The organism is Rhodococcus sp. SB1D, from assembly GCF_048573875.1.
GTDB classification, from domain to species: Bacteria; Actinomycetota; Actinomycetes; order Mycobacteriales; family Mycobacteriaceae; genus Rhodococcus_F; species Rhodococcus_F qingshengii.
On sequence record NZ_JBMAIQ010000012.1, the window covers coordinates 230,687 to 278,717 of the forward strand.

30 protein-coding genes are annotated in these 48,031 nt (G+C 63.9%); 6 read left to right on the forward strand and 24 right to left on the reverse strand.

Annotation, left to right across the window (positions count from 1 at the left end; all coding sequences use genetic code 11):
* Positions 1-55 precede the first annotated feature (55 nt).
* Both ACN50D_RS24945 and ACN50D_RS24950 read left to right on the forward strand, forming a co-directional pair.
* Positions 56-3,310, forward strand: coding sequence for an arabinosyltransferase domain-containing protein (locus ACN50D_RS24945; protein WP_212633872.1), 3,255 nt, complete (start codon positions 56-58; stop codon positions 3,308-3,310).
* A gap of 73 nt (positions 3,311-3,383) precedes the next feature.
* Positions 3,384-6,686 (forward strand): arabinosyltransferase domain-containing protein, encoded by a 3,303-nt coding sequence (locus tag ACN50D_RS24950; RefSeq protein ID WP_058038047.1) that lies wholly within the window; start codon positions 3,384-3,386, stop codon positions 6,684-6,686.
* Here the strand turns inward: ACN50D_RS24950 and ACN50D_RS24955 are convergent.
* The gene (locus ACN50D_RS24955; RefSeq protein WP_003943901.1) at positions 6,683-7,633 is read right to left on the reverse strand and encodes a DMT family transporter; all 951 of its coding nucleotides are present in this window, start codon (positions 7,631-7,633) and stop codon (positions 6,683-6,685) included. The two genes, ACN50D_RS24950 and ACN50D_RS24955, sit on opposite strands and share 4 nt — an antisense overlap.
* Before the next feature lie 73 nt (positions 7,634-7,706).
* Here ACN50D_RS24955 and ACN50D_RS24960 point away from each other — a divergent pair, with 73 nt between their 5' ends.
* On the forward strand, positions 7,707-8,618 hold the full coding sequence (locus ACN50D_RS24960; RefSeq protein WP_065351773.1) for a LysR family transcriptional regulator: 912 nt from the start codon (positions 7,707-7,709) through the stop codon (positions 8,616-8,618).
* Here ACN50D_RS24960 and ACN50D_RS24965 read toward each other — a convergent pair.
* The 17 genes from ACN50D_RS24965 to ACN50D_RS25045 all read right to left on the reverse strand — a co-directional run bounded on the left by ACN50D_RS24965 (position 8,615) and on the right by ACN50D_RS25045 (position 34,876).
* Positions 8,615-10,156, reverse strand: coding sequence for an acyl-CoA carboxylase subunit beta (locus tag ACN50D_RS24965; RefSeq protein ID WP_099696817.1), 1,542 nt, complete (start codon positions 10,154-10,156; stop codon positions 8,615-8,617). The genes ACN50D_RS24960 and ACN50D_RS24965 overlap by 4 nt on opposite strands.
* Entirely contained in the window at positions 10,153-15,096 is a 4,944-nt protein-coding gene (pks13, locus tag ACN50D_RS24970) for a polyketide synthase Pks13 (RefSeq protein ID WP_212633826.1), read from the reverse strand. Before pks13 ends, ACN50D_RS24965 begins: the two co-directional genes overlap by 4 nt.
* Before the next feature lie 37 nt (positions 15,097-15,133).
* The gene (gene fadD32, locus ACN50D_RS24975) at positions 15,134-17,023 is read right to left on the reverse strand and encodes a long-chain-fatty-acid--AMP ligase FadD32 (RefSeq protein WP_212633825.1); all 1,890 of its coding nucleotides are present in this window, start codon (positions 17,021-17,023) and stop codon (positions 15,134-15,136) included.
* Between the two features lie 182 nt (positions 17,024-17,205).
* Positions 17,206-18,201, reverse strand: a complete 996-nt coding sequence (locus tag ACN50D_RS24980; protein ID WP_007731815.1) for an LLM class F420-dependent oxidoreductase — start codon at positions 18,199-18,201, stop codon at positions 17,206-17,208.
* A 205-nt stretch (positions 18,202-18,406) separates the two neighbouring features.
* Positions 18,407-19,360 carry a cutinase family protein gene (locus ACN50D_RS24985; RefSeq protein ID WP_003943848.1) on the reverse strand — a complete coding sequence of 318 codons (954 nt, stop codon included), beginning with the start codon at positions 19,358-19,360 and terminating at the stop codon, positions 18,407-18,409.
* Positions 19,361-19,369: 9 nt separating this feature from the next.
* On the reverse strand, positions 19,370-19,921 hold the full coding sequence (locus ACN50D_RS24990) for a DUF732 domain-containing protein (protein ID WP_003943980.1): 552 nt from the start codon (positions 19,919-19,921) through the stop codon (positions 19,370-19,372).
* A 106-nt stretch (positions 19,922-20,027) separates the two neighbouring features.
* A complete protein-coding gene (locus ACN50D_RS24995; RefSeq protein WP_003943922.1) occupies positions 20,028-21,911 on the reverse strand; it encodes an alpha/beta hydrolase-fold protein in 1,884 nt (627 codons plus the stop codon).
* A 252-nt stretch (positions 21,912-22,163) separates the two neighbouring features.
* On the reverse strand, positions 22,164-23,174 hold the full coding sequence (locus ACN50D_RS25000; RefSeq protein ID WP_007731818.1) for an alpha/beta hydrolase: 1,011 nt from the start codon (positions 23,172-23,174) through the stop codon (positions 22,164-22,166).
* Positions 23,175-23,505: 331 nt separating this feature from the next.
* Entirely contained in the window at positions 23,506-25,425 is a 1,920-nt protein-coding gene (zomB, locus tag ACN50D_RS25005) for a flagellar motor control protein ZomB (protein WP_307850542.1), read from the reverse strand.
* Positions 25,403-26,308, reverse strand: coding sequence for a decaprenyl-phosphate phosphoribosyltransferase (locus ACN50D_RS25010; protein ID WP_003943808.1), 906 nt, complete (start codon positions 26,306-26,308; stop codon positions 25,403-25,405). Before ACN50D_RS25010 ends, zomB begins: the two co-directional genes overlap by 23 nt.
* On the reverse strand, positions 26,305-26,838 hold the full coding sequence (locus ACN50D_RS25015) for a phosphatase PAP2 family protein (protein ID WP_003943893.1): 534 nt from the start codon (positions 26,836-26,838) through the stop codon (positions 26,305-26,307). Before ACN50D_RS25015 ends, ACN50D_RS25010 begins: the two co-directional genes overlap by 4 nt.
* Positions 26,819-28,732: a glycosyltransferase gene (locus ACN50D_RS25020; RefSeq protein WP_007731821.1), complete on the reverse strand. Its 1,914-nt coding sequence runs from the start codon at positions 28,730-28,732 to the stop codon at positions 26,819-26,821. Before ACN50D_RS25020 ends, ACN50D_RS25015 begins: the two co-directional genes overlap by 20 nt.
* Positions 28,729-29,943, reverse strand: a complete 1,215-nt coding sequence (glf, locus tag ACN50D_RS25025; protein ID WP_003943925.1) for a UDP-galactopyranose mutase — start codon at positions 29,941-29,943, stop codon at positions 28,729-28,731. Before glf ends, ACN50D_RS25020 begins: the two co-directional genes overlap by 4 nt.
* 69 nt (positions 29,944-30,012) lie before the next feature.
* On the reverse strand, positions 30,013-30,936 hold the full coding sequence (locus ACN50D_RS25030) for an MBL fold metallo-hydrolase (protein WP_212633824.1): 924 nt from the start codon (positions 30,934-30,936) through the stop codon (positions 30,013-30,015).
* Between the two features lie 110 nt (positions 30,937-31,046).
* Positions 31,047-32,198, reverse strand: a complete 1,152-nt coding sequence (locus tag ACN50D_RS25035; protein ID WP_007731824.1) for an acyl-CoA dehydrogenase family protein — start codon at positions 32,196-32,198, stop codon at positions 31,047-31,049.
* A 2-nt stretch (positions 32,199-32,200) separates the two neighbouring features.
* The gene (locus tag ACN50D_RS25040) at positions 32,201-33,382 is read right to left on the reverse strand and encodes a thiolase family protein (RefSeq protein ID WP_007731825.1); all 1,182 of its coding nucleotides are present in this window, start codon (positions 33,380-33,382) and stop codon (positions 32,201-32,203) included.
* Between the two features lie 90 nt (positions 33,383-33,472).
* Positions 33,473-34,876, reverse strand: coding sequence for an amino acid permease (locus tag ACN50D_RS25045; RefSeq protein ID WP_007731826.1), 1,404 nt, complete (start codon positions 34,874-34,876; stop codon positions 33,473-33,475).
* Between the two features lie 171 nt (positions 34,877-35,047).
* Here ACN50D_RS25045 and ACN50D_RS25050 point away from each other — a divergent pair, with 171 nt between their 5' ends.
* Positions 35,048-36,541, forward strand: a complete 1,494-nt coding sequence (locus ACN50D_RS25050; protein ID WP_003943944.1) for a PucR family transcriptional regulator — start codon at positions 35,048-35,050, stop codon at positions 36,539-36,541.
* Positions 36,542-36,643: 102 nt separating this feature from the next.
* Here ACN50D_RS25050 and ACN50D_RS25055 read toward each other — a convergent pair whose 3' ends face one another.
* Positions 36,644-38,206, reverse strand: a complete 1,563-nt coding sequence (locus tag ACN50D_RS25055; protein WP_204855077.1) for a SpoIID/LytB domain-containing protein — start codon at positions 38,204-38,206, stop codon at positions 36,644-36,646.
* Positions 38,207-38,537: 331 nt separating this feature from the next.
* On the opposite strand from ACN50D_RS25055, the gene ACN50D_RS25060 reads away from it, so the two are divergent.
* On the forward strand, positions 38,538-40,511 hold the full coding sequence (locus ACN50D_RS25060) for an N-acetylmuramoyl-L-alanine amidase (RefSeq protein ID WP_209921550.1): 1,974 nt from the start codon (positions 38,538-38,540) through the stop codon (positions 40,509-40,511).
* Between the two features lie 37 nt (positions 40,512-40,548).
* Here the strand turns inward: ACN50D_RS25060 and ACN50D_RS25065 are convergent, their stop codons facing one another.
* Genes ACN50D_RS25065 through ACN50D_RS25075 form a run of 3 tightly spaced genes read right to left on the reverse strand, consistent with a single transcriptional unit; the run spans position 40,549 to position 42,917 of the window.
* Entirely contained in the window at positions 40,549-41,370 is an 822-nt protein-coding gene (locus ACN50D_RS25065) for a Cof-type HAD-IIB family hydrolase (protein ID WP_037131235.1), read from the reverse strand.
* 53 nt (positions 41,371-41,423) lie between these two features.
* Positions 41,424-42,158 (reverse strand): lysophospholipid acyltransferase family protein, encoded by a 735-nt coding sequence (locus ACN50D_RS25070; protein ID WP_058038054.1) that lies wholly within the window; start codon positions 42,156-42,158, stop codon positions 41,424-41,426.
* Positions 42,159-42,161: 3 nt separating this feature from the next.
* Positions 42,162-42,917: a lysophospholipid acyltransferase family protein gene (locus ACN50D_RS25075; protein WP_003943903.1), complete on the reverse strand. Its 756-nt coding sequence runs from the start codon at positions 42,915-42,917 to the stop codon at positions 42,162-42,164.
* A 93-nt stretch (positions 42,918-43,010) separates the two neighbouring features.
* On the opposite strand from ACN50D_RS25075, the gene ACN50D_RS25080 reads away from it, so the two are divergent.
* Positions 43,011-43,850 carry a hypothetical protein gene (locus ACN50D_RS25080; RefSeq protein WP_212633823.1) on the forward strand — a complete coding sequence of 280 codons (840 nt, stop codon included), beginning with the start codon at positions 43,011-43,013 and terminating at the stop codon, positions 43,848-43,850.
* A gap of 10 nt (positions 43,851-43,860) precedes the next feature.
* Here ACN50D_RS25080 and ACN50D_RS25085 read toward each other — a convergent pair whose 3' ends face one another.
* Positions 43,861-47,043, reverse strand: coding sequence for a beta strand repeat-containing protein (locus tag ACN50D_RS25085; protein WP_212633822.1), 3,183 nt, complete (start codon positions 47,041-47,043; stop codon positions 43,861-43,863).
* Positions 47,044-47,295: 252 nt separating this feature from the next.
* Positions 47,296-48,031, reverse strand: a 736-nt coding sequence (locus ACN50D_RS25090) for an Ig-like domain-containing protein (RefSeq protein ID WP_419970241.1), incomplete at its 5' end; no start/stop codon positions are given.

A 48,031-nucleotide genomic window follows, 5' to 3' on the forward strand; every position in this document is an offset into this window, starting at 1 on the left:
CACTCGCCTAACATCGTTCCTTGTGCCGTCTGAAGTAGTAGTGCCCCCGAAACCCGTGCCCACTGGCCCCGAAGCTCCCCGAGAATCGGATTCCCAGAGAGTCCGGACGGCACGACTCATCGCGATAGTCACCGGCCTTCTTGGCCTGCTTCTTGCACTCGCTACGCCCTTCCTGCCCGTCAAGCAGGAAGCCGCGAGCATCGACTGGCCGCAGGGTGGGACCGTCAACAGCGTTTCGTCGCCGCTGATCTCCTACTCGCCCACATCGCTCGACATCACCATCCCGTGTTCCACCCTCGGCCAGTTGGGCGGCAGCGGCGGCACACTGCTCTCGACCATGCCGAACGGGGCGCCGGACCGAAACGCCCGCGGCCTCACCGTCCGCACCACTGCCGACCGCCTCGAAGCACTCACCCGCGATTCGGTATTGATCTCGACCCCGCTCGATCAACTGAGCGGGTGCACGGCGATCACCATCACGACCAACTCCGAGCAGACCGTCGCGGCGGTCACCGGTATCGACGGCGTCGGCACCACCCTGACCGGTGACTACCGCCCACAGGTTGTCGGCATCTTCACCGACTTGCAGGGCGCAGCGCCCGCCGGACTGTCCGCCCACATGGACGTCGACTCCCGGTTCTCGTCCAGCCCCACACTTCTCAAACTGTTCGCGATGATCGTCGCGGCACTCTCGACCATCGTCTCGCTGTACGCACTGCACCGGATCGACGGCGTCGACGGCCGTCGTGCACGGCGGTTCCTGCCGGCGCGATGGTGGAAGTTCACCGGCATCGACGCCCTGGTTATCGGCACGCTGGCGCTGTGGCATGTCTTCGGCGCCAACACTTCCGACGACGGTTACCTGCTCGGCATGGCCCGAGTCTCGGAGCACTCCGGGTACATGGCCAACTACTTCCGCTGGTTCGGCGTCCCCGAAGCGCCGTTCGGTTGGTACTACGACGTGCTGGCGCTGTTCGCGAAGGTCAGCACCGCGAGCATGTGGATGCGCCTGCCCGCGTTGATCGCCGGCATTCTGTGCTGGATGGTCATCAGCCGCGAGGTGATACCGCGACTCGGTGTTGCGGTGCGCCGCAACAAGGTTGCCATCTGGACGGGCGGGCTCGTGTTCCTGGCCTTCTGGTTGCCGTACAACAACGGCCTGCGTCCCGAGCCCATCATCGCCCTGGGCGCTCTGCTCACGTGGTGCTCCATCGAGCGCGCCATCGCCACCGGACGTCTGTTGCCCGCCGCGATGGCCGTGCTGATCGCCGCATTCTCGTTGGCCGCCGGGCCTTCCGGGCTGATCGCGATCGGCGCGTTGATCGCCGGTGCCCGGCCGATCCTGCAGATCCTGATCGCCCGCGGCAAACGCGTCGGCTTCCTGTCCCAGATCATGCCGATTCTCGCCGCCGGAACCGTGGTGCTCGTCGCGGTCTTCGCAGATCAAACCCTCGCGACAGTTCTCGAATCGACCAGAGTGCGAACGGCCGTCGGGCCGAACGTTCCGTGGTTCGAGGAACGGTTGCGTTGGGACGCACTGATGACCATCTCCCCCGACGGCTCACTGGCCCGCCGCTTCGGCATGTTCGTCATGATCGTCGGACTCGTCTTCTGCGTCATGATGATCCTGCGCAAGGGCCGGATCCCCGGCACCGCGATCGGGCCCTCGCGCCGAATCCTCGGCATCGTGTTCGCGTCGCTGCTCCTGATGCAGTTCACCCCCACCAAGTGGACCCACCACTTCGGTGTGTACGCCGGTCTGGCCGCCACGGTGGCCGTCCTTGCCGCCGTCGGTGTGAGTGCGTCGAGCATGCGTTCCAAACGAAACCGCGCGCTGTTCGCCGCGGGCATCCTGTTCATCCTCGCTGTGGCGTTCACGAGCTCCAACGGCTGGTGGTACGTCTCGAGTTACGGCGTCCCGTGGTGGGACAAGCCGCCGTCAATCGCCGGCAAGGGATTCTCGACGGCCTTCCTCGGCCTCACGATTCTCGCGCTGCTGCTGGCCGCGTGGTACCACGTCATGGAGCCGCGCCGGCGAAACGGCACAGAGGACAGCGTCAAGAAGACCAGGCGACTCCGCCTTCTCGCCCCGTCACCGTTGACCATCGCGGCCGGAGCGGTCGTGCTGTTCGAGGTGCTGTCCCTGCTCAAGGGCGCGGTCGCGCAGTACCCCGCGTATTCGATCGGCAAGTCCAACATCGAATCCGTCTTCGGCGGAAGCTGCGGTCTCGCGGGTGAGGTACTCGTCGAGTCCGATCCGAACGCCGGCGTTCTGCAATTGACGGATCGGCCCACCGATCTCGCCGGCGCAGGTGCATTCGGTGCGAGCGAATCAACCGGGTTCTCGCCGGACGGGGTTGCAGGCGACCTCACGGCCGACGCCGAGGACTCGACAGCAGGCAGTGCAAACAGCCTCGACACCTCGACCTCGCAGTCCGGCACCACCACGCCGGGAACCGGATCCGGCACCGCCGGTGGCTCGCAGTCGACGGCCGGCGTCAACGGCAGCAACGTCGCGCTCCCGTTCGGGCTCGACCCCGCAAAAACCCCGGTGCTCGGTAGTTACGGAGCACCTCAGAACGCGTCACTGACCACCGGTTGGTACTCACTGCCCGAGCGCAACGACGCCGCGCCGCTCCTCACCGTCGCGGCCGCCGGACGAATCCGCTACGTCAACTCCGACGGCATCGTCACCCCCGGCGCAGTGCTGCAGGTCGAGTACGGCAAGAAGCAGGCCGACGGAAGCGTCGACGCGCTGGGACGAGTCGATCCGATCGACATCGGCCCGTCGCCGTCGTGGCGCAACCTGCGCGTTCCGATGGATCAGCTGCCCGCCGACGCCGACACCGTGCGTCTGGTGGCCAGTGACACCGACATCAGCGCCGACCAGTGGCTGGCGGTCACACCGCCACGAGTGCCGATCATGCGCACGCTGCAGGACGTCGTCGGATCCACCGATCCCGTGCTGATGGACTGGGCTGTCGGTCTGGCCTTCCCGTGCCAACGTCCGGTGGATCACCTGTACGGCGTCGCCGAGATCCCCGACTGGCGCATCCTGCCCGACCGCATCGGCGCGGAGTCCACCAACGCCTGGCAGGACCACTACGGCGGCGGACCGCTCGGCTGGACTACCGAACTGCTCTCGGCCAGGGCATTGCCGACCTATCTGGACAACGACTGGGATCGTGACTGGGGATCGCTCGAGCAGTACACACCGCTCGATTCGGACGCGGTTCCCGCGCAAATGAACGTCACCACCGAGACCCGATCGGGCACCTGGACACCGGGCCCGATTCGTTACCAGTCGTAACTGTTACGCGTGGACCTACCAACCACCCAGGCACGGTAGGTCCACGCTCAGCCCTGACATACCATCGGTAGCCGTGCCCGACGCCGTGACAGCTTCACCTCAGACTTCGAGTTCGCCGCCTCCTGCTGGTCAGGATGCCCGCGAGCGTTTCCATCGCACGCGATGGGTCGCGATCATCGCCGGCTTGCTCGGCTTCGTGCTCGCACTGGCAACTCCGCTGCTTCCCGTCGTGCAGACGACGGCTTCGGTCAACTGGCCGCAGAACGGCGTGATCGGCGACGTCGAGGCACCGCTGATGGCGCAGGTTCCCATCGACGTCAACGCGTCGATCCCCTGCACCGCGGTCAGCTCGCTGCCCGAGGGCGGCGGCATCTTGCTGTCGACGGCACCTGCTCAGGGCGACGGCGCCGCGCTCTCGTCGATGTTCGTCCGCGTGTCCGCTACCAGCGTCGACGTGCTCGATCGCAACGTCGTCGTCGCTTCGGCGGCACGCGAGGACGTCGAGTCCAGTCGCTGTGGCGCCATCGCGTTCAGCTCTGACGTCAACCGAACCACGGCAGAGTTCGTCGGACTGACCTATCCCGACGGCAACCCGATTCGTGGCCAACTCGACGGTGACTTCCGCCCGCAGGTGGTCGGCGTCTTCAGCGACCTGCCCGACGGCGCTGCCCCCGAGGGCCTCGGCTTCTCGATGACGATCGACTCACGTTTCTCGTCGAGCCCGAGCGTCTTGAAGCTGGTCGCGATGATCGTGGCCGTCCTCTCGACCATCGTCGCGCTGGTCGCCCTGGCTCGCCTCGACGGCACCGACGGCCGCAAGCACCGACGCTTCCTGCCCGCACGCTGGTGGAAGTTCTCCGGTATCGACGGAGTGGTGGTCGGCACGCTCGTCGTGTGGCACTTCATCGGCGCGAACACCGCCGACGACGGTTACCTCCTGACCATGGCTCGAGTCTCACCGGACGCGGGATACATGGCCAACTACTTCCGTTGGTTCGGCGTTCCCGAGGCCCCGTTCGGTTGGTATTACGAAGTGCTGGCCGTGATGGCGAAGATCTCGACCGCGAGCCCGTTCATGCGTCTGCCCGCTCTGCTCGCCGGAATCCTGTGCTGGATGGTCATCAGCCGCGAGGTCGTCCCGCGTCTCGGCCGGGCGGTTCGCCGGAGCAACGTCGCCCTCTGGACCGGCGGGCTGGTGTTCCTGTCCTTCTGGCTGGCGTACAACAACGGTCTTCGCCCCGAACCCATCGTGGCTCTCGGCGCACTGCTCACCTGGTGCTCCATCGAGCGCGCCATCGCCACCGGACGTCTGCTGCCCGCGGCCACGGCAATCTTGATCGGCGCCTTCACTCTTGCCGCCGCACCCACCGGATTGATGTGTATCGCAGCCCTTCTCGCCGGTGTGCGCCCGTTGGTACGCATCGTCGTCAAACGTCACCGACTGGTCGGCACACTGCCGCTTCTCGCTCCGATCGCCGCTGCCGGAACCATCGTGCTGGTGGTCATCTTCGCCGACCAGACCTTTGCCGGTGTCATGGAAGCCACGCGCGTCCGAACGATCATCGGCCCCAATCTCGAGTGGTACCAGGACTTCCTGCGCTACTACTACCTCTTCGTCCAGACAGTCGACGGCTCGGTTGCCCGACGCTTCGCGTTCTTGACGATGATCCTGTGCCTCTTCACGACGCTCTTCGTGTTGTTGCGCCGCGGCCGCGTCCCCGGCGCGGCAACCGGTCCGTCGTGGCGCCTGGTCGGCGTCGTCTTCGGCACGATGTTCCTGATGATGTTCAACCCCACCAAGTGGACTCACCACTTCGGTGCGTACGCGGGCATCGCCGGTTCTCTCGCCGCGCTGACCGCCGTGGCCGTGTCCGCGTCCGCCCTGCGCTCGCGTCGTAACCGATCGGTGTTCGTGGCCGGACTGCTCCTGATGCTCGCGTTGACGTTCGCCGGCATCAACGGCTATTGGTACGTCTCGAGTTACGGCGTGCCGTGGTTCGACAAGACCATCTCCTACGACGGCCGTGAATCCAACACCCTGTTCCTCGCGCTCTTTGCTCTCGCCTTGGCCTTTGCCGCCTGGCAGTACCTGCGTGAGGGATTTGCCGCCCCGCCCGAGAAGCCGAACACGGCCAAGGGCAGACGAATTCGCAAGTTCGCGGCCGCTCCCCTCACCGTGATTGCCGGTCTGATGGTCCTGTTCGAGGTGCTCTCGCTACTCAAGGGTGCAGTGTCGCAGTACCCGGCGTACTCGCTGGGCCGAAGCAACATCGAGGCACTCGCGGGCAAGACCTGCGGCATGGCCGAGGACGTTCTGGTCGAGACCGACGTCAATTCCGGGAATCTGCGGCCTCTGACCGCTCCCGGATTCAACGCCGAGGATCCGTTGTCGGGAGTTGATTCGAAGGGCTTCTCCCCCAATGGGGTTCCCAGCGATCTGACTGCGGATTACATCGAAGTCAAGCAGGGCATGGGCAATACCGACAGCCAGAGTGTCGGTCCCACCTTCGCCACCGGTTCCGGTGCCGGAACCAGCGGCGGCACCGGCAACGTCGGCGTCAACGGCAGCACGGCCAAGCTCCCCTTCGGCCTCGATCCGTCGAAGACACCGGTCATGGGCAGCTACCAGCCCGGCGTGCAGGAACCTGCTTCCCTCATCTCGAGTTGGTACGGATTGCCCACTCGCAGTGAAGAATCACCGCTGGTGGTCATGTCCGTCGCCGGGCGTGTGTGGTCCGTCGACAACACCGGTGCGATCACGTACGGCCAGTCACTGCTGGTCGAGTACGGCAGGACTCAGCCCGACGGAACCGTGCAGGTTCAGGGTTCGTACATGCCGCGAGACATCGGACCCGCGCCGTCGTGGCGCAACGTCCGCATCCCGATCGACGAACTCGCGCCGGACGCCGACGCCGTTCGGGTGGTCGCGTTCGATCCCAATCTCACGGGCGATCAGTGGATGGCATTCACGCCGCCGCGCGTGCCCAAGCTCGAGTCCCTGAACTCGTACATCGGCAACGAGCAGCCGGTGCTTCTGGACTGGGCTGTCGGCCTTCAGTTCCCGTGCCAACGTCCGTTCACACATCAGAACGGCGTGGCCGAGATGCCGAACTTCCGCATCCTCCCGGACCGTCCTCTTGCGGTCAGTTCCACCGACACCTGGCAGTCCGCGGACAACGGTGGCCCGCTCGGATTCACCGAGGTTCTTGCCGGTGCGACGACGGTTCCGACGTACCTGAAGGACGACTGGGCGCGGGACTGGGGATCACTCGAGCGCTACGACCGGTACTTCCCCAATGCGGTTCCGGCAGAGGTGGAGACGGGCACCGCAACCCGCTCGGGCATGTGGATGCCCGGCGAGATGCGGGTGCATTAGCCTGCGCTACCTACTCGGGTGACTGCTCGGGTGCGACGTACGGAGACGGCCGAGACCGCTCCGACAACGACGACGCACCCGAGTAGTTGCCCAACGCCTGGCCGTTCGCCGAGCAGCACAACTGCCAGCAGTACGGCGAGTACCGGTTGCATGAGCAGGAGCGTCGCGCCCACCTCGGCGGGAAGCCGAGGGAGCGAGTGCCCCATCAGCATCCAGCCGAACACCTGGCCGACCAGTGCCAGTGCCGCGAGCCAGCCGAACGCTTCCCAGCCCGGGACGAAATCGATCCGGCCCCACAGTGATCCGATGACGGACCCGGCGATGCCCGCGGACGTCGTCGAGATCAGCACCTGGCTCGCGGCCCGATCCGCCTCGCCCGTCCGGCCGACCACGAAGATGTAGCCGCCGTAGGCGATTCCGGAGACGAGCGAGAGCGCCGTTCCCCACAGCAAGTCGTCGCCGGTTCCCCCGCCCCCGAACACGCCGCCCGCCAAGGCGATTCCCGTGAACATGAACGGCAGGGCGAAGACGAACCGCATCGGCACCCGATTGCCGAATACCAACCAGGACAGTGCGGGCACCACGACCACCTGCACGTTCACGACGACGCTCGCCATCCCCGCGCCGATCATCAGAATCGACTGCGACCACAACGCGAAATCCAGTCCGAGCAGCAGACCGCCGAGCACCTGCAGAACGACTGCCCGCCGGCTCGGCTTGCCCACCCGGCGGTACTCCCGCCACGCCAACCACAACAGCGGCGGCAGGGCCAGGAAGCAACGGAAGAAGACGGCCGTCGAGGGCCCGACATCAGCCAACTTGATGAGGAGCGAACTGATCGAGATCGCGGCTGCGCCTCCGACGACGAGCAATCGAGGGTCGATGCGCCCCCGAGGAGTTCGGGTGGGTGTCGGTGTCTGCGCGGTCGCGGAGGTCAGTGTGGTCACTCGACAATGTTCCTGCCGCTAACTATTCAGCACAAGCAAATGTTCAGACCGTATATTCGGTAGCATTACTACTGTGTTGAATCTCGAAAGACTCCGCGCCCTGCACGCTGTCGCCGAGAACGGATCAGTAGCGGCGGCCGCCCGCACTTTGCATGTCACACCATCCGGGATTTCGCAGCAGTTGAACAAACTCGAGCGAGAGGTCGGTGTTCCGCTCCTCGAACCGCAGGGCCGCGGTGTACGACTTACCGAAGCGGGCCGAATCCTCGCGCGCCGAACCGCAGAGGTTCTCTCGACGCTCGCCCAGGCCGAGGCGGAAATCGCGTCGCTGCAGAGCGAGGTGACGGGCCGCGTACGTATCGGCGCCCTGGTCTCCCCCAGCAGGACGGTGCTGCCGCGAGCCATCGCCGAAATCAGGCATGCGCACCCGCAGCTCGAAATCACCTTCAACGAAGGCGAATCCGAAGAACTGCTCCCCGCACTGATTCGCCGCGACCTCGACGTCGTGGTGGTCGACAGTTGGAGCACTCTGCCCGTCGAACTTCCCGACGGACTCTCCTTCACGCCCGTGTACGACGACGTGGCGCTGCTCGCTCTCCCGACGTCACATCCGCTGGCGGAGAACAAGGTCGTCGCGCTCAGCGAGCTGTCCGAGCATGCCTGGGCGACGTGGACCCGGGGAACGGACTTTCACACCTTCACCGTCCGGACCCTGCGCGCTCAGGGGTTCGACCCACGAATCGAGTACGAGGTCGCCGAGTTTCCCACCCAGGTCGAATTCGTCGCTCAGGGCCTCGCCGTCGCATTGATTCCACGTCTGGCGAGAGTTGTACCGCCGGAAGGTGTTCGAATGCTCGACACGGTTCCGCCGCTCGGCCGAGACATTTACCTCGCCTGGCGGACAGACAGCGAAAGGCCGGCCGTCCTGGCGGCGATAGAAGCGCTACGCCGCCAGTTCGACGCCCTCGGTGACAAAAAGAACTAGAGCGGCATCAAGTTGTGCTTGCGCGGGTTCTTGAAGATCGTCTTGTCCTTGAGCAACTTCAGAGCCTTACGGATCTCGAGACGCGTCTGCGAAGGCTCGATCACCGCATCGATGTATCCGCGCTCGGCCGCGATGTACGGCGTCGCGACGAACTCGTTGTAGAAGTTGATCAGCTGAGCACGCACCGCGGGTGCATTCTCGCCGGCCTCGGCGAGCTGACGCCGCCCCATGATGTTGACGGCACCCTCGGCGCCCATCACGGCGATACGAGCGGTCGGCCACGCGAGGTTGATGTCGGCACCGAGCTGCTTGCAGCCCATGACGGCATAACCGCCGCCGTACGCCTTACGAACCACCACAGTCACCTTCGGCACAGTGGCTTCGATGTACGAGAACAGGAAACGCCCGCCGCGCTTGATGACGCCGACCTTTTCCTGATCGACGCCGGGAAGGAAGCCCGGTGTGTCGACGACGAAGACGAGCGGGATGTTGAAAGCGTCGCACAGACGCACGAAGTGGGCGGCCTTGTCGGAGCTGTCCGCGTCGAGGGCGCCGCTGAGGTACGTGGGCTGGTTGGCCACGACACCGACGGGCAGGCCGTCGACGCGGGAGAATCCGGTGATCACGTTGTGCGCGACCTGGGCTCCGATTTCGTGGAAAGTGCCGTCGTCGAAGATCCGCAGAATGATGTCGTGCATGTCGTAGCCGGCGTTGTCGGCATCCGGCATGAACGCATTGAGTTCGAGATCCGACTCGGTGATCTCGGGTTCGAGGCCCGGGTTGATCAGCGGCGCCTTCTCCTGGCATGACGACGGCATGAAGCTCAGGTACTCACGCACCCAGTCGAAGGCAGCCTTCTCGTCGGGAGCGACGTGATGGATGTTTCCGTACTCCGCCTGCTTGCGGGCTCCACCCAAGTCCTCGAGGCTGACCTCTTCGCCGGTGACCGACTTGATGACGTCGGGTCCGGTGACGAACATGTACGACTCTTCGGTCGCGACCACGACGTCCGTGTTGATCGGGGCGTACACGGCACCGCCGGCGCATTTACCGAGGATGACCGAGATCTGCGGGCACAGGCCGGACAACGGCTCCTGACGTGAACCCATGTTGGCGTACCAGGCCAACGAGGAAACGGCGTCCTGGATGCGAGCTCCACCGGAATCGTTGATACCGACGACCGGGCAGCCCACCTTCAGCGCAAAATCGTTGACAGCTGCGACCTTACGGCCGAACATCTCTCCGGCGGCACCGCCGAACACCGTCTGATCGTGCGCGAACACGGCTACCGGACGCCCGTCGACGGTTCCGTGACCGGTCATGACGCCGTCGCTGTACGGGTTGCCCTCGCCCGCCATCTTCACCAGGGCACCGATCTCGATGAAGCTACCGGGGTCGAGCAACATGTCGATGCGCTGGCGCGGCGTGCTGTGCCCTGCTGCATCGCGCTTGGCAATGGCCCGAGCCGAGCCGGGTTCCTTTGCCTTCTCCAACTTTTCGCGGAGTTCAGCGAGCTTCTCCGCGGTGGTTGTCGTCACTTCTGAACTCCGGTTTCCGCTGCTTTGGTCTGAGCTGTCTCGATCTGGGCCAGCTTGGTGGTGAGGTCTGCCGCAACCTTCGCGATGTACGGCTCGTCGACGATCTGCAGGTGGTCCCCGCCGATGTAGACGACCTCGAGGTTCTTCACGTAGTCACCCCAGCCACCATCCGCCTTGCGGGTCTTGAATGCAGGCTCGAGCGTCATCAGCTCGTCGTGGTACTTGTCAGCCATGTAGAGCACGACGTCGCCGTCGTAACTGCTGAACTCGGCCGTCTGGATGGCGCGATTGTCCAACCACGACGTCCGCTGATGCTCGATGATGCCGCCGGGAATCTTGGCGCCGCTCATCTTGATCATGTCCATCAAGATCTGGATCTGATCCTCGTCGGCTTCGGTGGAAGCCAGAACGTCAAGCGGCAGCGGCACATCCAGGTTGTAGGTGCGCTTGGCGAACTTGCCGTAGCGCTCCCAGCGCTTGCGTCGTTCCGCCTCGGTGTCCGGCACGACCTCGCCGGCCATGACGGTGTCGAGCAGCCCGACCACACGCACGTCGGCGCCCTGCTCGCGCAGCAACTTCGCGACCGCATACGACATCACGCCACCGAACGACCAGCCACACAGCACGTACGGCCCGTCGCCCTGGATCTCACGCAGCAGCGGAACGTAAGCAGCAGCGCGGGTTTCGATCGAGCCCTCGACCCGCTCGAACCCGTACATCGGCGTGCCGGCGGGCAGGCGCTTGAGCAGAGGCTCGTACGTCACCGTCGAACCACCGGCAGCATGGAAGACGAATACCGGTACGGCAGTGGAACCTTCGGGACGGGCACGCAGAGTACGTACGAGTCCGTCGATCTTGCCGTCGTCCTCGAGGTACTGGCGAACGACGTCCGCAAGCTCTTCGATGGTGGTGGAGTCGAGAACGTCGTCGAGAGTGATCTCGCCGCCGGCACGCTCGGAAAGCCGAGCAGCAAGCTTCTCGGCGACCTCGTCACCGACGATCGGCAGATCGTTGAAGATGCCCTTGGCCGACTTCCCGGTGACAACCGCCCACGTCGCAAACGTCAAGCGCTCGGCCGCATCTCGCGGCGGAACGTCCGAGCCTGCGTCGTCGGCAGTTCCGGCTCGAGAAGGATCGGAAGGCGCAGCAGCAACCGGAGCAGTGGTAGGTAGTTCCACTGCCACCTCGGCGGGAGCAACGTCCTCGTCGGCAGCGTCGGCCGCCAACTTCTCCGCGGCCTGCTTGTCGGCCATCGCCTGAACCTCTTCGCGATTGTCGATCGCGTAGCGCAGGTACTTGTTGACCTCGTTGAGGCTCGCGTCCTTGACTGCCTGGAGCTGGAGCTGCGGAATGTCGAACTCGTACTCGACGCGGTTCTTGATACGCATCGCCATGAGCGAGTCGAGACCCAGTTCGATGAGCGGAACCTCGGCCGGCAGATCCTCCGGCGAGTACCCCATCGACTCGGCAACCACGATCTTGAGGCGGTCGTCGAGGCTCTGCGAACCGTTCGGATCCCACTTGTCTCCGGCGTCTTCGACGACCTCGGCCAAGGATTCCATCGGCGCACTGGTCTTGACCGGCGCGCTGACGACCAGCTCGGGCAGCGGCTCACCCGACGTGACGACGGCGTCGAAGAGCAGACGGAACGTAGCGCCCTCACGAGCGTGCACCTGCACCGACGCTCCACCCGGATGCGGGTTGAGTGTCGTGGTCAGGGTCGAAGCACCGGCCAGTTCACCGTGCGGAACAGCAGCGGTCAGAGAGACATCCGAAAGCACCTGTCCGGCAGCGGCGCTCACCAGCACCGCCAGGTCGGTGACGGCGGATGCGTCGACCTCCCACACGTGGCGGCCGTCGGGCAGAGCGACGTGCGAACCGGGTACGCGAGCCGAACCGCCGGCACTGACGCGAATGTCGAGCCAATACGGCTTACGCAGGAATGCGGTACGCGGAACCGAAGCGAAATCGCCTGCGGGAAGCAGAGACTCGAGGTTCACGGCATGGCCGTGCACGTACAGCTGCGCGAGAGCGGCAAGAACACCCGCGGACTCGTCTTCCTTACGCTTGAGCGTCTGGATGAGCTCCATGTCGTGCAGGCCCGAATCGAAAGCGGTAGCCGCCACCGACATCAACGTCACAGGGTTGGGTGCAAGCTCGACAAAAGTGGTGTGGCCGTGGGCAACTGCACCGCGTACCGCGTTGGTGAAGTACACGCTGTGGCGAAGACCCTTGACCCAGTACGCCTCTTGATGGATCGGCTCGTGACCGGGACGGTAGAAGGTGTCCTTGTCGACGGACGAGTAGACGCCGAGCTTCAACGTGGTCGGCTCGATACCGGCCAACTCGGCGGCAAGCTCACCGAGCAGCGGATCTACCTGCGAAGTATGGCTGGCGCCCTTGGTCTGCAGGACACGCGCCATCTTGCCGTCGGCCTCGGCGGCCGCGACGATCGCCTCGATGTCCGGCTGTGGTCCACCGATCACCGTGTGCGTCGGAGCTGCGTAAACACAGACCTCGAGCTTGGGGTACGTGGGCAGTAGCGCCTCGATCTCGGATGCGCTGTACTCGAGCAGAGCCATCAGACGGATGTCGTCACCGACGAGTGCGCCCTCGGCCTCACCCATCAGCCGTGAACGTGAACAGATCACGCGCACAGCGTCTTCCAGGTTCAGACCACCGGACACGTATGCGGCAGCGGCCTCACCCATCGAGTGCGGAACCACGGCTTCGGCCTCGGCGCCGTGGTGACGCAGCAACGCGGCCAGACCGACCTGGATGGTGAAGATTCCCACCTGGGCGGTCTCGACGTTGTACTCGATCGAATCGTCGAGGAACATCTCGACCATCGAGTAACCGGCCTCGTCCTGGATCAGCGCGTCGACCTCGTCGACGGCCGCCTTGAAGGCCGAGTTCTCCGTGTAGAGCTGCTTGGCCATCTTGCGGTGCTGCGAGCCGAAGCCCGAGAACACCCACACCGCGCCCTTGGGCGACGGCGAGTCGGCGGAGAAGACTCCTTGAGCAGGCTTGCCCGCGGCGACGGCACGCAGCGAGCTGATGGCCTCGGAGCGCGTCTTCGCCAGAACAGCGGCGCGCGAGCGTCCGTGGTTGCGACGCGCGAGTGTGCGGGCGACGTCGGCGAGGGGCGTCTTGCTTCCCTCTTCGGTTTCGAGCCAGTCGGCCAGGTCAGCGGCTGCGCGGCGACGACGCGACGGCAGCGCACCGGAAACGGCCAGCACAACGGTGCTCTCGTTCTCTGCTGCCGGTTCGTCGACCACCGGGGCATCCACAACCGGTTCATCGACTACTGCGTCGGCGGGCACGTATTCCTTGACCACGACGTGCGCGTTGGTTCCACCGAAACCGAAACCGGAGACACCGGCGACAGCCTTGCCGGTGTAGCGCGGCCAGTCGGTGGCCTCGGGCGTCACCTGCAGGTGCGACTTCTCGAAGTCGATGTGCGGGTTCGGGCCCAGGTAGTTGATCGTCGCGGGAATCTTGTTTTCCTGCATCGCCAGAACGACCTTGATCAGGCCGGCGGCACCTGCAGCTGCTTCCAGGTGCCCGAAGTTGGTCTTCGCGCTACCGAGCAGTGCCGGCTTGTCTTCGTCACGACCACGACCGACGACACGACTGAGCGCGTCGGCCTCGATGGGATCACCGAGATCGGTACCCGTTCCGTGCGCCTCGATGTAGTCGACGGTGGTCGGCAAGATTCCGGCGTCGCGGTACGCGAAACGCAACACGTCGGCCTGGGCATCGGGATTGGGTGCGAGCAGACCGTTGGAACGGCCGTCCTGGTTGACCGCGGATCCGGCGATCACCGCGAGGATGGAATCTCCGTCACGCTCGGCGTCTTCGAGACGCTTGAGCACGACGAGTCCGCCGCCCTCACTGCGAACGATGCCCTGAGCCTGAGCGGAGAAGGCACGCAGTTTTCCGTCGGGAGCGAGCATCCCGGTCTGATCGAAACCGAGGGTTCCGGGAGGGGCCAGCAGCATGTTGACACCACCGGCCAGCGCGATGTTGGAGTCACCGCTGCGCAGCGAACGCACAGCCTCGTGAACGGCAACCAGCGAAGACGAACACGCGGTGTCCAGAGCGATGGACGGTCCACGGAAGTCGAAGAAGTACGAGACCCGGTTCGCGACGATCGCCGTCGACGTTCCGGTCAACGCGTACGGATGCGCCGTCGTCGGATCACTGACCGCGAGCAACTGGTAGTCGTTGGCGGAACTGCCGATGAAAACACCGACCTGCTTGCCCTTGAGCCCACTCGCCGGAATGCGAGCGTGCTCGAGTGCTTCCCACGCGAGTTCGAGTGCGAGGCGCTGCTGCGGATCGACGTTGACGACCTCGAGCGGAGACATCGCGAAGAACTCGGCGTCGAAGCCCTTGACGTCGTCGAGGTACCCGCCTTTGGTGTTCGCGTTCTCGACCGCGGCCTTGATGGCGGGATCCGACATGAACTCGGCCCAGCGGTCCTCGGGGAGGTCGCTGATGCCGTCGCGTCCGGCCGCCAGCATTTCCCACATGTCCGAAGGCGTGTGCCCGGCACCGGGGAATCGTGTGGACAGTCCGACGATGGCGATGTCGTGAGCGTCCGTCGCGCCGCCTGAGACGTAGTACGAGGCGTCGACGGTCTCCTCCGGCGCCTCGGGCTCACCTTCGATGATCCGAGTAGCCAGCGAAGCGATGGTGGGGTGTTGATAGGCAACCGTGGCGGTCAGCGTGACGCCGAGCAGATCCTCGATGTCTCCGCTCAGAGCGACTGCGTCCCGCGAGGCGAGCCCGAACTCTTCCATCGGGCGATCGTCCGTGATCGACCCCGCCGGCTGACCGGTCGCGTTGGCGATCCAATTGCGAAGCCACTCACGCAGCTGCGCGACACTCATCTCGCTCACAACGTCTTTGCTCTGCGCACCATCTTGTTCAACCATCAACTCACCAAGCCACCGATCATGAAGGGACTGCTCCTCAAACGCTATCGGGGAATGCGGTCTGCTGATAGCCGCCTCGCAACATTCCCTCGATATAGCTCGCCTTACACGCGCGGCGAGCGATTTTGCCGCTGGACGTACGCGGAATCGAACCCGCGGGGACGAGCAGGATGTCTCGGGCCGTGACGCCGTGACGGGAAGAAATCGCCGCACGCACGGTGTCCGCGATCGGCTGCGGATCGGCCTTGCCTGCGCCGGGAGCACGCTCGGCCACGATGACCAACTGCTCCGAGGAATCGTCGTCGTCGAACTTCAGACCCGAATGCGTATTGGAGAACACGACGGACGGCAGCTGGTTGGCCGGTACGGCAAACGCAGCGATGAAGCCGGGGCGCAGAGCCGGACTGGCTTCCTGAGCCGAAGCCTCGAGGTCCTGCGGGTAATGATTGCGACCGTCGACGATCACGAGGTCCTTGACGCGACCGGTGATGTACAGCTCGCCGTCGACGTAGACGCCGAAGTCGCCGGTACGCATCCAGTTGGCATCCGCCGACGTGCCCTCGGTGTGGCTGTCTTCGCTCAACCGATTGTCCAGCTTGTTGTGGAAGGTCTCCGCCGTCTCGTCGGGGCGACCCCAGTAGCCGATACCGATGTTCTCGCCGTGCAACCAGATCTCGCCGACGTGATTGTCGGGGACCTCGGTCAGCGTCTCGGGATCGACGATCGCCGCCCACTGACTGCGCGAGACGTACCCACAGGAGACCTGCGCGATTGCGTTCTCGGAGTACTGGTCGACGATGACCATGCGTCCCTTGTTGAGTTCCGTGCGGTCGACGTAGATGACCTTGGCCTCGTCGGAATGCTTGGTCGAGGAGACGAAGAGCGTCGCCTCGGCCATGCCGTACGACGGCTTGATCGCAGTCTTGGGCAGACCGTACTGAGCAAAAGCGTCGTTGAACTTGCGCATCGACGACGTCGTGACCGGCTCACTGCCGTTGATCAGACCGATGACGTTGCTCAGGTCCAGGGTCTCGCCGTCCTTCGGCAGGCCACGCGCGGCAGCGTGCTCGAAAGCGAAGTTGGGAGCGGCAGCAAAGGTGCCGGCGCCGTCGGAAACCGCAGCAAGTTCCTTGATCCACCGGTACGGCCGCTGCACGAAAGCACGCGGGCTCATGATGGTGATGTACTTGCCGCCCAGAGCAGGCAGGATGACCGTCAGCAGGCCCATGTCGTGGAACAGCGGCAGCCACGTGACGCCGCGTGAGTCCTCGTTGAGTTCGATGGAGTCGACCATCTGGAGCGCGTTCGTTCCGACAGCACGATGGGTGATCTCCACGCCGGCGGGAACTCGGGTCGAACCCGAGGTGTACTGCAGGTACGCGATGTCGTCGAGTTCGATGTCGGGACGAACCCACGTTTCACCGACGGTATCGGGAATCGCGTCGACGGCGATGATGCGCGGACGCTCGGCAGCGGGAAGCGAGCGGAACAACTGGCGAACACCGGCCGCCGACGATGCGGCAGTCAGAATCGCAGTCGGCTTGCAGTCACCGAGAACAGCGTGAAGACGGTCGGTGTGACCGGGCTCGTCCGGATCGAAGAGCGGCACCGCGATGGAACCGGCCTGAATGGCCGCGAAGAACGAAATGACGTAGTCGAGTCCCTGCGGAGCAAGAATCGCGACACGGTCGCCACGCTTGGTGACCTGCTGCAGACGGGCTGCAACAGCGCGCAGACGCACACCGAACTGCTCCCAGGTCAGCTCCAGGGCTTCACCGTCACGCTCGCGTGAGTAGTCGATGTACCGATACGCGAGCTCGTCCGCGTTGACACGCGAGTGTTGCTCGACGTAGTCGACCAGCGTGAAGCCTGGTTGCAGGCGGATCTGGCCCTTCTCGTCGAGAAAGCCATCGAACAGCGCGTTCATTCCATCTCCTCCGAAGCGATCACACAAGCACTGTCTTTCATGCCTGCGCCCCAGACTTCCTTCGCTCTCTCGGGTCCATCTTCGATCAATCGAATCGCACTTTGTGCGCAACTCACCTGAATCACTTCATCGATCCCAAACCATCGATATGTTACAGATTCGCATCGTCCGTATTCTCCGGCCTACTCGCCCGCCAGTAACGGGATGATCGGGGCGAACGCTTCCATCTGCGTCGGGAAGACCCCGACGTACGACATCGACGTCTTCTCGCGGACCAGTCGAATCTGGTCTGCGATTTCCTCGAAAGTGCCCACAGCCAGGTATGGAGAGTTCAACAGCTCCTCCACGCTCAGCTTACGATCCACTTCGATGTTCGGCGGAAAACCTTGGTCCAGAGCGGCGATTGCCATTTCGGCAGCCTGCTCTCGATCGTCGGTGATCATGATCATGGTGATGGTCCAGTTGAGTTCGATCTCATCGAAACGCTCGCCGGCAGCTTCGCGGATCCGCTCGACACGTTCGATGGTCTTTTCCATCGTGATTCCGGAGAGCAGAAGCCGCCCGTCACGGTTCGTCGGTGTGGCGACCGAGATGATGTCCGCGTACTTCGCCGCGAGAGCAAGCATCTTCGGGCCTCCGCCGCCCACGATGATCGGTGGCCGCGGGCCCTGCCGCGGTCGCGGGCTGCCCTTGAGGCCGCGCACCTGATAGTGCTTGCCTTCGAAAGTGCATTCCTGCCCGCGCAGAAGAACGTCGAGAATCTGCAGAGACTCCTCGAGCTTCTCGATGCGAACGCCCGGACTTTCGTAGGCGATGCCGCCCTTGTCGAACTCTTCCTTCATCCAGCCCGCACCGATACCGAGTTCGAGTCGACCACCGGACAGCACGTCGATAGTCGCCGCGTCCTTCGCGAGCACAGCAGGATGACGGAAGCCGTTGGCCAACACGGCGGTGCCGAGACGAATCTTGTCGGTGGCCACCGCGAGCGCTCCGAGAGCGGCGATCGGGCCGACCTGATTACCCAGGTGATCCGGAATCATGAACGAGTCGTAGCCGAGTTCCTCGGCCTTCTGCGCGAGCTTGACGAAGCGTCGCGCACCACCCTCTTCGGCGTTGCCCTCGCCACCGGCCGCAAACCGAAATTTGCGTAGGGCATCGCTGCCGTGGGTGGAACTCATATATCGATCTCCTGTGATGGACACGTACGTCGTACTCGAACTACAAACTCGGACAAATCGAACCTACTCGCCAGTCACTTACGTGACAGCACTGTAGAGGAAGCCCCCGGACCGTGCAGCACTCTACCGGGACCAAACGAGCAGATTACCCGCGAGCGAACTCCCGAGACGCCCGATTGTGACGAATCAACAGTGCGGCGGTGACTCAACTGTGGGGCGGCGTCGGTGCAGCGTCGATCTTCTCCGCAGCCCACTGTGCCATCCATTGGGTGGCCGTCGTGCCGTTCGGATCGACTTGGAAGGAGTTGTACATCGCGTGCACAGGGTTGTTGTAGTACTCGAGCAGTCGCGGCGCCGAACTCAGCCAGTTGGTCGGGTTGAGAGCGGCTGCCGGCGCGTCGCAGATACCGTCGCTCGGCGCGCAGATCTGATAGGTCCGATCGTTGAGGTCACCGAACCCGCCGGGCCTCGGGCCGGTCATCGTGAGACCGGGCAGCTTCAGCCCGTTCAGCGACAGCTCGGCGCCGACACCGGCAACGCTCGGGCCAACGGTGTTCCCGAACGCCGGATCGCGCCGACCGTCGGCGATCAAGCCGACGCCCAGAACCAGATCGGCAGGCACCGCGCCGGTACCGTCGCCGATACTCGCGGCGACGTCACCCGCGATCACCGCGCCCTGGGAAAATCCGGTCAGGACGTAACTCGTGAGCGGGCACTCGGCGTGCCGCTTCATCAGAAAGTCGTTAGTGGCAGCAGTTCCCGCGGCCCGACTGTTGTTGTAGGACTGCTGTCCGTCCGGCGGGATCGCAACCGGATTCGAAAACTGTGCGACATACGGAACGGTGTAGACGTCGGCCCGTGAAGTATCGAACTTCTCCTGCAGAGGACGGGTCACGTTCAGCATCAACGACGCCGGATTGGCCGTCGGGTTGTACGGGTCGTCGGTAGCGCTCGACTCCCACGTACCCGGTATGGCTACTACCTGGACATCGGGGCAACTGGCCGGCTGAGACACCGGAGGCTCCGGGCTCGGCGGGATCGGAGTCGGCGAAGGCACCCGCCCGGCCAGGATGTACCAACCGCCGATCACGACCGCTGCGACCACAAGAATGATCAGCAGCGGGATCAGGCACCCACGACGCTTTCCAGACCTCGCCATGACCCGCGCCTACTTGCAGTAGGTGGCGTTGGCGACGTCGATGTAGATCTGAGCGTTCGCACCTGCCTGCTCGGGAGTGATCTGCTTGCCTTCCGCCGACGCTTCCTGGCCGACGAAGGCGGTCACGAAGGTCAGGACCTCGTCGTCGGTCTGAGGACCGGCAGCGCAGATGTAATTGGCCGTGTTGACGGCGATGCTTCCGTCACCGGCTGGGGTGATGCCCTTCGCCTTCAGTCCGTCGAGGAACTTCTGTGCCTCGGGACTGACCTCGACGACTGTGGGACCCGGGAAGCCCTCGATGCTCTGCGGCTGCTCCGGCGGCGCGGTGGCCGCGGCTCCCGGACTGGTGGGCGCAGCCGACGCCGTCGTGGTCGCAGAGGCGGACGCAGATGCCGAACCGCTCGAGGACGAAGCCGCCGCGGACGTCGTGGTGACCGGATTGGAGGTTGCAGTGGAGTCGTCACTACCGCACGCGACAAGCGCGCCACCGGTGGCGAGCGCCAGGGCGCCGACCGCGATCGCGCGTGCACAAGTGTTTCGGTTACCCGAGAAAAGCGACATCAATGTCCGTCCTTGCCTTCAGTCGAAAGTCCATCAACAGGTTACGCAACGCACGCGGGCGGGCACCGATCCGTGATCGGGCCCGCCCGTCGTGCACCACTGTGAGTTAGTGAACTTCTGTCTTGTCACCGATCACCGTGATGTAGCCGAACTGGAAGTTCTGCTGGACACCACCGGGAATGTCGAACTTGTCACTGATCGGGAATCCGAGTCGTCCACCTTCGTATCCGACGCTCTTCCAACCGTCGAACAGCGGACCGTTCTCGACGGACCATGCACCGGTGCCGGGGCTCCAGTAGATGTTGCCGCCCTCGAACTCGGTGAAGCGTCCGTTGTCCTTGATCGGAACCTCGTTCGACTTCGGGAATCCGAGCCAGCCGTTTTCCCAGCCGAGTTCGCCGTACTTGCCCATGATCATTCCGAGAACCGCGTGAGTTCCGTTGGCGCTGCTGTACATTGCGCCGATCTCGAATCCCTGGACCTTGCCCGGCTTGCCGGGGGTCGCGATCTCGTCGGCAGTCGGGTAGCCGAGCGGGCCACCTTCCCAACCCTGTGCGGACCACTCGGCGAGGATGTCGCCGCTGACGGGGTGAGCGCCGGTCTGCGGGGTCCAGTAGATGGAGCCGTTCTGGAAGTGGTTGAAGCGTCCGCGTCCGTCGGGGGTACCGAGTTCGGGGGTACGCGGGAAGCCGAGCGGGCCGGCCGCTGCTCCGGTGTTCATGTACGCGCCGGCGATACGACCGGCGACGGGCTGGGCGCCCGTTCCACTGGTGAAGTAGATGCGACCGTTGCGGAAGTCCTGTGCCAGGCCACCCGCGACGCTGTACTCGGGGGTGATGCAGTCACCGATCCAGCCGTTGGCTGCGGCCGTCGCACCGATCTCACCCGAAGTGCCGCAAGCCGGCTTCTCGACCTCGACGCCGATGGCGTTGGCCAACTGCGGCCACAGCTGATGAAGCTCGAACTGCCAGTACGGCCACGAGTGGGTTCCGGACGGGCGGTAGTTGACCTGCGCGGGGATTCCGAGCTGGTTGAGCTTGGTCGCGAAGGTCTGCGAGGTCAGGCGAGCGAGGATCTCGAGGCCCATGCCTGCGTAGTTGGTGCTCACGCCGGGAATTCCCGACGGCTGGTCGTACGGGCCGGTCGTACCGCTACCACTCGAGACGTACAGGCTGACGCCCTTGAGCTTCTCGGCGAGCGCGTACGGATCGTGTGCAGCCCACTGCGGGTTGGACGGCGGTCCCCACATCGCGGCGGAGTTGTATCCACCGGCGTCGGTCATCGCGAACTGGATTGCCTGAGGCATGCCGAGCGAGGTGGTGGTGAGGATGCCGGAGAGCGAAGCGGCGAACTTGAAGAAGCCGGGGTTGCGCGCCGTGAGGAACATGGCGGACGTGCCGCCCATCGACAGTCCGACGACACCGCGTGTCTGCGTGGTCCGCCAGTCTTTTTCGAGGATGGGGGGCAGTTCCTTGGTCAGGAACGTCTCCCACTGGTAGTTCTTGCCGTTGTCGGGCTGGAGCCAGTCGGAGTAGAAGCTGGACTGACCGCCGACCGGGAGGATGACGTTGACGTTCTTGTCCGCGTAGAAGGACTCGGCGTCGGTCTCGTAGGTCCAGGCGTTCTCGTTGTCGGTCGCGCGAAGACCGTCGAGCATCCAGACCGAGGGGAAGCTGGCCGACGGATTGACGTTCCAATCGCGGGCCAAGAGGATCTGCACCTGAATCGGGGTGCCCATCGCGGGAGAGTTCACCCACAGCGCGACGCGACGCTCGCTGAGCCAGTCGACCTTCGTGACCGCTGCTCCGGTGGGGTTCTGGGTGGCGGCCGGTGCGGCCTGAGCAGGTGCCGGCGCGGCTGCCGCGGTTCCGGCCGTCGTCAAGCCCGCGGCGATCGGCAGAACCAGCATCGCTGCCAGTGCGCCGACGACCTTTGTCCGGAAGGTTGCCCGGGACCGGCGACGGTCCTCCGTGGCAAGGCCTACTCGCATGAGCTCACTCTCTTTCCTTACGTTCGGTCCGCGCGTCGATCGTGTGGCCGCCTGAGCAGCCAGACCCCCGTTGAAACTATTTCTACACGCAAACGATCCCCGCTTGGGGTAGCCGCGCTGTTACTGGTGGTGCAATTGTTACTGACATCGGGCGCTTGTGCAGCACCTGAATACACAAGTGCCGTCCCGGTTCTCCTTCGAGGAGTCCGGAACGGCACTGGTGAAGTGACTAGGTCACGGGATCGCGCACGATCACCAAGCGTTCATGGTGTCGAGGATCTGGCCGCGAGCCTTCCACAGCTCTGCCGACCAGTACGGCCACGAGTGCGTGCCGTTGGACGGGAAGCTGTAGGTGGCCGGGATACCCAGCGAGTTCATGCGGATCTGGAATGCACGGGTGTTGACCAGGGCGAGAGCCTCGAGGCCCATGCCGTTAGCCGTGTTGTAGTAGTCGATCGGTGCGCGCGGGTGGTCGTATTCACCAGGCAGGCCGCTTGCCGACGAGATGTACATCGACAGGCCCTGCAGACGCGGCGCGAAGACGAACGGGTCGTTGCGCAGCCAGGACGGGCTCCACGGCGGTCCCCACATGGAGTCGACGTTGAAGCGACCGGCATCGAGCATTGCGACGCGGATTGCCTCGCGCATGCCCGGAGCCGAGATGTTCAGGTAGCCCGACAGCGAGCCGGCGAACTTGAACTGGTCACGGTGGTAAGCAGCCAGCGTCAGAGCAGCGCTGCCACCCATCGAGAGGCCGAGGACCGCGTTGTTGGTGGGCGAGACGCCGTAGTTCGCGAGGAAGTTGGGCAGTTCTTCGGTGAGGAAGGTTTCCCACTTGTACGTGATCTGCTGGCCGTTGAAGTTCGACGGTGCATACCAGTCGCTGTAGAAGCTGGACTCGCCGCCGACGGGCATCACGAGGGTGATGTTGTCGTTGCGGTACTGGTCCATCGCATTGGTCTCGAAGCTCCACGCGTTGGCGTCGTTACGCGCACGCAGGCCGTCGAGAAGGTAAAGGGCAGCGTTTCCGCCGCGAGCGGCCCACTGGACCTGGACCTTGATGTTGCCCATCGAGGAGGGCACCCACAGCTCGTCGTATCCGCCGGAGGGGGCGGTGTGGCTGGGAGCAGTGTGCGCAGGCGCAGCAGAGGCGACAGCACTACCGGCAACTCCTGCAGCAAGGGGGAGCACAAGTGCTGCGGCACCGATGGCCAACGCTCGGTGCTTGAGGCGCTGGGTCAGCCTCTTTCTGGCAAAACGCATGGATACTGCTCTCTCTCTTCGTCTGCGGAACCCACTCGGTGGAGTGGTTCCGGCGGATTCCGTCGGGGAACAGGCTTTTCTGCCAGCCCGAACGAGTTCGGGTCGGCAGCGGACCTCTTCCAAGTCACACTGCGCTCGCTGGACTTTATGTCACAGGTTCAGCTGTGACAAATAGGTGGACCGTTACGTCCCAATCCGCGAGCAACACCGTCATCACCCCTCGGGGGTGATTCAGGTTAGGTGAATCGTCTTCGAGTACATCGTGGCCAATCAATTCGGTGTTACTGAATCGAAATATTCAAACCCTCAACAGTCGGTGATGCTGATCACATCACCTGGGTGACTCCGGTGGAACGAGACCGCAGCGTTCCAATTCGTAGGCCGGAACCCGGTCGAATCGGTACTTCGCGAAGTCGAATGCCTGCTGGAAGTTCTGTTTGAATCTGGCCCAGGTCAGCTCGGAGCGGTACGACGTGAGCAACTCCTGCGTTTCCGGGCAGGTGATGGCCAGCTTTGCGTCCGCAACCCAGTCTTCGTCGAGGAAGAACGGCAGCCACGGTCGAACGTCGATCATTCCCGTGTCCGCGACCACCCAGTCCGGATAGAGATTCTTGTCGTGCCCGATCCGGCCGTCCTCGAGTCGCTCGGTGTGAGCTGCCAGGGGGTACGCCAGCCCCATCTGATCGAGCACCCGAACGTCGAGGCCGACGTTCATGCTCGTCATTCCGAGGTTGAGGAAGAAGACGACGTGCTCGGCCGGCTCTTCGATCGGTCCGGGTGGTGGGACGACGAACCAGGAGTCGTAGCTCGCGGACGGCAGCAGCAGCCCACCCTCCGGAGTCCGCGCGATGGTCTCGACCATGGCACGCATTCGCGGATAGTCGAGGTAGTCCTCGGCCAGGATCGGATGCTTGTGACCGGTGTTGAGTGCGTAGAACGCTCGCTCGTCGACGATTCCCGAGCGACCCACCACGGATCCTTCGGGCATACCCGTCGTGTTCGCGGCGAAGAAGGCCCAGATGATCGTGCCGATCCACAGCACCGCCGAGACTCCGAAGATCGCGGTGTCGCGATTACTTCCGAACGCTGCCCGCGCCGGCACCCGCAACGGAATGACCGCCACCGGGATGAGCAGGCAGAACAACACCGGCAACAGGACGCGGCCGTGCATGAAGTCGCCGCCGACGCGCAGAGAGTAGATCCCGAGGATCAGCCCACTGCCGAGAATGAAGGTGACAATCGCCCGCGGCGTGCGCAGAAACTGCTGAAAGCGCTGCCACAGCGGGCGTGTGGGTTGATCTGCGGTAGCGGTAGGTGTGTCCGCTCGGCTTCGCCACACGAGCAGCAGCGCACCGATGAGCAGGAACAGCAACGGTAACCAGAGCAGGTACGGCCCGACCAGGTTCCACAGGTAAGCAAAACCCTGCGCCCACTTCGCGCCACCGGCGTCCTTCGACACCGCGGTGTTCGGGTACGGCAAGGCGTAGTAGCCCATTCGCCAGATCTGATAGGCCACCGGGACAAGTCCGGCGACGACGACGATCAGTGTGCGAATCTTCCAGGTCAGGCCTGCGGAGAGAACGATCATCATCAACGCGGCAGCACCGGGAATCGCCATCTCGGGTCGAACCAGTGGTCCGAGTCCGGCCACGAACGAGAGAGTCAGGATCGACGCCGTGGACGGCGTCGACGCCTGCGCCCACCGAACGAGCAGTAGCCACAGGAGCGCGATCCAGAAGATCACCAAGCATGTCTCGAGCCCGGAAGTGGCGAAATCTCGCGCAGGCGGAACCGCGATGTAGACGAGAACACCTGCCGGTACCAGCAGGATCGTTCCGCCCGCCGACGGCCGAACGCCGCGGTACAGACGACCGGTGCCGAGCATCGCCAACACGACGGCAGCAGTCGAGAGTACGAGCGCGATCGTCAGAACAACGTATTCGAGACGGATCTGCGTGAGCCAACTGAACGCGTAGACGATGTACGTCCACGCGGTACTCGTGTTCGCCTCGACACGCTCACCCGCGTTGAAGACCGGGCCGTTCCCCGCGAGCAGGTTGCGGACGGTTCGCAAGACGATGAGTCCGTCGTCGGCGATCCAGCGACGCTCCCACGCACCCCAGAACATGAGGGCAGCAGCAAGCACCACCCCGCCGAGAAAAACTCCTCGACTGAGGGTGGTGCGATTCGCCGCAGTGTCGACGTGCGGGTCGGCCTCGGTGCGTGGCTCAGACGAGGTAGACAGCGACACCCACTACTCCGATCCACGCAATCGCGAGGAGTTGCAGCACCCGGTCACCGAGCGCGATCTCCTCAGGCTCTCCGGCTTCGCCGCCGTCGACGTCCACCGCGTATCGCAGCACCGCGATGGTGAACGGCACCATCGAGATGGCGTACCAGTTGGTGCCCTTGATGGCGTCCTGTTGGAACGCCCACAGTCCGTAGCAGAGGACCAGCGTCGTCGCTGCCATCGTCCACACGAAACGCAGGTACGTCATCGTGTAGCTCTCGAGGGACTTACGGATCTTGGCGCCGGTCTTCTCGGCCAACTGCAGTTCGGCGTAGCGCTTGCCTGCCGCCATGAAGAGTGAGCCGAACGCCATCATCAGCAGGAACCACTGCGAGAGATCGATCTCGGCGGCAACGCCACCGGCGATCGCTCGAAGCAGGAAGCCGGATGAGACGATGCAGATGTCGATGACGGCCTGATGCTTGAGACCGAAGCAGTAGGCGAGCTGGATGACGATGTACACGCCCATGACCACGGCGAGTTGCCAGTTGGCCAGGAAGGACAGCCCGATCGCACCGGCAAGCAGCACGACTGCCATGCCGTAGGCGATGTTGACGGGTAGAACGCCGGCCGCGATGGGACGGAATCGCTTCGTGGGGTGAGCACGGTCGGCTTCGACATCCATCGCGTCGTTGACGAGATAGATGCCTGATGCCGCCATACAGAACACGACGAACGCCAGCGCGACGGGCAACAGCACGTCGGCTTCGGTGGCGGTTCCGGCCGCGATGGGCGCTGCCAGCACAAGGACGTTCTTGACCCACTGACGTGGGCGAAGCGCCTTGACGATGCCGGCGGGCAGGGACTTCGGGGGTCCGCTGACCGTAGCCGGTTCCTCGCTCATTTATCTCCACATTTCTGTTCGGCTCTGGCTTCTTCGACCCGGCGAACTACCGCCGCGGATGCGGCTCCCAGTGCCGCTCCGGCGAGTACGTCGGTCGGGTAGTGAACTCCCAGGACCAGACGCGAGAGCATCATCGGGGGCACCAGCAACGCCGGTAAGGGTAGCCCGGTGAGCCGACCGATCAGCACAGCCGCCGCCGTCGTCGACGTCGCGTGTGATGACGGGAAGCTGAGCTTGCTCGGTGTCGAGACGTTGACCTGCACCGAAGGATCGGAAGGTCGCTTGCGCCTGACCACTCGTTTGATCACCACGGAGGCGGCGTGTGCACCGAATGCTCCGACGGCCGCTCCGGCCCATTCCCGTCGACGCGGCTTGTCCACAGCAGCTCCGACGGCAGCGATCGCGATCCATCCGAGGGAGTGCTCACCGAAGTGAGACATACCGCGGGCGACCTTGACGGCTCCCGGCAGCTGCCCGACGGTCGACTGAATCCCGGCCAGAATCTGTACTTCAGGAGATGCCGAAGACACGTTCCCACCTTTCCGTGCTGGTCAGTGAAGGAACGGCGTCCTGGTACTGCTTCTTGAGCTCGGGGAAACGGGCGGCGAGTTCGCGGCGCAACCGTGTTGCTTCCTTGAGCAGTTCGAGCGCGAGTTTCGGGTTTCGCTTGCGGTAGACGACGCCGCGACCGTCGGCCGTGGTGACGGTTACGCCGTCGACCTGCGAGAGCAGGAACCAACGGGCGTCGATGGTCGGAACATTGAGCTGAGGGCGCTCGAGGTGTTCCGGCTTGGCCGGCTTCACGTTGTGCACTCCGGCCCTGAGGACCCGGGTGATCTTCGCGACGGTCGACAGCGGCAGGCTCACGTCTCCGACATCCGCACCGGAGGGCAGCGGCAACGCAGTCGACGACGGCAGTACGACGGCGTCGGAGAATTCCTTGCGCTGGGCGTGGACCTCACCGAGTGCCGTCGGCAGCATGTTCGCGACGTGCTCGGGTCCGGCGAGGAAGTCCGCGATGGCCTTGTTCTGGATCGCGACGGTGGAGTACTCGAGGCACAGCAGGTGCTTGAGCGTTGCCTTCACCGTGTTGACCACGAGGCCACGGCCGTTGCCCGGCATGTGGAGCGCGGCCACCACCAGACGGTTACGGAGGTGGAAGTACGCCTGCCAGTCGATGGCGTCGTCCTTGTCGCTCCACGCCATGTGCCAGATCGCGGCACCGGGCAGCGTGACGGTCGGGTATCCGGCTTTCTTTGCGCGCAAACCGTATTCGCAGTCGTCCCACTTGATGAAAAGCGGTAGCGGCTGCTTGATTTCTTCGGCGACCTGGCGCGGGATCATGCACATCCACCAGCCGTTGAAGTCGACGTCGATGCGGCGGTGCAGGAGTTTCGATTCGCGCAGCGGCTTCTTCGAGAAATCGTGGTCGTATTCGACGTTCGGTGCCGCGGTCCACATGAAGATGCCGCGGTCGACCACTTCACCCATCACGTGGAGGTGGCTTCGTTCCTGCAGGTTGAGCATCTGCCCACCCACCAGCATCGGCGACTTCGCGAAACGCGAGAACGAAAGCGCACGCAGAATCGAGTCCGGTTCGATCTCGATGTCATCGTCCATGAACAGGATGTGCTGGCACTGCGTCGTCTTGAGTGCCTCGTACATGATTCGGCTGTATCCGCCCGAGCCGCCGAGGTTGCCCTGATCGTGAATGGCGAGCCGATCACCGAGCGCTGCAGCAGCTTCGGCGAATCCGGGTTCGTCACGCACCTTGCGGGTGCCCTGATCCGGCATGATGACGGCCTTGATCACGTCCGACACCAACGGATCCGAAGCCAGTGCAGCAAGCGCCTTGACCGCGTCGGTCGGACGGTTGAACGTCGGAATACCAACGGCGACAGTCGCTTCGCCGGGAGCCTCGACGGGCGCGTACCAGCCGCCGCTCTCGACGACCACTGCCGTATCGGTGGTGATGTCGAACCAGATCCAGCCACCGTCCTCGAACGGCGCCAGTTCCACCTCGAACTCGACCGCGGCATCGCCGTCGGCAAATTCCTTGCCTTCCACGTGAATTCGCGAGGAATCCGCCTTGGAACGGTAGATGTCGACGCGGCCGTGGCCGGACAGCTCGAGACGAAGGACCACCGATTTCAGGATGGACCATCGACGCCAGTAGCTGGCAGGGAACGCGTTGAAGTACGTGGCGAACGAGACCTCGGTCTCGGCGCCGAGCGCTACCGAAGTGCGCGAGGTCGAGTGCGCCCGCCGACTGTTGGACCAGGACTCTTCCAAGTACAACGTGCGGACGTCGAGCGGCTCACCGGCGCGGGGCAGGATGATCCGCTGAAGCAGGGACTTGCCGAGGTAGGTCACCTCGTCGCCGCTGACGGCATCTTCGCCTTCGAGTAGATGACGTGCGTTCATTCGCTCTCCCCTGCCAATTCCGCACCCGTTTCGAGATGCGGGCGCAGGGTGTTCTCGAACATCGTCAGCGCGCTGGCGATCGCCATGTGCATGTCCAGGTACTGGTAGGTGCCGAGACGCCCACCGAAGAGGACCTTGTTCTCCGCGGTCTCCTTCTTGGCGCGTGAGCGGTACGCGGAGAGCTTCTCGCGATCCTCTGGAGTGTTGATCGGGTAGTACGGCTCGTCCTTCGCCTCCGCGGCACGTGAGAACTCACGCATGATGACGGTCTTGTCGGTCGGGTACTCGCGCTCCGGATGGAAGTGACGGAACTCGTGGATACGGGTGAACGGCACGTCGGCGTCGTTGTAGTTCATGACCGGGGTGCCCTGGAAGTCTCCGGTGGGCAGAACCTCGGTCTCGAAATCGAGGGTGCGCCATCCCAGTGCACCTTCGGAGTAGTCGAAGTAGCGGTCGAGCGGGCCCGTGTAGATGACAGGGGCGTCGGGGCTGGCGGTGCGCAGTTCGTCGCGGACGTCGAAGTAATCGGTGTCGAGGCGGACCTCGATCTTCGGATCCTTCGCCATGTTCTCGAGCCACGCCGTGTAGCCGTCGACGGGCAGGCCCTCGTACGTGTCGTTGAAGTAGCGGTTGTCGAAGTTGTAGCGGACCGGCAGGCGGCTGATGTTCGCGGCGGGCAACTCGGTGGGGTCGGTCTGCCACTGCTTAGCTGTGTAGTCACGCACGAACGCTTCGTAGAGCGGGCGTCCGATCAGGGAGATCGCCTTCTCTTCGAGATTGGAGGCGTCCTTCGAATCGATCTCGCTGGACTGTTCGGCGATGAGGGCGCGTGCTTCTTCGGGAGTGAAGTACCGACCGAAGAACTGCGACACGAGACCGAGTCCCATTGGGAACTGATACGCCTGCCCCTTGTGCAGCGCAAAGACGCGGTGCTGGTAGTTCGTGAACTCCGTGAACTGGGTGACGTAGTCCCAGACCTTCTTGTTGGAGGTGTGGAACAGGTGGGCACCGTACTTGTGGACCTCGATGCCGGTCTCCGGCTCAGCCTCCGAGTATGCGTTCCCCCCAAGGTGGTGACGGCGATCCAACACCAGCACGCGCTTACCCAGCTGGGTAGCGGCACGCTCGGCGATGGTCAGCCCGAAGAATCCCGAACCGACGACGATCAGGTCGTACTGGGCACGGACGGTCTCTGAATTTGCAGCGGTCACGATGAACCAGGGTATCGGACCTGTTCGGAAGCCGAGGGTTGGATGCGTCACCAGGGCCGATGCGGCAAGTCAGGACGCTGCGAGACCGATCGGACCGGAAGCACTCGGTGCACCGCTCGAATCGAATTCGATCGCGATCGGTTCGTCGACCGGAAAGTGTGCGGGAAGTAGAAGCAGTCCCTCCGACGCGCAGCGTTCGAGAAGTTCGCGGCGGGTGACCCTCGCGATCTCGGGATCCGCGTCGCCGCCCTGACTGAGGTCCGGGTACAGAAACTGGATCGGATGGTGGACCACATCGCCGGAGATGACGGCGCCGCCGTCGGCAGTGCGAATCTCGATCACGATGTGGCCCGGCGTGTGGCCGGGCGCGCTGCGCACGACGACGCGTGTGCCTTCGGACTCGACCAGGACGTGGCCGTCGTCGACCGCCTCCCACTTCGCCCCGTCCAGAACGGGACGGACGCTGTCCTCGAAGGTCTGCGCCAGATCCGAGACCACTCCTTCGTGTGGACCGTCGGCGGCGAGTTGTTGGAGCGCGGCCAGTTCGGTGCGATCGAAAATGTAGGTCGCGCGGGGGAAGGTAGGCCGCCAGGTTTCGGCGTCGAGGGCGGTGTTCCAGCCACAGTGGTCAGGGTGCAGATGTGTGCTGACCACCAGATCGACGTCGTCGACGGACACACCGGTGGCTGCGAAGCGTGAGAGGTAGTCGGTGCCGAACATGTGATGCGGCAAGAGGTTCGGCCGGTGCTTGCTGTTTCCGTTGCCGGTGTCGACGACGACGGCCTTGCCGCCGATCTCCACCAGGTAGGTGTGGATGGCAAGTACGAGGTCACCGCTATCCGCGTCGAAGAACGCCGGTGCCAGCCGCGCCGACGCGTCCTCTATCTCCGCCTCACCCGCGTGCGGAAAAAGCTCTCGCGGCGGAAACGGCCAGTGCGCCAGCTCTGTCAGTTGGGTGACGCGTGCCGACCCGACGTCGATGGTGAAGCTCATCAGTGTTTGCCTTCCGAACAGCTCGATACCGCTTGTGGGCACACACAAAGGCACCCACCGAAATGCTCGGTGGGTGCCTGGTCGGTGTCAATGGTTTTCGACGCCGGTGATCAAAGACTCTTCGCGATGATGCCCTTCATCACTTCGTTGGCGCCGGCGTAGATCTTCTGGACGCGGGAGTCCTCGTACATGCGCGCGATCGGGTATTCACGCATGTAGCCGTATCCGCCGTAGAGCTGCACGCACCGGTCGACGACGGCGCATTGCTGCTCGGTGAGCCAGTACTTGACCATCGCGGCGTCTGCGCCGTCCAGCTCGCCGTTGAGGTGATCCTCGATGCAGTTGTCGAGGAAGACACGGCAGGTGCGTGCGATCGTCTGGCACTCGGCCAGCTCGAAGGCGGTGTTCTGGAACTCGAAGAGGCTGTGCCCGAACGCTTGACGCGCCTTGGTGTATGCGACGGTCTCCTCGACTGCACGCTCGATGGTGCCGATGGCCTGCGCGCCGATGATGAGGCGTTCCTGCACCAGCTGCGCCATCAACTGACCGAAGCCGAGCCCCTCGGACTCACCGAGGAGGTTCGAGACGGGAACGCGAACGTCGGTGAAGGACAGCTCCGACGTATCGGCGCCATGCTGACCGACCTTGTCGAGCACGCGGCCGACCGCAAAGCCTTCGCAGTCACGAAGATCCACGATCAGGAGCGAGACACCCTTGGCGCCCGCCTTGGGGTCGGTCTTGACGGCAAGCACGATCATGTCTGCGCTGCCACCGTTGGTGATGAAGGTCTTCGACCCGTTCACGACGTAGTGGTCACCGTCACGGATCGCGGACGTGGTGATTGCCTTGAGGTCGGAACCTGTTCCTGGCTCGGTCATTCCGATGGCGCCGAGGATTTCGCCCGTCGCCATACCTGGCAGCCAGGCCTTCTTCTGCTCTTCGCTTCCGTACTCGAGCACGTAGTGGGCGACGATGCCACTGTGCACGGAGTTACCGAGCGCATAGTCACCGCAGTAGCCCTGCGCCTCGAAGACAGCGAGATCGTGCGCGAAAGTTCCACCGCCCCCGCCGTATTCCTCGGGAATCGAGCAGCACAGCAGGCCGAGCTTGCCGGCTTCGAGCCACACGGACCGGTCGACGCGATGCTGAGCGTCCCACTGCTCACGCTTGGCGATCAGTTCACGATCGAAGAAACCACGGGCCAGTTCGGCTACTGCGGTGATCTCGTCGTCGTGCCACGACGGCTTGCGCTTGGTCGCCATGATCAGACCCGCTTCAGCAGGGCAGCGAGTGCCTGACCGCCGCCGATGCACATGGTGACGATGCCGAATTCGAGGTCGCGGCGAACCATGTCGCGCGCGGCACGCAGGGTCAGGATGGCTCCGGTGGCGCCGACCGGGTGTCCGAGGGCGATCGCTCCGCCGTACGGGTTGGTCTTCTCCGGATCCAGGCCACTGTCACGGATGACGGCGATGGCCTGCGAAGCGAACGCCTCGTTGACCTCGGCGGTGCCGATGTCGGACGGCTTCAATCCTGTTTGTGCAAAGAGCTTTTCGAGAGCGAGCACGGGAGCGTAGCCCATCAGGCCGGGCTCCATGGCTGCCGTCGTGACGGTTTCGAGCGTGACCAGTCCGGTGAGACCGCGCTTGGCTGCCTCGGTGCCCGTAGCGAGGACGAGTGCGCCGGCGCCGTCGTTGATGCCCGACGCGTTACCGGCGGTGACGGATCCGCCCTCTTCGAATGCGGGGCGCAGCTTGGCGAGGGTTTCGACGGTGGTTCCGGGCTTGGGATGCTCGTCCTCGGTGACGGTGACGGAGCGCCGACCACCGGTCTCGACGGGAGTGATTTCCTCGGCGAATGCCGCCTTCGCTGCGTCGGTAGCGGCGCGGCGCTGAGATTCGACGGCGAACTCGTCCTGCTGCTCGCGACTGACGCCGTACTTACGGGCGACGGCTTCGGCAGTGCGGCCCATGTGAGCCTTGCTGAACGGGTCGGTGAGCATGGCGACGGTGCCGTCGACGAGGCTGCGATCACCGAGCTTGTAGCCCGAGCGGGCGGCGAAGTCGTAGAAGGGCATGCGAGACATGCTCTCGTCACCGCCGGCGAGCGTGATGGCAGCTGCACCCCATCGCATCTGCATCGCCGCAGACCACACAGCCTGCAGGCCGCTGCCACAGAGACGGTTGACGGTGTAGGCGGGGACGTTCTCGGGCAGTCCGGCGGCGATGCCGACGCGGCGTGCGTTGTAGGCGTCCGGGCCGACCTGGCCGATGCAGCCCATGACGACCTCGTCGATGTCTTCGGGCGCAACGCCGGCGCGGCTCAGCGCGGCCTTGGCTGCTGCGGCGCCCAACTCGTGCGCGGGTACGTCCTTGAAGACGCCGCCGAAGCTACCGACGGGGGTCCTGGCCCCGTCGACGATGACGATCGGTTCGGGTGTGGTCATGATTGTCCCCATCTGCTGTGCTCACGTCGATTTCTCTGTCCGTGGCCGATACTAGGACATCGAAGTATCTCGCAGATGGGGACGTTGGTGTCAGGGTGTGGGAGCGCTCTCGGCGACGGGCACGACCTCGGCGTCGGTGTCTTTGTGGTTCCGGTAGCGGTAGAGCCCGATACCCACGAGGATCGCTGCAAGTCCCAGGGACACGATCATCTGGCTGCGCGTCGAGTCCAGGGTGAGCATGCCGATGCAGAGCGCGATGATGGCGGCGATCGTGGCGTAGGTCAGGTACGGGAAGAACCACATCTTGAGTTCCAGCTCCTGGCCCGAAGCTTCGAGCTTGCGGCGGGTGCGCAGCTGGGACACCGAGATGACCAGCCAGACGAACAGCGCGATCGCACCGGAGGAGTTGACCAGGAACAGGAAGACCTTGTCCGGGGAGAGGTAGTTCATGCCGACGGTGAGGAAGCCGACGATCGTCGAGACCAGGACAGCGCGCATCGGGACGCCGGTCTTCTCGATACGTGAGAGCGACTTGGGGGCGTCGCCGCGGCCGGCGAGGGAGAAGATCATGCGGCTCGCGGTGTAGAGACCGGAGTTGAGGCAGGACAGAACCGACGTGAGGACGACGACGTCCATGATGTTGCCCGCGGCCGGAATGCCGTAGGAGTCCATGACGGCGACGTACGGGCTGAGTGCAACCGACGCGCTGTCCCAGGGAAGCAGAGTGACGACCACCGCGATCGAGCCGATGTAGAAGATGAGAATTCGCCAGACGACGGATTTGACGGCTGCGCGAACAGCTTCGAGCGGGTTGGCCGATTCACCGGCGGCGATCGTGGCGATTTCGGCCCCGAAGAACGAGAACACGACCACAAGGACTGCGGCGAGCATCGCTCCTGTTCCGTTCGGCAGGAAGCCGCCGTGACCGGTCAGGTTTGTCATTCCGGGTGCTTCGACGCCGGGCATCCATCCGCAGATCGCCACGATGCCCATGCCGAGGAACGCGATGATGGCGACGACCTTGATGGAGGCGAACCAGAACTCGAACTCGCCGAACGACTTGACCGAGATGATGTTGGTCAGCGTCAGCACGATCATCAGAATCAATGCCCAGGTCCACTGGGGAACCCCCGGAACCCAGCGATTCATGATGAGGGCACCGGCGGTGGCCTCGATGCCGAGCACGATGATCCAGAACCAGGCGTACAGCCAGCCGATCGAGAAGCCCGCCCAGCGGCCGATGGCCTTGTCGGCGTACGAGGAGAACGAGCCGGTTTCCGGCGACGCTGCCGACATCTCACCGAGCATGCGCATCACGAGGATGACGACGACGCCGGCAAGCGCGTAGGAAATCAGGACACCGGGTCCCGTCTCCTGGATCGCCACACCGGAGCCGACGAACAGTCCGGCGCCGATGACGCCTGCGATCGCAATCATCGACAGATGCCGCTTCTTCAGCGTGTGCTGAAGTGCCGGCTGGTCTGTACTGGACATCAGTACTCCTTGTGGGCTGTTCGGAACGTGGATCTCGGTGGCGCTCTATCCGGAGCGCATTTTCGATAGCGCCAGTGTCGGACCTTCGGCAAGCTCGCGTCAGGCTCCACTTTGTACAAACGTGACCGCAGGCACTACAAAGTGGCGAGTTCGAGGTGTCAGACTGGACTCATGCCCATCACGCTCCGCCAGCTTTGTGCGACCGAACAGTTCGGCCTTCGCGTCCTGGCTGGGCACGACCAGCTCGATCGCACCCTGACCTGGGCACATGTCTCCGAACTTCCCGACCCGACGCCCTTCCTCGACGGCGGTGAACTACTACTCATCACCGGGGTGTCACTACCGACGACGGCCGCGGAAACGACCCGATTCGTACGGACCCTGGTGGCGGCCGGAATTGCCGGAATCGGTTTCGGAACCGGCCTCGGATACGAGCAGGCGCCACAGACTCTGGTGGATGCGGCCACCCGTTTCAGTGTGCCCCTTCTCGACGTCCCATTGCGAACACCTTTCATCGCCCTGACCAAAGCGGTGTCGAAGGCGCAATCCGACGACGACATGAAAGCGCTGCGCAGCAATTACCAGAGCCTGCGGCGACTGCTTCAAGCTGCGGTGACGGTCAACGGCACCCGGGCAGTCGTACGACGGGTGGCGGAATTGATCGGCGGATGGGCGGCTCTGCTGGACTCGGCCGGACATACCGTCGAGATCTCACACACCGCCGCGGCCGCCGGAATCGAGCGAACTGCCCCCGAGCGCGACGCCCGCCCGATGGAAGTCAGTTTCCTCACGAGTGAGAACGAGGACGTCATCTCCCATCCGCTGCTGACGTCGAGGGGAAAGCTGATGGGGTACCTCGTCGCCGGCTGCCCCGGCGCCGTCGGTTCACTGAATCAGGGCATCGTCATCGCAGCCGCGTCTCTGCTCACGTTGATGACGGCTCGAACCCGAGACGCACAGCTGACGATGAACCACCTTCGTACCGTTGCGATGCATCAGCTGTTCGAGGGACAGAATGCTCTCGCCCGCAACATCTCCGGGGAACTGTGGGGAGGATTTCCGGTCGAGCCTTTCCAGGTCTTCCACGTAGCGGGCCCGAGTGGCCTGCTCGAGAGCGTGTCCGTCTCACTGCTCGATGGTCTCAGCCGCGATCTGGCGTTCGGCATCACCGACGGTGCACTGATTGCCGTCGTCTCGGCTACCGACAGCGGGCGAATCCTCGCCCGTGTCAACGAAATCGACGTCACCGTCGGCGTGTCGGACATGCTGTGGTGGGACGATCTCTCGCGCGCCAGACGCCAAGCCGCGCAGGCAGCAGCCGAGGCCGGTGCCCGCAACCTGCCTTCGATGCGGTTCGCCGAACTCTCGGAGAGCGGATTGTCCGCATTTCTCGACCAGGATCGCTCGACGGCATTCGCGGCGGCACACTTGCGCCCGCTTCTGGAAGCGAAGGGCGGTAGCGATCTCTACCGGACCTTGGCCATGTGGTTGGCACACAACGGGGTGGGCGACGCCGCAGCCACAGCGCTGAATATTCATCGGCATACGTTGCGCAGCAGACTCGCTCGGATCGAGAGCCTTCTCCAGCTCGACCTCGGCTCCCCCACGGAACGTGCGGAGTTGTGGCTCGAGTACCGCCTGCTCGGCGACGCCCCGACCATCTGACCGACAACCAACGAACCCTGAACGACCTGAAGGGCCTCCGCCGGGTTACGGCAGAGACCCTTCAGAGTCGATACGTGCGAGTCGCTACCGACCGACCTTCCCCTAGCTTCCGCCCGTCGGTATCCACTCGCGGAGCACGTTGGCATCAACTACCTGCGCGCCCAAAACCTTTGTCCAGATGATGGTTCCGTTTTCGTAGACACGGAAAGTGCCTGCTTCGGAGGGCAACTGCATCTCCGGGCCGGCAGGAGCACCGAGAGAGCCGCTTTCACCGCCGAGCTCCCGATACTTCTTCTCGATCTGCGTCTCCGTAACCGTACCCGATGGATCGTCGGATGGCGAATTGGATTCCGGCACTGTCGATTCCGAATCCGGTGCCACTACCACACCCGCACCGTCACCGATGGTGAACCAGTCGGATTTCAGGCCGAGTTTCTGGCGGAACTGAATTCCGGTGGCGCCAACAGTTGCATTTGTTCCGACTACCTCGACTGCCGTCACTCGCCCGCCGTCGGTACCGAATCCGTTGCGCGAGAGAATCTTGAGCGATTGCAGCTCACCCACATCGAAGGCGTCCGCAATCTGCCCTGCGGTCAGATTCACTGTCCAGTCATGATTCGGAGAAAGGGCGTCACCGAGATCCTCGACGGCCGGGAATTCACCGCCGGAGCTGTAACCTCCTGTGGACGAGGAGAATTCGGTGGCAACGATCTTGCCGTCACGCGACAGAACGGCGCCGGCGGTGGACCGGACGGCTTCGGTGGTGCGGGGATCTTCCTTGCCCGCTCCGCCGTAGACCTGGCAGTCCTGAGTGTCGCAGGTGTCGGCGTACGAGCTGCGATGCTCGGTCGCAGCGTACGAGCGTGCTGCCACGGCTTGCGCCCGTAGCGCTTCGGCCCCACCGGAATCGGCCCATTCGGCCTTCGCTTCGACCGGCACCACGCCGAGCAGGTAGTCCTCCATGTCGAGGAGATTGACTGTCCGAGCCGAGCCGTTGTCGAGCACTACGCCGAGGGCGCCTCGATAGGGCGCGTCGTTGTTGCACAGCTTCAGGAACTGGTCGGCGGGTCGATCAGGACCGAGGTCCACCGGGTCCACCCACGGATGGTCGGTGACCGCTTCCCAGACAACCCCGCCACCGCACCCGCTGGTGACCACTACCTGCGCACCGCCACCGGGCAGCGCAGTGAGATGGGCAGCCTCGCCGGGCGCGGTGCGCTGACCGTTGACCACGAGGCCGGCGTCGGAGTAGACGTCGAGCGTCGAGTTGTCCTGGGCCGTGAGCCGCACACTCATCTGGGCGGGCGGCATCGAGTCCAGGACGGTCCCCCCGTAGTAGTGACTGAGGATTCGCTCGCCGGACCAGCCGTCGTTCTTGGCGTAGCCGTAAGCGCCCCACTGGCCCATTCCACGGCCATGTCCGTTGCCGTGCCCGGAGAGCGTGAATTGCGTGTCGGCAGCGACGGCGTGCAGGATCGACGGCTCCTCAGCCCGGATTTGCGTGAAACCTCCGATCGCGACGCCGAGCGCAAGAGCCGGAACGAGACCGAGGACCGAGATCCGCATCAGCGAGGTTCGCCTCCCGGGTCCGCCCACCAGAAAGCGACCTGCGCGACCGGACACAGGCTTCTTACCTGCAGTTCCGCTTCTTCCGCTTCTCGCCATCAATGCTCTCCTCATCGCTACCGGCCTCACGAGTCCGCGAAGTCGGTACTTCGCGCGCAGGCCAGTCCACAACGATTTAACTAAAGTCTCACCCTAAGGTTGAGCGTTATGGACTTTTGTGACTAGTGTGGCAAGAGTGTTTGGAGTTAGCAACACCAGTCACACGAGTCACATCAGCATCACGAGTTGCAGACGTACGCGTCCGAAAACTGGAGTTCAACCCCAGAACATGGCATCCGACCTGCTCGGATCCGGTTTTGAAGGATTCCGTTCACGGCCGTCATCGGCCCTGAAGTTCGCTCGCAAGTAACTACAACCGAGGAGTAATCCCTTGCCACACCGTCGACCGAAGCCCTCGCTCGTACTCGGGGCTGTAGCCGCAGTGGCTGTCGCAAGTCCTTTTGCGGTCTACGGCTTCACGAGCACTACGTCCGATGTACGTTCCGCGAACGAGACGACGTCAGTAGCAGTGCCGACCCAGATCGCAGAGGTGCTCCTCGCGTCGGTGCCCGACATCATCATTCCGGTCAAGGAGCTGACCGGTCTCGATCTCCCCGACATCAACCTCGGTGATCTGAGAAACCTCAAGCTCCCGACCGAAATCCCGCTACCTCCCGGGATCACGCTGCCGACCGAGCTGTTCCCGGCACCCGCTGCTCCCGGCGCCCCGACCGAAACCGCTCCGGTTCCTTCCGAGGAAGAGCCAGGTGCCGTGGTCAAGGAAGTCACCCGCGACACTCCGTTCAGCATGGTCGCGTTGACCTCGGACACCGTCGCCTCGGCGCAGTCCAAGGTCCGCGCCCTGGCCGAAGACGGCACCTGGGGCCCGTGGTTCACCCCTGACGCCATCGACTCCGCCAGCTCGGATCAGGCCACCAACTCCGGTACCGCCACCGAACCGGTCTTCGTCGGCGCGACCAAGTCCATCCAGATCCTCACGCCGCAGGGTGCCGCTGCTCCCGCAGCCGAGGTTGTGCCGGCCCCGACTCCGGAAGCTGCCCCCGCGCCCGCTCCGGAAGCTGCCCCCGCTGAAGCACCCGCAGCCACCGGCGAACTCGGGTACACACCCGCTTCGGTGTCCAAGCCGCTTCGCCAGGTGACGACGGCAGCAGATGCCGTCACCGCCGTGTTGATCGACCCGGGTGCCAGCGAGGCAGACAGCAATCTGCAGGCCGTCGCAGCGCCGCTCGGCGGCAGCGGACCGTCCGTCATCACCCGTGCTCAGTGGGGAGCAGACGAGTCACTTCGCTGCGACTCCCCCACCTACGACGACTTCATCGGTGGCGCGACCGTTCACCACACGGCAGGTAGCAACAACTACACGAAGGCCGAATCGGCCGGCATCGTCCGCTCGATCTACGCCTACCACGCACAGACGCTCGGCTGGTGCGACGTCGGATACAACGTCCTCGTCGACAAGTACGGTCAGACCTTCGAAGGCCGCGCAGGCGGACTCGACAAGGCAGTTCAGGGTGCACACGCGGGTGGATTCAACGAGAACACCACCGGTATCGCGATGATGGGCGACTACTCCACCGTCGAGCCTTCGCAGGCGACGCTCAACGCCGTCGGCAAGTTCCTCGGTTGGAAGCTCGGCATGGCCGGACTCGATCCCAAGGGCCGAACGACGATGTACTCCGAGGGCACCGAGTTCACGCCGTACCCGCAGGGCGCAGCAGTCGATCTGCCGATCATTTTCGCTCACCGCGACGTCGGAAACACCGCGTGCCCGGGTGATGCCGCATACGCACACATGAACGACATCCGGAACATCGCGGCCGCGAACATCGGGGGAACGTTGAACCCCTCGAACCCTTCCAATCCGTCGACGCCTGCGCCCAAGCCGACCACTCCGGTCGACACGGTCACCGGTGGCACCGGTTCGTCGATCCCGGATCTGGTCACACAGATTCTGCAGATCACCGACAATTCACCGCTCGCGCAGAAGTGGATCGCCGAAGGTGGCGAGATCGGACGCCTCGGCCAGGCACTGTCCGGAATTCTGCAGGCGAAGCTCGGCAACCAGGGTGCGCTGTTCCAGAACGGCGCTGTCTACACCTCGCCGAACGGCGGAGTGTTCACCGTGCTCGGCGAGATCTTCAAGTCGTGGCAGAGTTTCGGTTCCGACGCGGGTGAACTGGGATTGCCGATCTCGGACGAGTACTCGATCCCGGACGGCCTGCGAAGCGACTTCGAGAACGGTTCGCTGATCTTCAACCAGATCACCGGCATGGTCACGAAGGTCCTCAAGACCTACAACGAGACCTTTGCCCAGGAAATGGCCAACAGCGCGCCTGTCGGCTGACACTCGAGCAGTACACGTCCTCGGGCGCTGGTGGGTTCTACGACCACCAGCGCTCGAGGACTTTTGCGACCCCGTGTGCCGAATTGGTGTCGGTGACCTCGTCGGCTGCGGCTTTGGCTTCGGGGTGAGCGTTGCCCATGGCGACGCCGAGTCGAGCCATCCCCAGCATCGGGATGTCGTTGGGCATGTCCCCGAAGGCCACCAGACCCGACAGGTCGAAGCCGAACCTCTCCGCGGCAGCAACCAGGCCCGACGCCTTCGTGATGCCCGGCGCCGAGAGTTCGATCAGTCCGTTCTCGGTGGAGTACGTCATGTCGGCGAGCGCACCGACGTGCGGGGCGAGCGTGTCGTACATCGCCGTGCTGGTCATGCCTGGACGGCGAATCAGGAGTTTGACGGCCGGCGCCGCAAGCACTTCGTCCTCGGACATCTCGGTGTTGTCCGGGTTGAGCCAGGCGTGTTCGTAATCTGGTGAGCTGACGAACTGTGGGGTGGCGGCGTCATGTGCGCTCTCCCCCACTCGTTCCGCGGCCAAACCTGCGCCCGGGAGTGCAACCAGTGCCAGCTCGGAGAGTTCGGTGAGTGCGTCGACCGACAAGGTCGCGGCGCTGAGGACGCGGTCGGCGTAGCTGTCGTACACAACGGCTCCGTTGGCACAGACGGCGAGTGGCGCGTATCCCAAGCCCTCGACGACGGGCGAAATCCATCGCGGAGGACGCCCGGTTGCCAGCAGGAACGGCGTGCCGGATTCGACGACGGCATGCACGGCGGCGCGGGTGCGGGCACTGACCAACTCGTCGTGATCGATGAGGGTGCCGTCGACATCGGTCGCAACCAAGGTTGGGCGGTCAGGGCTGATACGACGGTCTGGGCTCACACCGCCATTGTGCCTGCCCGGTACGACGGTCTCGCTCAGCGCGCCCGCTTCGCGCGTTCCTGTGCGTCCATGGCCGCGGCTTCCTCCGGCGTCGGTGCGCCACCGCCGAGTCGGCGAGGCACCCAGTACGCCCCGGGCTCGTGCACGAACCCGTCCTGCACGTGGCGCAGGATTGCATCCATCTCGATGCGCAGAATCTCGCTCAACGCTTCGGCGGGTTCTACCGGATCGATCGGCGCACCCACCTCCACCGAGATCGGGAAATGATTGCGGCCCAGATTTTTCGGTCCGCCCTTGGTGACGATCCGCTGGGCGCCCCAGACGATCAGCGGAATTATCGGTACGCCGGCGTCGATGGCCATCCGAGCTGCTCCGGATTTCATTTCCTTGATCTCGAAGCTCCGGCTGATCGTCGCCTCCGGGTAGACGCCCACCAGTTCGCCCCGTTTCAGGGCGTCGACTCCGGCTCGATACGCCTGCGCTCCGGCAGAGCGATCGACTTCGATGACTCCGCATCCACGCATGAGGAAGCCGAGTACCTTGTTGTCCGCCAACTCGGCCTTTGCCATCACCCTGAGCTTGCGTTTCGCGGTGCCGACCGCCAGGGCCGCCGGTATGAAATCGAGGTAGCTCGTGTGGTTGATCGCGATGACGGCACCGCCGGACACCGGGACGTGCTCCGTCCCGGTGCGGGTGACTTTCACGCCCTGGAAACCGCTCAAACCACGCGCGACTACCTCGACAGCGGTGTAAACGGGTTCGAAGGACATCGGTCAGCCTTCGGACTTCCGCGCCTCGCGAGCCTTGGCTTTCGCCTCGGCCTCATCGGCATCCATCTTGTCGGCCTGCTCGAGCGTCGGCGCGCTGCCACCGAGGCGGGCCGGCACCCAGTACTCGCCGGCGGGATGGTCGTAGTTCTTCTGCAGATCGAGCAGCAACTCCTGCATCGTCGACCGCAGCTTCGCCGTCAGCTCACTCGCCGGCTCGAAAGGTGCAATCGGCTCGCCGACGGCAATGGAGATGGGAGTGTTGGTGCGGCCCAAACGCTTCGGATAACCCTTCGTCCACACGCGCTGAGCGCCCCAGATGACGACGGGAACGATCGGGACGCCCGCCTCGATCGCCATCCGAGCGGCGCCGGACTTGAATTCCTTGATCTCGAAGCTCCGACTGATCGTGGCTTCGGGGTACACGCCCACCAATTCGCCGCGCTTCAGGAAATCTACGGCCGCCTTGTAGGAGTCGGCGCCCGCGCCGCGGTCGACCGGGATGTGCTTGAGGGCCCGCATGATCGGTCCGGAGATCTTGTTGTCGAAGACCTCTTTCTTGGCCATGAACCGGATGTAGCGCTTCGGGGTCCGTGCCGGCAGTCCCGCATACGTGAAGTCCATGTACCCGGTGTGGTTGATCGCGATCACGGCGCCACCGGACGCCGGGATGTTCTGCTCTCCCTTGACGGAGAACTTCAGGCCCTCGAAAGCGAAGACGGTACGGGCGATGCCGATGACTGTTCTGTAAACGGGATCCACAGTTCGCTAGCGTAGACGGGAATCCGTGATCTGACCCGCAGCAGTTCTGGGGTGGATGTTGGTCAGAATGTCGCAAAAGGGGCGTACGAACGAATGAAGTCGGCAGGACGAGCGGCAGTGGGGGCAGTCGCACTCGCCATGACGTTGGCGATAACCGCATGTGAGGACGACGGACGGACGGGAATCCTGACGGACGAACCGTCTCCGCCGACGACGGAAACCACGACGACAACCACTCTCGCACCCACGACGACAATTGCGCCCGCTGCGCCGGTCGCGCCACCTCCGGTTGGTGACGTGCCCGGCAATCCGGCTGCTGCGCCGGCCTTGGCAGCTTGGGCAACTGACCTGGTGTCCTTGGACGTGGCTGCGCTCACGAACGCATGCTGGACGATGCCGCCCACAACGATCGCCGACCGATATTCGGATGTGCCCGCCATCTTGACGGCCATCGCTGCACCAGGCGTCGACGGCCAGTACGCGGTCACCTGGAGCGGCGGCGGACTCTCCGTCGCCGCCAAGCGCTCGGAGATCGCTTCCGGCTATGCGTGCCCGTTCGTCTTCCCTGCGGGGCAATCAAACTTCTACACCGCGGCCGACGCTTCCCACGCCGTCGTCAGGTTTCTCTCACGCGCCACGGGACGGCCGGTCAATACCCGCGACGTCGAGACGTTCTATCCACTGATCTGCCCCGGCAACAGCCCGTGGGATCCCGACGGCACCGGCGCAACCGGCCAGCCGCCACTCAAGCTCGATCCGAATCAGCTGGCCGGTATCAAGTCTTTCGACGCCGACGCTGCAACAGTCACTCCGGTTCGCGGCGACTACGTCCGTGTCACCCTGCCCGTCCGCGACGGAACGGGTAACTCACGCTCGATGCAGTTCACCCTGTCGATCGGCCCCGAGGGATATTGCCTCGGGGCCGCGACCTGAACTGTTCCGGTCAGGAACCGAACGGAAGGAAATCGCTCGAGCCAGCGCTTCCTGAACCGAGGCTGCCCGTGCCACCGCCGGTTGCAGCCTTGATCTGAATTGCGTGGGCCGTCGAGGTGGATCCTGTGAATCCGGTTGCCCCGCTGTAGATTGCCGAAATCGAATGCGTGCCAGTTGTGGTGAAGGTGTGGTTCAGCGCCGCGATCCCGTTGACCACTGCAACAGCGTCACCGATCGGAGTATCCCCATCCATGAACTGCACCGTTCCACCGTTCTGCACCGAACTGACAGTCGCCGACAGCGTCACCGACTTGTTCACCACGGCATCACCAGGCACCGTCACCACAGTCTCCGTGGTGACATCCGAAGGCGCAGGGTCCGTTACATTCACCGTCCGCGCCTGGGCCGAGGATCCGACTACACCGGTTCCTCCCGAATAGACCGCAGTGATGCTGTGCGCACCCGCAGAGGTAAACGAATGCGTCAGGCCGGCAGCGCCGGCCGTAACCGCTTCAGGACCGCCGATCGCGACGCCACCGTCGTAGAACTGCACGGTTCCGACGCCGACAGCATCATCCGACGACGTTCGGACGGTTGCCCACAAGTCGGTCGCCACACCAGTTTTGGCGTCGGTCGGAATATTCAGTTCGACGACGGATTCCTGGTCGGCAACACTGACCTGAACTGACTTCGCACTCGCAACCGAGTTTTTGAATCCGGCACCAGCGGTGAAATTCGCGGTAATGCTCTGCGCGCCAGCGGCATCGAAGGAATGCGAGAGGGTCGCGGTACCACCGGACACCGTCACCGGTGCACCGATTGCCGTGCCGTTCGACTTGAACTGCACCGAACCCACAGCGTTGTTCGGAGCAACCGTCGCGGTGAGATCAACCGCCGTACCCGTAACCGCCGTCGCGGGAACCGAGAGCGACGTCGTCGTCTCGACATCCACCGGAGCCGGATCAGAGACCGTCACCGTGCGAGCCGACGCCGACGAACTCACAAACCCTGCACCGGCAGTGAAGTCAGCCGTAACACTCTGAGCACCAGCAGTATCGAAGGAATGCGAGAGCGTCGCGGTGCCACCGGACACCGTCACCGGTGCACCGATTGCCGTGCCGTTCGACTTGAACTGCACCGAACCCACAGCATTGTTCGGAGCCACGGTAGCGGTCAGATCAACCGCAGTACCCGTAACCGCCGTCGCGGGAACCGAGAGCGACGTCGTCGTCACCACATCCACCGGAGCCGGATCAGACACCGTCACCGCCTGAGCCGACGCCGAGGAGCTGACGAAGCCTGCACCGGCAGTGAAGTCAGCCGTAACACTTTGTGCACCAGCAGCATCGAACGAATGGCTCAGTGTCGCAACACCCGCGGAGACTGTCACCGGCGAGCCGATCGCCGCACCGTTCGACTTGAACTGCACCGAACCCACAGCATTGTTCGGAGCAACAGTCGCGGTCAGATCAACAGCCGTACCCGTGATGGCAGTCGCGGGAACCGAGAGCGACGTCGTCGTCTCCACATCCACCGGAGCCGGATCAGACACCGTCACCGTCTGAGCAGGCGCCGACGAACTCACAAACCCTGCACCAGCAGTGAAGTCAGCCGTAACACTTTGTGCACCAGCAGTATCGAATGCATGCGACAGCGTCGCGACACCTGACGCAACTGCAACCGGCGAACCGATCGCAGTGCCGTTCGACTTGAACTGCACCGAACCCACAGCGTTGTTCGGAGCAACCGTCGCCGTCAGATCAACAGCAGTACCCGTAACCGCCGTAGCCGGAACTTGAAGCGTTGTAGTCGTACTCAGCGCTGAGCTCGAGATCTCGATGGTCTGAGCTTGCGCGGTCGAACCACCAAAACCTGCAGTACCTGAGTAGACCGCAGTGATCGAGTGTGATCCCGTCGTGGTGAACGTGTGATCCAGGGTCGCCGCTCCGCCAGTCACCGCGATGGGTCCGCCGATGTCGATGCCACCGTCCTTGAACTGGACCGTTCCGCCGTTAGCTGCCGGTGAGATGTTTGCGGTCAGCGCGACCGAGGTCTGCTCGACGGCACTACTCGGCACTGTCAACGACGCAGTCGTCTGTACATCGGCAGCGGCCACGCTCACTGTGCGTGCTGGTGACGTGGATGTCAGAAACTCGAGAACACCGTCGTATACAGCGGTGATGGAGTGATCGCCTGCCGCGGTGAATGTATGTGGCAGTGTGGCAACGCCATTGACGACGGCCACCGGGGCGCCGATGTCAGTTCCGCCATCCTTGAACTGAACGGTGCCGCCTGTCGGTGCCGGGGAGACCTGCGCAACCAAATCGGTCGACTGACCGACCGTTGCAGCCGCGCCGGATATCACTGTGGTCGAGGTCGCCGCCTGCGAGACGACGTTGACGGTGGCCAATGCCTGACCACCCGCATTCAACCCACCACCACTCGAATCGCGCGGAGAGCAGTTGTAGCGCTCCCAGTACCCCGGCCAAAGGGTCTCGTACTGCAAGAACGTGAACGCATTCTTCGGCGAATTGAACGCACCCGAATCACCATCTGTGGCACGCAACTTCGGCTGCACCGTACTACCCGCGGCACCGGCAACCACCGTCACGTCGATCGCGGGCAACCGGAAGGTCTTCCCTGCCCCTACCTCGATTCCACCGTCACTGTTCTTGCTCGTGCTCGGGCCGTTACCGCCCTTGTTGTTCGAGTCAGCAGTCTGATTGTTCCCCGAAATACGCAGATGCGTACCCGCGCCATCCGGCGAACCGCCGTCGTTGATCCGAATCACCGACGGAGTTACACCGGACAAATTCGACGAAGTACCTGCCACGACCTGAGCATCCACCAACGACACCCCAGCAGGTATATCGAAGTCGTACTTGAGCCGCGTCCATTTACCGACACTGCGGCCTGCATGCCCACCCGTCGGCACCGACATCACGTTCGGCTGAACCCGATAGGTGAACGTCGACCCCGCCACCACCTTCTCCGGTGCAGACACCGTCACACCCGTCGAATGAAACACATCCGCGATATCAACAGCCAGATGTTCATAACCATCGCAACCCAGCTTGAACCCGATCGAGTTCTCCACCGCGGGAGATGACGTCGGAGCTGCCGAAGCAACGCCACCTGCCACCAGCACGCCACCGACCAACGCCGCCACCACGACCGCGGAACTTCTTCTCACCAACACGAACTCTCCTCAGCTAGCAACAGACGTGGATCGGGAACCGCACGGAAGGAGGTCACTCGAACAGAGCGGAAATCGGAATGGAGCTGGACGCTCGTACAGTACCCGTCAAAAGTAGTACTTGTATCAGTTATTTCAGACAAATATTCACGAACTGCCAATAGTTCAGCTAACGACCGATCAGCGATTCCCGAAGAGCAATGCCCCCTTGCACCTATGGGCGCAAGGGGGCATCACATCATCGGAGAATCATGAACCGAACGGCAGCGACAGTGAACCGAGCGAACCGGAGCCACCACCCCCGTTACCGACGTTCACAACCGATGCAGTCGACGTGGAACCCGTGACGCCCTGGGCTCCGCTGTAGACCGCGGTGATCGAATGGTTGCCGGTCGTGGTGAAGGTGTGGCTCAGCACGGCCTGCCCACCGACAACATCAACGGCAGTTCCGATCGGAGTCGTTCCGTCGAAGAACTGGACGGTTCCCGACGTCGCGCCGGAAGAACTGACCACAGCCTTCAACTGCACCGCCGTGCCGACCTTTGCCGAGGACGGAGCCGTCAACGACGTAGAGCTTTCGACATCCGACGGGGTCGGAACCGTGACATTGACGTCGACAGACTCCGCAGTGGACGACGTGAACACACCGGATCCACTGAATACAGCCGAGACTGCAAAGGTGCCTTCTGCTCCGAATACGTGCGGCAGCTTGGCAACTCCGTCCACAACCGCGACCGGGGCGCCCTGATCGACTCCACCGATCTTGAACTGGACCGTTCCGCCGGAAGGCACCAGGGCGTCCGAGGTTTCTTCGGACACTGTCGCGAAGAGATCAACAGGCAGTCCGACCTTGGCTTCACCCTGAACACTCAGCACCGTCTTTGTCGCCTTGTCGACCGGAGCCGGATCAGAGACCGTCACCGTCTGAGCCGACGCCGACGAGCTGACAAAGCCAGCACCGGCGGTGAAGTCGGCCGTAACACTC

Bases quoted from the DNA above. Each gene is read 5' to 3' on its own strand.
- ACN50D_RS24995 (WP_003943922.1), bottom strand. From the start codon at position 21,911: ATGCGAGTAGGCCTTGCCACGGAGGACCGTCGCCGGTCCCGGGCAACC.
- ACN50D_RS25020 (WP_007731821.1), bottom strand. From the start codon at position 28,732: ATGAACGCACGTCATCTACTCGAAGGCGAAGATGCCGTCAGCGGCGAC.
- ACN50D_RS25040 (WP_007731825.1), bottom strand. From the start codon at position 33,382: ATGACCACACCCGAACCGATCGTCATCGTCGACGGGGCCAGGACCCCC.
- ACN50D_RS25000 (WP_007731818.1), bottom strand. From the start codon at position 23,174: ATGCGTTTTGCCAGAAAGAGGCTGACCCAGCGCCTCAAGCACCGAGCG.
- ACN50D_RS25045 (WP_007731826.1), bottom strand. From the start codon at position 34,876: ATGTCCAGTACAGACCAGCCGGCACTTCAGCACACGCTGAAGAAGCGG.
- ACN50D_RS24990 (WP_003943980.1), bottom strand. From the start codon at position 19,921: ATGTCGCTTTTCTCGGGTAACCGAAACACTTGTGCACGCGCGATCGCG.
- ACN50D_RS25080 (WP_212633823.1), top strand. From the start codon at position 43,011: ATGAAGTCGGCAGGACGAGCGGCAGTGGGGGCAGTCGCACTCGCCATG.
- ACN50D_RS25030 (WP_212633824.1), bottom strand. From the start codon at position 30,936: ATGAGCTTCACCATCGACGTCGGGTCGGCACGCGTCACCCAACTGACA.
- ACN50D_RS25010 (WP_003943808.1), bottom strand. From the start codon at position 26,308: ATGAGCGAGGAACCGGCTACGGTCAGCGGACCCCCGAAGTCCCTGCCC.
- ACN50D_RS24980 (WP_007731815.1), bottom strand. From the start codon at position 18,201: ATGAGTTCCACCCACGGCAGCGATGCCCTACGCAAATTTCGGTTTGCG.
- ACN50D_RS25055 (WP_204855077.1), bottom strand. From the start codon at position 38,206: ATGGCGAGAAGCGGAAGAAGCGGAACTGCAGGTAAGAAGCCTGTGTCC.
- pks13 (WP_212633826.1), bottom strand. From the start codon at position 15,096: ATGGTTGAACAAGATGGTGCGCAGAGCAAAGACGTTGTGAGCGAGATG.
- ACN50D_RS25050 (WP_003943944.1), top strand. From the start codon at position 35,048: ATGCCCATCACGCTCCGCCAGCTTTGTGCGACCGAACAGTTCGGCCTT.
- fadD32 (WP_212633825.1), bottom strand. From the start codon at position 17,023: ATGAACGCGCTGTTCGATGGCTTTCTCGACGAGAAGGGCCAGATCCGC.
- ACN50D_RS24985 (WP_003943848.1), bottom strand. From the start codon at position 19,360: ATGGCGAGGTCTGGAAAGCGTCGTGGGTGCCTGATCCCGCTGCTGATC.
- ACN50D_RS25035 (WP_007731824.1), bottom strand. From the start codon at position 32,198: ATGGCGACCAAGCGCAAGCCGTCGTGGCACGACGACGAGATCACCGCA.
- ACN50D_RS25070 (WP_058038054.1), bottom strand. From the start codon at position 42,158: ATGTCCTTCGAACCCGTTTACACCGCTGTCGAGGTAGTCGCGCGTGGT.